The 45,286-nt window shown below is 59.5% G+C and carries 40 protein-coding genes and 5 pseudogenes; 36 read left to right on the top strand and 9 right to left on the bottom strand.

Annotated features, from left to right (window positions below; translation table 11 throughout):
- Nucleotides 1–846 (bottom strand): AMP-binding protein (locus MOV75_RS02245; protein ID WP_246917778.1); only part of this gene is annotated, 846 nt, incomplete at its 3' end.
- Nucleotides 847–1,098: 252 nt separating this feature from the next.
- Here MOV75_RS02245 and MOV75_RS02250 point away from each other — a divergent pair.
- Nucleotides 1,099–3,057 carry a primary-amine oxidase gene (locus MOV75_RS02250; RefSeq protein WP_246917780.1) on the top strand — a complete coding sequence of 653 codons (1,959 nt, stop codon included), beginning with the start codon at nucleotides 1,099–1,101 and terminating at the stop codon, nucleotides 3,055–3,057.
- Between the two features lie 100 nt (nucleotides 3,058–3,157).
- Nucleotides 3,158–4,315 (top strand): MFS transporter, encoded by a 1,158-nt coding sequence (locus tag MOV75_RS02255; protein ID WP_246917783.1) that lies wholly within the window; start codon nucleotides 3,158–3,160, stop codon nucleotides 4,313–4,315.
- Between the two features lie 15 nt (nucleotides 4,316–4,330).
- On the opposite strand, the gene MOV75_RS42600 is transcribed toward MOV75_RS02255, so the two are convergent.
- Nucleotides 4,331–5,368 carry a response regulator transcription factor gene (locus MOV75_RS42600; protein ID WP_246917785.1) on the bottom strand — a complete coding sequence of 346 codons (1,038 nt, stop codon included), beginning with the start codon at nucleotides 5,366–5,368 and terminating at the stop codon, nucleotides 4,331–4,333.
- Between the two features lie 638 nt (nucleotides 5,369–6,006).
- On the opposite strand from MOV75_RS42600, the gene MOV75_RS02265 reads away from it, so the two are divergent.
- The 12 genes and pseudogenes from MOV75_RS02265 to MOV75_RS02320 all read left to right on the top strand — a co-directional run bounded on the left by MOV75_RS02265 (nucleotide 6,007) and on the right by MOV75_RS02320 (nucleotide 19,633).
- Complete coding sequence (locus tag MOV75_RS02265) at nucleotides 6,007–7,290, top strand: ABC transporter substrate-binding protein (RefSeq protein WP_246917787.1); 1,284 nt, start codon at nucleotides 6,007–6,009, stop codon at nucleotides 7,288–7,290.
- Nucleotides 7,290–8,066, top strand: coding sequence for an ABC transporter ATP-binding protein (locus tag MOV75_RS02270; protein ID WP_258719494.1), 777 nt, complete (start codon nucleotides 7,290–7,292; stop codon nucleotides 8,064–8,066). Before MOV75_RS02265 ends, MOV75_RS02270 begins: the two co-directional genes overlap by 1 nt.
- Nucleotides 8,063–8,830: an ABC transporter ATP-binding protein gene (locus MOV75_RS02275; RefSeq protein ID WP_246917792.1), complete on the top strand. Its 768-nt coding sequence runs from the start codon at nucleotides 8,063–8,065 to the stop codon at nucleotides 8,828–8,830. Before MOV75_RS02270 ends, MOV75_RS02275 begins: the two co-directional genes overlap by 4 nt.
- A 3-nt stretch (nucleotides 8,831–8,833) precedes the next feature.
- Entirely contained in the window at nucleotides 8,834–9,715 is an 882-nt protein-coding gene (locus MOV75_RS02280; RefSeq protein ID WP_246917794.1) for a branched-chain amino acid ABC transporter permease, read from the top strand.
- A 3-nt stretch (nucleotides 9,716–9,718) separates the two neighbouring features.
- Complete coding sequence (locus MOV75_RS02285; protein ID WP_246917796.1) at nucleotides 9,719–11,368, top strand: branched-chain amino acid ABC transporter permease; 1,650 nt, start codon at nucleotides 9,719–9,721, stop codon at nucleotides 11,366–11,368.
- A gap of 69 nt (nucleotides 11,369–11,437) precedes the next feature.
- On the top strand, nucleotides 11,438–13,759 hold the full coding sequence (locus MOV75_RS02290) for a LamG domain-containing protein (RefSeq protein ID WP_246917799.1): 2,322 nt from the start codon (nucleotides 11,438–11,440) through the stop codon (nucleotides 13,757–13,759).
- Nucleotides 13,760–13,840: 81 nt separating this feature from the next.
- Complete coding sequence (locus tag MOV75_RS02295) at nucleotides 13,841–14,206, top strand: hypothetical protein (RefSeq protein WP_246917801.1); 366 nt, start codon at nucleotides 13,841–13,843, stop codon at nucleotides 14,204–14,206.
- Between the two features lie 61 nt (nucleotides 14,207–14,267).
- The gene (locus MOV75_RS02300) at nucleotides 14,268–16,604 is read left to right on the top strand and encodes a LamG domain-containing protein (protein ID WP_246917803.1); all 2,337 of its coding nucleotides are present in this window, start codon (nucleotides 14,268–14,270) and stop codon (nucleotides 16,602–16,604) included.
- 10 nt (nucleotides 16,605–16,614) lie between these two features.
- Nucleotides 16,615–17,307 (top strand): glutathione binding-like protein, encoded by a 693-nt coding sequence (locus tag MOV75_RS02305; protein ID WP_246917805.1) that lies wholly within the window; start codon nucleotides 16,615–16,617, stop codon nucleotides 17,305–17,307.
- An 85-nt stretch (nucleotides 17,308–17,392) separates the two neighbouring features.
- Nucleotides 17,393–17,998: a 2-hydroxychromene-2-carboxylate isomerase gene (locus tag MOV75_RS02310; RefSeq protein ID WP_246917807.1), complete on the top strand. Its 606-nt coding sequence runs from the start codon at nucleotides 17,393–17,395 to the stop codon at nucleotides 17,996–17,998.
- A 241-nt stretch (nucleotides 17,999–18,239) separates the two neighbouring features.
- Nucleotides 18,240–18,364 (top strand): annotated as a pseudogene (mraY, locus tag MOV75_RS02315) (phospho-N-acetylmuramoyl-pentapeptide-transferase); the annotation flags it as partial.
- Nucleotides 18,365–19,252: 888 nt separating this feature from the next.
- A complete protein-coding gene (locus MOV75_RS02320; protein WP_246917809.1) occupies nucleotides 19,253–19,633 on the top strand; it encodes a hypothetical protein in 381 nt (126 codons plus the stop codon).
- Nucleotides 19,634–19,725: 92 nt separating this feature from the next.
- On the opposite strand, the gene MOV75_RS02325 is transcribed toward MOV75_RS02320, so the two are convergent.
- On the bottom strand, nucleotides 19,726–19,986 hold the full coding sequence (locus MOV75_RS02325; protein ID WP_246917813.1) for a DUF1488 domain-containing protein: 261 nt from the start codon (nucleotides 19,984–19,986) through the stop codon (nucleotides 19,726–19,728).
- 886 nt (nucleotides 19,987–20,872) lie between these two features.
- Between MOV75_RS02325 and MOV75_RS02330 the strand changes: the two genes are divergently transcribed.
- The 12 genes and pseudogenes from MOV75_RS02330 (at nucleotide 20,873) to MOV75_RS42415 (ending at nucleotide 35,075) form a co-directional block, all read left to right on the top strand.
- Nucleotides 20,873–21,256: a response regulator gene (locus MOV75_RS02330; RefSeq protein ID WP_246917816.1), complete on the top strand. Its 384-nt coding sequence runs from the start codon at nucleotides 20,873–20,875 to the stop codon at nucleotides 21,254–21,256.
- A gap of 99 nt (nucleotides 21,257–21,355) precedes the next feature.
- Complete coding sequence (locus tag MOV75_RS02335) at nucleotides 21,356–22,132, top strand: sensor histidine kinase (protein WP_246917819.1); 777 nt, start codon at nucleotides 21,356–21,358, stop codon at nucleotides 22,130–22,132.
- A 1,257-nt stretch (nucleotides 22,133–23,389) separates the two neighbouring features.
- On the top strand, nucleotides 23,390–24,394 hold the full coding sequence (gene dctP, locus MOV75_RS02340) for a TRAP transporter substrate-binding protein DctP (RefSeq protein WP_246917821.1): 1,005 nt from the start codon (nucleotides 23,390–23,392) through the stop codon (nucleotides 24,392–24,394).
- A 6-nt stretch (nucleotides 24,395–24,400) separates the two neighbouring features.
- Entirely contained in the window at nucleotides 24,401–26,392 is a 1,992-nt protein-coding gene (locus MOV75_RS02345) for a bifunctional diguanylate cyclase/phosphodiesterase (protein WP_246917823.1), read from the top strand.
- Between the two features lie 155 nt (nucleotides 26,393–26,547).
- On the top strand, nucleotides 26,548–27,933 hold the full coding sequence (locus MOV75_RS02350; protein WP_246917860.1) for an HlyD family efflux transporter periplasmic adaptor subunit: 1,386 nt from the start codon (nucleotides 26,548–26,550) through the stop codon (nucleotides 27,931–27,933).
- On the top strand, nucleotides 27,930–29,873 hold the full coding sequence (locus tag MOV75_RS02355) for a glycosyltransferase (RefSeq protein WP_246917825.1): 1,944 nt from the start codon (nucleotides 27,930–27,932) through the stop codon (nucleotides 29,871–29,873). The genes MOV75_RS02350 and MOV75_RS02355 overlap by 4 nt, the downstream gene beginning before the upstream one ends.
- 1,196 nt (nucleotides 29,874–31,069) lie before the next feature.
- The gene (locus tag MOV75_RS02360; protein ID WP_246917828.1) at nucleotides 31,070–31,423 is read left to right on the top strand and encodes a phasin family protein; all 354 of its coding nucleotides are present in this window, start codon (nucleotides 31,070–31,072) and stop codon (nucleotides 31,421–31,423) included.
- A gap of 92 nt (nucleotides 31,424–31,515) precedes the next feature.
- The gene (locus MOV75_RS02365) at nucleotides 31,516–31,749 is read left to right on the top strand and encodes a hypothetical protein (protein ID WP_247004738.1); all 234 of its coding nucleotides are present in this window, start codon (nucleotides 31,516–31,518) and stop codon (nucleotides 31,747–31,749) included.
- A 135-nt stretch (nucleotides 31,750–31,884) separates the two neighbouring features.
- Nucleotides 31,885–32,469, top strand: coding sequence for a hypothetical protein (locus tag MOV75_RS02370; protein ID WP_246917832.1), 585 nt, complete (start codon nucleotides 31,885–31,887; stop codon nucleotides 32,467–32,469).
- Nucleotides 32,470–32,601: 132 nt separating this feature from the next.
- The gene (locus MOV75_RS02375) at nucleotides 32,602–33,360 is read left to right on the top strand and encodes a DUF1236 domain-containing protein (RefSeq protein ID WP_246917834.1); all 759 of its coding nucleotides are present in this window, start codon (nucleotides 32,602–32,604) and stop codon (nucleotides 33,358–33,360) included.
- A 765-nt stretch (nucleotides 33,361–34,125) separates the two neighbouring features.
- Nucleotides 34,126–34,299: pseudogene (locus tag MOV75_RS42605) on the top strand (AI-2E family transporter); the annotation flags it as partial.
- A gap of 206 nt (nucleotides 34,300–34,505) precedes the next feature.
- Complete coding sequence (locus tag MOV75_RS42415) at nucleotides 34,506–35,075, top strand: AI-2E family transporter (protein WP_309486775.1); 570 nt, start codon at nucleotides 34,506–34,508, stop codon at nucleotides 35,073–35,075.
- Between the two features lie 187 nt (nucleotides 35,076–35,262).
- On the opposite strand, the gene MOV75_RS02385 is transcribed toward MOV75_RS42415, so the two are convergent.
- Entirely contained in the window at nucleotides 35,263–35,940 is a 678-nt protein-coding gene (locus tag MOV75_RS02385) for a Crp/Fnr family transcriptional regulator (RefSeq protein WP_246917836.1), read from the bottom strand.
- Between the two features lie 608 nt (nucleotides 35,941–36,548).
- Here MOV75_RS02385 and MOV75_RS02390 point away from each other — a divergent pair.
- The 5 genes from MOV75_RS02390 (at nucleotide 36,549) to MOV75_RS02410 (ending at nucleotide 38,427) form a co-directional block, all read left to right on the top strand.
- Nucleotides 36,549–36,719: a hypothetical protein gene (locus MOV75_RS02390; protein ID WP_246917837.1), complete on the top strand. Its 171-nt coding sequence runs from the start codon at nucleotides 36,549–36,551 to the stop codon at nucleotides 36,717–36,719.
- A gap of 145 nt (nucleotides 36,720–36,864) precedes the next feature.
- A complete protein-coding gene (locus tag MOV75_RS02395; protein WP_246917838.1) occupies nucleotides 36,865–37,368 on the top strand; it encodes a hypothetical protein in 504 nt (167 codons plus the stop codon).
- A gap of 26 nt (nucleotides 37,369–37,394) precedes the next feature.
- On the top strand, nucleotides 37,395–37,766 hold the full coding sequence (locus tag MOV75_RS02400) for a signal transduction histidine kinase (protein WP_246917840.1): 372 nt from the start codon (nucleotides 37,395–37,397) through the stop codon (nucleotides 37,764–37,766).
- A gap of 112 nt (nucleotides 37,767–37,878) precedes the next feature.
- A complete protein-coding gene (locus MOV75_RS02405) occupies nucleotides 37,879–38,121 on the top strand; it encodes a hypothetical protein (protein ID WP_246917843.1) in 243 nt (80 codons plus the stop codon).
- A 60-nt stretch (nucleotides 38,122–38,181) separates the two neighbouring features.
- Nucleotides 38,182–38,427: a DUF2061 domain-containing protein gene (locus MOV75_RS02410; protein WP_246917845.1), complete on the top strand. Its 246-nt coding sequence runs from the start codon at nucleotides 38,182–38,184 to the stop codon at nucleotides 38,425–38,427.
- Between the two features lie 1,031 nt (nucleotides 38,428–39,458).
- Here the strand turns inward: MOV75_RS02410 and MOV75_RS02415 are convergent.
- Nucleotides 39,459–39,740, bottom strand: a pseudogene (locus MOV75_RS02415) (DUF1003 domain-containing protein); the annotation flags it as partial.
- Between the two features lie 564 nt (nucleotides 39,741–40,304).
- On the opposite strand from MOV75_RS02415, the gene MOV75_RS02420 reads away from it, so the two are divergent.
- The gene (locus MOV75_RS02420) at nucleotides 40,305–40,658 is read left to right on the top strand and encodes a hypothetical protein (RefSeq protein WP_246917862.1); all 354 of its coding nucleotides are present in this window, start codon (nucleotides 40,305–40,307) and stop codon (nucleotides 40,656–40,658) included.
- 209 nt (nucleotides 40,659–40,867) lie between these two features.
- Here the strand turns inward: MOV75_RS02420 and MOV75_RS42920 are convergent.
- The 3 genes and pseudogenes from MOV75_RS42920 to MOV75_RS02425 all read right to left on the bottom strand — a co-directional run.
- Nucleotides 40,868–41,017, bottom strand: a pseudogene (locus tag MOV75_RS42920) (trehalose-6-phosphate synthase); the annotation flags it as partial.
- A gap of 167 nt (nucleotides 41,018–41,184) precedes the next feature.
- The gene (locus MOV75_RS42925; protein WP_369010437.1) at nucleotides 41,185–41,400 is read right to left on the bottom strand and encodes a trehalose-6-phosphate synthase; all 216 of its coding nucleotides are present in this window, start codon (nucleotides 41,398–41,400) and stop codon (nucleotides 41,185–41,187) included.
- A 275-nt stretch (nucleotides 41,401–41,675) separates the two neighbouring features.
- On the bottom strand, nucleotides 41,676–42,041 hold the full coding sequence (locus MOV75_RS02425) for a hypothetical protein (protein ID WP_246917847.1): 366 nt from the start codon (nucleotides 42,039–42,041) through the stop codon (nucleotides 41,676–41,678).
- 92 nt (nucleotides 42,042–42,133) lie between these two features.
- Here MOV75_RS02425 and MOV75_RS02430 point away from each other — a divergent pair, with 92 nt between their 5' ends.
- Nucleotides 42,134–42,409, top strand: coding sequence for a hypothetical protein (locus MOV75_RS02430; protein WP_246917849.1), 276 nt, complete (start codon nucleotides 42,134–42,136; stop codon nucleotides 42,407–42,409).
- Between the two features lie 2 nt (nucleotides 42,410–42,411).
- Here the strand turns inward: MOV75_RS02430 and MOV75_RS02435 are convergent.
- Nucleotides 42,412–42,848 (bottom strand): annotated as a pseudogene (locus MOV75_RS02435) (IS701 family transposase); the annotation flags it as partial.
- Nucleotides 42,849–42,980: 132 nt separating this feature from the next.
- Between MOV75_RS02435 and MOV75_RS02440 the strand changes: the two are divergent.
- The 3 genes from MOV75_RS02440 to groL form a co-directional block, all read left to right on the top strand.
- Nucleotides 42,981–43,250: a hypothetical protein gene (locus tag MOV75_RS02440; protein ID WP_246917851.1), complete on the top strand. Its 270-nt coding sequence runs from the start codon at nucleotides 42,981–42,983 to the stop codon at nucleotides 43,248–43,250.
- A 343-nt stretch (nucleotides 43,251–43,593) separates the two neighbouring features.
- On the top strand, nucleotides 43,594–43,911 hold the full coding sequence (locus MOV75_RS02445; RefSeq protein WP_246917854.1) for a co-chaperone GroES: 318 nt from the start codon (nucleotides 43,594–43,596) through the stop codon (nucleotides 43,909–43,911).
- A 143-nt stretch (nucleotides 43,912–44,054) separates the two neighbouring features.
- Nucleotides 44,055–45,286, top strand: a 1,232-nt coding sequence (gene groL, locus MOV75_RS02450) for a chaperonin GroEL (protein WP_247004741.1), incomplete at its 3' end; no start/stop codon positions are given.

Below are 45,286 nucleotides of genomic sequence, written 5' to 3' on the forward strand. Positions count from 1 at the left end.
GTAGACGATCGGCGCGCCGCACATGTGGGTGACGCCATGCTGCCTGATCAGCTCGAAGATTCTGGTCGGCTCGACCTTGCGCAGGCAGACGTTGATGCCGGCTGACGCCGCAATGGTCCAGGGAAAGCACCAGCCGTTGCAGTGGAACATCGGCAGCGTCCAGAGATAGACCGGATGCTGGCCGAGATTGCCGGCGAGGATATTGCTGACGGCATTGAGATAGGCGCCGCGATGATGGGTCACGACGCCCTTGGGATTGCCTGTCGTGCCTGAGGTGTAGCTCAGCGCGATGGCGTCCCATTCGTCGCTCGGCGTGATCGCCGTGAAGCCTGGATCGCCTTGCGCGACCGCCGCTTCGTATTCGATCTCGCCGATGCGCTCGCCGCCCTTGAACGAGGCGTCGTCGACGTCGACCACCAGCGGCTTGGGCCCCGTCATCTGCGCCAGCGCGTCGGTGATGACGCCTGAAAACTCGGGATCGACCAGAATGATCTTCGCGCCGCCATGATCAAGCTGGAACGCGATCGAGGGCGCATCGAGACGGATGTTCAGCGCGTTGAGCACGGCGCCCGTCATGGGCACGGCGAAATGCGCCTCGTTCATCGCCGGGATGTTCGGCAGCATCGCCGCAACGGTGTCGCCGACGCCGATGCCCTTGCGCGCGAGCCAGGACGCAAAACGCTTGCAGCGCTCATAGGTCTCAGCCCACGTGAAGCTGCGCCCCTCATAGACCGTGCTGACATGATCGGGATAGACGGCGGCGCTGCGCGCGAGGAAGCTCAGCGGGCTCAGCGGCACGTAGTTGGCTGGGTTCTTGTCAAGGCCGACGTCGTAAGGGTTCTGCACGGTTTTCCCTATTGCATACGAACCGGTTTGATAGGGCAGATCGCCCGCAAAATGGCAGCCGTCATAACATCACGGTGGGATCGGTTGAATCGGTCAACTGACGTATTGCGTAGGGCATGTGGGCAAGAAAGCATGGAGATGCGATGGCCCCGGTCCATCCAGAGCGACCGGCAGGTCCGGACAGCGATCGCAAATGTCTGAACAAGCCTCTGGGCTTTAAAGCCACGGGCGGTACTTTTGGGGAAATTGCGTATGGACAAAGCCGCTTCCGAGTCATCCTGCTCTTGCGCGTCGAAAAGCGAGCAAGTGGATGAGGTGCGCCATCCTCTGGATCCTTTGACCGCAGCAGAGATTCGTACAGTTGTGGAGGTAGTCCGTAGCCATCCCCAGTACGGCCGAGATTTCCTGTTCGAAACTATCGAGTTACTCGAACCTGAAAAGTCAGTCGTCCGTCAATACAAGAGCGGGAATCCAATCCCGAGAGCAGCGCGCGTCAATCTTTTCAAAGTCAAGGAGGACGGCATCTGGCGTCTCACGGTGTCGCTGACGGATGAGAAGGTGCTCTCATCGAGGCATCTCCCGATTGCCAAGCCAATGATCCAACTCGAGCAGTTTACCGCTATCGAAGATGCCGTGCGCGCAGACCACCGGTTCATTGCTGCCTGTAAGCAGCGTGGCATCGACGACATGTCGCTTGTTTGCATCGATCCCTGGTCGGCTGGAAATTTCGGCATTCCGGGGGAGGACGGTCGCTATTTGGCTCACGTTTTCGCGTGGGTGCGTCTACGAGAGAACGACAATCTCTACGCGCACCCTATCGGTGGACTCAACGCGGTTGTGGATATCAAGACCTACGAAATCATCCGCGTTGATGATCATGAGATCATTCCGATCCCAGCCGCCGAGGTGAATTATGAAGCGGAGTTTATCAAGAACCCGCGAGCTCCGTATAAGCCGCTCAACATCGTGCAGCCTGAAGGGGTGTCATTTAAGCTCGACGGGCATCGGCTGACTTGGGATCGCTGGTCAGTTTTGGTTGGATTCAATTCCCGCGAAGGTCTGACCTTGCACGATATCAGTTGCGACGGCCGACCAATCGCCCATCGCGCGTCCTTGGTCGAAATGGTCGTGCCGTATGGGACGACCGACAAAGGGCATTTCCGCAAGAACGTCTTTGACATCGGCGAGTACGGGATCGGCAAGCTGGCCAATTCACTGAAGCTCGGCTGCGATTGTCTTGGTGCGATCGAATATCTCGACGCTCACCTCACGAACATGGATGGCAGCGTCACAACAATCGAAAATGCCATCTGCATCCATGAGGAAGATGCGGGATTGCTCTGGAAGCACTGGGATTTCCGGTCCAATAACGTCGAGTCGCGCCGGGCGCGCAGGCTGGTTATTTCGTGCATCGCGACGGTCGCCAACTACGAATATGGCCTGTTCTGGTACTTCCATACGGACGGCTCGATCCAGTTCGAGCTCAAGGCGACCGGCATCATCAACACAGCCGCCTGCCATCCAGGCCAGCCCGGCAAATACGGCAAGGAGGTCGCCCCCGGCGTTGTCGGTCATATCCACCAGCATATATTCTGTGCTCGCCTGGACATGAACATCGATGGTGACGACAACAGTGTCGTCGAGCTCAACACGCGGGCCGATCCGTGGGGACCGGACAATGCCTATGGCAACGGCTTCTACGAGGAGGAGACGGTTCTCAAGACCGAGCTTGGCGGGTGCCGCCAGGTGAACCCGGCCACGCATCGTGCCTGGAAGGTTGTAAACCCCAATCGCAAGAATTGGGTCGGCATGCCGACGGGCTATAAGCTCGAGGCCAGCCATCCAGTGACGCCATTCATCCATCAGGAGTCGCCGTCGGGCAGGCGGTCGAATTTCATCAAGAACCAGTTGTGGGTGACGGCGTTCGATCCCGAAGAGCGATATCCGGCTGGCGAACACATGAATCATTCGGACGGCAGTGGTGGCGTCGCCGATTTCGTCGCGAAAAACCGGAATATCGAGAACACCGATATCGTGCTCTGGCACGTCTTCGGTCTTCACCATCAAGTCCGTCCCGAAGATTTTCCCGTTCAACCCTGCATCTTCACCGGCTTCAAGCTGATGCCCAGCGGCTTTTTCGATCGCAATCCCGGCATCGATCTCGCGCCCGACAGGAACGCCGCGAGTTGTCATGCGCAGGCCGCCGAGTAGGGCACGGCTCGCCGCCGGACCCGTTGCATCGCAGTTCGTCCGACCGGCATCGTGGGCCGGTCGCCTCTCCTCGGTTGGACGGGCAACGCACTCCAGGTCGATGGCCCCTGCGATTGTCGCTTTCGCGATCTTTGCAGGCTCGGCCGCGCGCGTCCTCCCTGCGTTACTGGCCGTCCCCATCCAGCGAGACATGGGATGGCAAAGCTTCGACGTCGCTTGGCCAATTACGCTCGGCATCGCAGTCTCCGCATGCGCATCGCCGTTCGCGGCGCATGGCCTCGAACGATGGGGCATTCGATCGCCGCTGGTCGCCAGTCTGGTTCTCCTTGCGCTATCGCTTGCATCGACGACGCGCGCGACGTCGCCATGGCACCTCGCGGTGGCTTGGGGGCTTGGCGTTGGTTTCAGTGGCTCCCTGAGTGCCTCCCTTCTGGGTGCGATGATCGGGTGTCGTGGCGGTGCGGCGCATTGCGGCACACGCTTCGGCCTCCTGGCGTCGATGCAGTTGCTGGGATCGGCGGCGGGACTGCTGCTGGCATCGCGCGCGGTCGATGCGCTCGATTGGTTCTTCGTGTTTCAGGCTGCTGCTGTCGGCGTGCTGGCCACGGCCTTCGCAGTCGCTCTTGTCCCAGTATCCGGACGAGGAGCCACTCCACAAGATCTTAAGCCCAACCGATACGCAAAGGCGAAGAACTGGCGGTTCTGGGCCCTCGCCGCGATCTTCTGCATCTGTGGCGCCTCGACATCCGGCTTGATCGACGGCCGGCTCGGAATGCTCTGCATGGGCGCGGGTCTCAGCCTCTCATCCAGCGCCGACGTATTGGCCATCGTTGTGGTCGGCGGTGCGATCGGAAGCATGGTCAGCGGATATCTGGCGGATCGTTATCCCGCGCAAACGCTGCTGGCGGTCTACTTCGTGGTCCGCGCGCTTCTCTTGCTCTGGCTTCCATTCACCGGCTTCAGCCTTGTCGAATTAGCCCGATTCGGCGCGCTCTATGGCCTCGATGCGGCACTGACGTTCCCTGCGCTCGTCAGGCTGATGTCCGAAAATCTCGGCAGGCACCGCGTCGGCGGAGCGATGGGTTGGATGACGGTAGCTCACCTGGCAGGGGCCACCATTACCTCTGCTGGGGTCGGAGCCCTTGGCCTCGCAGTCTATGCGGTCGGATTTGCCTGCGTTGGCCTTGCCTGCCTCGTGGCCGCGGGGCTCGTGCTGCTTCTGAAGGACGCGCCCACGCAAGACGCGCCTTCCGGTTGACGTCGTCGCGGCCGGTCAATGGCCGGCGAGGTTCCGAGATCGTCGGGAAGGGGACTCCGCCAGCAGCAGTCCTTCGGACACCGCAAGTGCCGCCAGTCGCGTGCGCGAGTCGCAGCTCATCTTTGCGAGGATGTGCTCGATATGCGTGGAGACCGTGCGGGGCGACACGAAGAGTTGCTCGGCGATGTTGGGATTTGAAGCGCCGCTGGTCACGAGATGCAGGATCTGAATCTCCCGGAGCGAGAGATTATACGGCCAGCGAATGCATTGCTCAGTGATGAGGAGGATATTTCCGCGGCAGGGGGTGACCGTGACCTGGTGGCAGCGGCCGGCCTCGTCCGGCCAGACAAACCGTTGAGCTCTGGCGGACTTCGCCTTCTCCAGCACGAGCCGGCGAAGCTCTCCGCCCTCGCCGAGATGTGGCCCCGGACTGCGATTGGGGAGGTGAAATGCAAAGCCGTTCGGCGAGACGGCGATCGCGTAGGAGCCTGGCGCCAGCTCGTCGGCCAGAAGCTGTGGCGTCCTGAGCTGATCGCAGATGTTCAGCAGAATCGGGCGGAAGCGCTCCGTCATCTCGCGGTGCTCGTCCTTTGCGTGCGCTTCTTTGGACCAGCTCATGTGGATTGCCCCGATGTAGCGGCCATCCGCGACGCGCAAGCACATCGTCGAGCCTTCCTTGAATCCATCCGGGATCAGGTATTCCTGAGCGGTGAACGTGTCCGGCAGATAGAGATTCCAGTTGCGCTTGAAGTCTCGCCAGCGCATCGAGTGCGTGTCCTTCTCGCGCGCGATGGCGTAGGCCGGGCACGAGTTAGGGAATCCGTCGAGCACGTAGGACATTGTTCTGTCCGTGTACCCGTCGGCGGCCAGAGTGCGATGGGTTCGAGAACTCGGATCCATCGCGACCAGCGCGATCGCCTCGCTCCTCACGAACTCGCGTAACAAACGGGTCACCTGCGTCGCCTGATCGATGATCTGATCATTCAGGGCTGCCGCCGGTGTGTCGAGCCGTAGGGTTGCTGAAATCGTATGGTCGATCGCTGCCGATTTCACGGTGAGCCTCCAGCTCGTGAAAGATCTTGCCGACGGTTCGTGATCGAATCTTCTTCTTGGCCGCTAACAGTCCGTTAGCCCGGCGGTATTGCGGAGACCTCCGCGGTCCAAGAGCAAGGACCGCGCCAACCAATCGAGATGTCACATCGCGACAGTGGCCATTCGCTCTGCTGATCCCGACCGTCCTGGATCGAAGTCAGCCGAGGTGAAAGCTGCAATTGCATGTTAGAGGCGATCGCTCCTTTAGTCAAAGCAGTGTCACACTTCGCCTCATTCAGGGCCAGCAATTCTGACGCAAGAGGCCTGCAGCGCTCTCGACTGATGAAAATCTGGGCTTGGCTTGCTGCGCAGCTGGCCACCCGAGCCCTGTTCGCGCCCGCACCGTAGTTCTGGATCGCTCCGCGCCGGACCGGCTCCAAAATCGGTCAGCTGACGTATTGCTGAAAATCGGCAGAAAATGGAGGCTCTGATCCATGCGGTTCGGCCGGATCCACCGTCCCAGGCTGTGGGATGCGGAACGAGGCCCGCTATCACTCGACGTCGCCTGACCGCGCCGTCTTAGCCCAACAGGAAATCCGGCCGGGTCCCCGTCGCGGTGCCGAGGACTTGCGCGCTCGATTGCAGGAGAGGTTGCTCAGATGGTTTCCCAACTCACCAGACGTTCAGTGACCGCGGGCATCGGCGCGGCCGTCGCCGCACCATTCGTTGGACGGACAGCATCTGCCGCCCAGCCGATCATTCTTGGCGTTCCTTACTGCCAAACCGCAGCTGCCGGCGTTGCGGATCATCAGGACTTTCTGAACGGTACGACGCTGGCTATGGAGGAGATCAACGCCGCTGGCGGCATCCTTGGCAGGCCGCTGAAGCTGTTCACGACGGACATGAATGTTCTGTCGCCGGAATCCTCCAAGCAGGCGCTTGCCGCCTGCGTGGACGCCAAGGTCGACGCGATCTCCTTTGCCTTTACGCTGGTCCCGTTGCCGGCAATGGACGCGACCGTGAAGTACAAATGCCCCTACATCAACGGCAACGCGCAGCGCGCCGGCACCTCTGCCGTCAAAGCGCAGCCGGATAAATACAGCCACATCTTCCAGTTCTGTCCATCCGAAGTGAACTACGGATGGAACTACGCACTCTGGCTTGAGGACGAGGAGCAGCGGGGCGTCTGGAAGCCGAAGAACCGCAAGGTTCATATCATTCAGGAGCAGATCGGCTATTGCCAAACGATATCGCGTGCCGCCCAGGAAGAGATCAAGCGGCGCGGCAAGTTCGAAGTCGCCCGGATCACCGATATCCAATATCCCGTGCAGGACTGGGCGCCGGTCATTCGCGAGATGAAGGAAGTCGATGCCGCCGCGATCATGGTTGACCATTGGGTGGCCGCTGAATACGCCGCTTTCTGCAAGCAGTTCATGGCAAGCCCGGTGCGCGACTCGCTCGTCTATCTCCAGTACGGTCCGTCGCAACCGGAATTCCTCGAGCTAGCCGGGTCGGCGGCGAACGGATTCGTCTGGGGCACGACCATGGGCATTTATGGTGACGAGAGAGGTCTCGCCTACAGGGAGAAGTACAAGAAGCGTTTCCCCGGCATCGCGGGGCTCGCCTATACCGGCATTGCGTACGATCAGACCTATTACCTCAAGAAAGCCTGGGAAGCGGTCGGCGATCCCCGAAAGTTCGGCGAGGTCTGCGACTGGATCCGGGCTAACCCGCAGCGCGGCGTTTGCGGCTACGTCGATATGGGCAACCCATATCAGGAGGCACTCCATTTCCCCGACAATGGAGGCGACGAATTGCAGGCTCGCAAGCTCGAGGCCGGCGTCGCGCAACTCTACGTCCAGATCCAGGGTGGCGCGCACAAGATCGTCTATCCCGGTCCGGTTTCGGAAACGAAGCTGATCTCCGCACCGTGGTGGAGCTAATGCTCAGACAACTCTCCCGAAACGTTACGGCTGAACAGGGCGGAAAGCCCGTCCTGTTCTCTTGCAGCGGCATCGCGCTCGATCTCGGGGGGCGCGAGATCCTCCGCGATATCAACTTGCAGGTCGAAGCCGGGGAAGTGCTGGGCATCATCGGACCGAACGGCGCGGGCAAGACCAGCCTGTTTGAAATCCTGTCCGGGCGGATGCCTCCGAAGAGTGGCTCGGTGTGGTTCAAGGGTGCGAATGTTACGGGCTTGCCGTTGTATTCCCGCTCGCGCTTGGGGATCGGCCGCACATTCCAGACGCCGGTCGTTCCTGACGAGTTGACCGTTGGCGAGACGTTCAAGGCGGCGCGCCAGGCCTATTGGCCATTCCTCACCAAATTCGATGCCGAGTATGGCGCTGACCTCGTCGGTCTGAAAATCAGCGAAGACATTTCGGCGACGCAGCTCGAGACCTTCAACCGGCGCAAATTGCTGCTGGCTTGCCTGCTGATGCGTCGGCCGTCGTTGTTGCTGCTGGATGAGCCGGCGGCGGGCCTGATCAATTCGGAAGTCGACGAGATCGACACGTTGCTGCGCATCCTCGCCAAGGAAATGAACATCGCGATCCTGATCGTCGAGCACCGCATCGAGCTCCTGGGAACGATCGCCGATCGCATTCTGGTGATGGATGCCGGGGAGGTCATCTCCGAGGGGCTGATGGACGAAGTCATGGCGGATCCGAAGGTGCACGCGGCCTACTTCGAGGATTTCAGCGAAGAGGCCGAGGGATGAATATTTCCGTAAGCAGCCATTTGCCGGGCAGTCCGGCGCGTCAGCCGCAGCGCGAGGTCCTAAACGTCAAAGGATTGTCCGCCGGCTATGGGCCGGTTCGGGTCATCCACGATCTCGATCTCGTCGTTCAGTGCGGAGAGCGGATCGGAATCGTCGGCCTGAACGGCCACGGCAAGTCGACTTTGTTCTACGCAATCGCCGGACTCACGGGCTGGCAGCGCGGCTCGATCAAGCTGAACGGCAGGGAGGTTGGTCGCACGAGGAGCCAGGGGCCAGGACGCTACACCCACGAGATCGTGCGCGCGGGATTGGCGTTGATTCCGCAAGGCGACGAGATCTTCCACGGCCTGACGGTCGAGGAGCATCTCGATTCCGGGGCCTACACTGCGGCGGCCTGGCGCGATCGTGGCGCCCGTAAGCTCCGCATCCTGGAGATATTTCCACCGTTGCGGAAGCTGATGGACGTACCCGTCGGGCGCCTGTCGGGCGGCGAACGGCGCATGGTGTCGATCGGCCGAGGCCTGATGACCGATGCGTCGCTCTTCCTTGTAGACGAGCCATCGCTAGGGCTGGCGCCCAAGATCGGCAAGAGCGTGATCAACGCGTTGATGGCGGTCGAACTCGGAAATGCCGCCATGATCATTGCGGAGCAGAACGTCGCGCTGCTGGAGGGACGGGTCGATCGTGTCATCGGGATGCACGTCGGCAAGCTCAAGGGTGAGGCCTCGGCGGCTCTCGCGTTGAACGCTTATCGAAAGGCTTAAAGCGTGGATATCTGGTTCATCGTCAGCAACACCATCATCCTTGCGTGCATCTACGGCACGCTCGCGATCGGAATTTCGATCACGTGGTCGAGCCTCGGCCTGCTCAACCTCTCCTATGGCTTCATATTCGCATTCGCTGGTTATGGCGCCTGGCTGTTCGCTCAGCATGTCTCCACCTGGGGGCCGGCAGTGCTGGCCGCGGGCATCCTCTCCGGCGCGCTCGGGGGTGTAGTCATTTGTGCGATCGGGTTCATACCGATCCACGACAAGCCGAATTTCACCATCCGGGGTCTCATTGCGACGCTCGCGATCAATCTAATCGGTACGCAATTCCTGCTCTGGTGGTTCGGTCCGCGGTCGAAGAATCTGCCGGAGATCTTCGGCAACTGGTCGGTATCCTTATCGGGCGCGGTCTTCACGGCGGATAAGATCGGGAACGTAGTGACTTCCATTCTGATATTGGCGGTCGTTCTCAGATGGATGCAATCGAGCCGCCGAGGCCTCGAAATACGAGCCATGATGATGAATCCTCATGCGGCATCCATCGTCGGCATCGGCGTTCGGCGAACCTCCTTCTACGTCATGGGCATCACCGGCGGATTGGCAGGCCTCGCGGCGGTTCTGCTCTCCCAGACCTACTACATCTCACCGTTCGGCGGGCTGATGCCGATGATCAAGGGCGTCAGCATTGCGCTTTGCGGCGGGCTTGGCAGCGTCCGTGGCGCCGTCATTGCCGCGGTCGTGCTCGGCCTTAACGAGGCGGTGACAGGCATGTCGATTGGCGGCCGCTATGTTCTCATCACCCAGTTCGTCGTGATCATCGTCATTCTCTTGGTCCGTCCGCGCGGCATCGCCGGGCTGCTCGACAAGGCGAGGGAGGCCTGAGCCATGTCCATTGATGGCGGCATCAAATGGCGCAATCCGCTCTTCGTATGGGGCGGCAAGCGCGACGTCGAAGAGCTTCCGACCATTCCGTTCCTGAGCCATCAGGAGGTCTGGGAAAATACGCACCAGTCGAGAACGGAGCTGAAGCCGGTCGGCCGCCTGCGCTATTACTACAAGTGGCCGGGGCATGGCGAAACGATGTGGAATCGACTTCGCTACTGGCCGACGCGCCGCCGGGTGCTTCGCGTGCGCGGAGATTACAATCCCAAGACGTTGCGCGCCGAGAAGACGATCGTCGACAAGCGGCCCATCTGGTGGATGTTGGGGCTTCTTGCGCTGGCGATCGCTCCTCTATTCACGCCCGGGGACCTGCAGAACACGCTGCTGACGGCGGGAGCCACGTTCGGCATTTATTCGGCCATCAGCCTGTGCTGGATGCTCATCATGGGCACTGCGGGCGTCTTTTCGCTCGCCACTTATGCAGTGGTCGGGACCGCCGCGTTCGCTACGGCTCTGCTTGCGGTCAAGTTTGCCGTGCCCTGGTGGCTGCTGCCGCCGATCGGCGCACTGGTGGGGCTCGTCTTCGGCGGGATCATCGCCCTGCCGGCCACGCGGCTCGACGGATTCTACTATGCGCTTCTCACCCTTGGGCTCAACGAGCTCTGCCGGGTCTACTTTTTGACCTCGAAGGAGTTCGGATCCGCAAATGGTGGCCTATATGGCGCGCGGACCTATATACCGGAAGACTGGTCGCAGCTCGGTCAGCTGCTGCTGGCGTATTACGCCTGCTTTGGCCTGATGCTGCTCGCGTTGTTGCTCTATCGGTTCGTCAACGGCCGCAGACTTGGACGCATTCTCCGTATGGCGCCCGAAAAGCGCGAGGCCTTCGCTGAGGCGACCGGCGTGAACTTTCGCCAGGCGCGCGTCTGGGTATTCCTCATCTCGTCGGCGGCGCTGGGCTTCATCGGCGGATTCTACACCTCGAATTTTGGCGGCGTGGCGTTCTCGATCTTCAACTTCGATACCGTCTTGCTCGGGCTCGCCATGCTGGTGATCGGCGGCGTCGGACGTGCGGAAGGCGCGGTGGTCGGTACCTTGATCGTCGTGTTCTTCGACCAGGTCCTGAACACGTGGGGGCCGGCGCGCTTCATGATCATCGGTCTCATCATGCTGCTGGTGGTGCTCTACCTGCGCAACGGCCTGTTCGGGATCAAGGCGCAGTTCCGTACGTGGCGCGACAAGAAGAAGAGCGAGCGGCGCTCGACGCGGGCGGTGAAAGGCGGCGAGATGCTGCCTGAGGAGGCGACGGAGACTGAGGACAAGAGCGTCATCTATCAGCGGCGCCACGACAAGATGACTCGCGATCATCTCAAGACGCTTGTGTCACCGGAGATCATTGAGGAGCATCGCCATTCCCTCAACGGGCAGCACAGCGAGGCGCTCGAGCGGCTGCTGATCTATTTCCGCACCCGTCCCCAGGTGGAGAAGTACGCGATCATCACCGTGGAACGCTTCGAGGCGTACCGGATCGTGGCGCTGTCCGGTCATCGCGGCGTAGCGCCGCGCGTGGTCGAGGACAGAATGTACTCGACGCCCGATGAAGCCTGCCACGGCGTTTTCATGCGGCGCGTCCAGGACCTGCTGGAGTCCTGATCGGATCACGAACGTATCCGTGTCCAACCGGCGCGGCGGATATTGGGCTTGCAAACGAGGGAGTTGGTGGTGACACCGGTCAGACTTTTTGGCTACACGGACAGGATCTCGGTCAAGCCGGGCGAGACCATCGAGTTTCATGTCAGCGCCGAGGGGACGGACATGGCTGAGGCGCAACTGGTGCGCCTGATCCATGGCGATCAAGACCCTAAGGGACCAGGCTTCGTCGAGCAGGAGGTGCCGTGCACTGCGAATGGCGGGTGGCAGGTCGAGCCGCAAGTCACACAGGTGGGATCGTTCCTCGAGGTCGAAGACCCCGAGGGGCGACTGGCCTTCACGAGCAGCTTCACCCTGTTCGCCTTCATTCACCCGACATGGCCCGCGTCCGGAAAGCGCCAAACCATTATCGGCCGATGGGACGACGACAGAGAGCAGGGCTACGGGATCGGCATCGACGAAAAGGGCTTTCTGCAGTTCTGGATCGGACGCGGTGAAGAGATCGAGAGCGTGACCGCCAACGTGCCACTGCAAGTGCAGATGTGGTATTTCGTGGCCGCGACCTTCGATGCCGAGACTCGGCATGCAACCTTGCACCAGATCGGGGTCGGCAACAGGTACAACGGCCTGTTGGGCAAGGTCGCGCTGGTGGATTACGAGTCCCGCACATCCGCGATCTTCCGGAGCAAGCCCGGCAATCTGGCCTCAACTCCATTCTTGATGGCAGGATCGCGTAGCTGCGACGCTCAGAAGCGTGCGTGCGTGTCGGAGCTATATTGGGGCAAGATCGACCGGTGCGGCGCGTTTGATCAGGCCCTGCAGGCCGCCGAGCTCGACACGATCAGGAGTGGGCTCGTCCCTGCGATGGACAGCTTGGTTGCTTACTGGGATACAAGCGCGGGGTACACCGACCGCGGCATCGGTGATCTCGTCATCGACGTCGGTCGGCACAAGTTGAATGCCCGAGGATACAACCGGCCCGTTCGCGGTCAGACCGGCTGGAATTGGGAAGGCTTCACCGATTGTTTCCGTCTTGCTCCCCACGAGTTCGGGGGGATCGAGTTTCATGCCGACGCGCTGACGGACTGCAATTGGAAGGCGACCAAGGTCGTGACCCTGCCGCGCGGTCTCAAAAGCGGCTGTTATGCCATGAGGCTGCGCTCCCGCAGGGGAAAGAGCTTGACCGAGGAGCATGTCGTCTTCTTCGTGCGCCCGGAAAGGCCGCGGGCGCGCGTTGCATTCCTGTTTCCGACGCTCACCTATCTTGCCTATGCGAACGAACGCCTAAGCTTCGATCATCCGGAACGTGAGGCTTTAACGGGTCAGCCGGCTGTGCTGTCCGATATCGACATCGAAATGTATATGCGAGCCGATCTCGGGCTATCGACATACGACATGCACGCCGACGGCGGCGGCGTGTGCTACAGCTCCTATCACCGTCCGATTATGAACATGCGGCCGAGATACCGGATTCCGAGCCTCGATGTCGCGTCAGGATTGGCTGCAGATCTATCCGTCATCGCATGGCTGGACCAGAGCGACTTCGAGTATGAGGTCCTGACCGACGAGGACCTGCATCGCGACGGGCTGGGGGCGTTGTCGCCATACGCATGCGTCATCAGCGGAACGCGCCCGGAATACTACACCGAGCGCATGCTGGATGCGACCGAGGATTATATCGCCGACGGCGGCCGTTACATCTATGCAGGCGGCAACGGTTTCAATGCGACGGCGGCAATTCGCGACGGCGAACCATGGATCATGGAGTGCCGGCGTCGCGATGACGGCTACAAGCCGTGGGTATCACGCTACGGCGAGCACTACATGGCAACAGACGGGATGCGTGGTGGTCCCTGGAAGGTGCTCGGACGGGCAACCCAGAAGCTGGTCGGGATAGGCCTGAGCAGCTCGGGCGGCGGAAGAAGCGAACCATACCGACGGATGCCGGACAGTTATCACCGCACCGTGTCCTGGATCACAGAAGGGGTCGATGGCGAGATCATCGGCGACTTCGGCCTCGCCAACAACGGCGCTGCGGGGCTCGCACTCGACTATTACGACCGCGCCCTAGGTACGCCGCCGCACACCAGGATCATCGCATCGTCGGGGGGCCACACAGACAGCTATGTCGTGAACCAGCAGCTTGTCCTTTATTCATACCTCGGTCTCTATGGATCGTATGACTGGCGCGTTCACGCCGACTTGACTTACTTCACAGCGCCCAATGGCGGAGCCGTGTTTGCATGCGGCTCGGCCGCATTCGCGCAATCGCTGCCGGTCAGCAACTTCAAAAACAGCGCATCCCGCGTGCTCACAAATGTCGTGGAAGCGTTCGTGGGGGCCGGCAGGTTGCCCGGGTTCGCCTGGGTCAATGAGGAAAAGCAGTGGGCATGAAACAGCCGTCGCAGGATGGCGTGCGGGTGCGCCCGGCCGACACGCTTCACGTCAGGCATTTGCAGTTCTGGAGAGTTGAGAATGCTGCCTCTCGAATATGACAGGTCCCAGGACCGTGACATCATCGTCCGAGATCGGTTCGACGGCTTCCGCCGCGAGTTCTTGCGGACACTCGTGACTCCCGAGTTGATCGAGGAGCACCGGCGGTCGCCGGTGGGACAGCACAGCGAACGCCTCGGGCGACTGTTGATCTATTTCCGTCAACGACCGCTCGACGAAAGATATGCGGTCAGGGCCATCGAGCCGTTTCGCCGTTATCAGGTGGTCAAGCTGTCGGGGCGTCGGGGAGTTCCACCCCGTGTCATTGATACGGCCATCTACACGTCGGCGAACGACGCCTGTCACGGCCTATTCTTGCGCTGCATCCGCGACCTTCTCGAAACCTAGAGCAACACGTTGGACAGGGCAGGGCGCCTTGTCCGGCCTTTCCGATTGGAAACTCCGCATCATGGCGCAGATCAAGATATTCGGCTACGCAGACAAGATCTCGGTGAAGCCGGGCGATACCATACAGTTTCATGTCAGTGCCGATGGCACGTCTACCGCTGAAGCCCATCTCGTGCGTCTGATCCATGGCGACGAACATCCGGATGGTCCGGGATTCATCGAGGAAGAAATCGACTGCGCCGCCAACGGCACCTGGCAAGTCGAGAAACAGTTCACGCAGGTCGGTGCCTTCCTCCAGGTGACCGACCCCGATCGCAAGCTCGCGGTCGACGGCAGCGTAACGCTGTGTGCATTCATCTGGCCAACATGGCCCGATGTCGGGCATCGGCAATGCCTGCTGGGGCGCTGGGACAATGACAGGAATCACGGCTACGGCCTCGGGATCAATCCGAGCGGAAGGCTGGAGTTCTGGATCGGTCGTGGAGGCGAGATCGACTATCTGCAGGCAGAGCTGCCCTTGCAGAAGCAGGCCTGGTATTTTGTCGCAGCCACCTTCGATGCGCGAAGCGGTCGCGCCACCCTCTACCAGGAAGGGGTCGTGAACCGCTATAACAGCCTGCTCAGCAAGGTTGCGCCGGTCGAATATCGCTCGCACGTGTCGGAGGTGTTTCGGTTCAGGCAGAACAATCTGCCCGATACGCCTTTCCTGGTGGCCGGCTCGCGCGACTGGCACGCACTGCGCGGACATTTCGTGTCACAGCTCTACTGCGGGAAGATCGATCGTTGTGGTATCTTCGATCGTCCGCTGGGGCGCGAGGAACTCGATGCGATCCGCTCGGGCGGGCGGCCCCCATCGGACGGCATGGTGGCATACTGGGACACCACGAAGGGTTACACCGACCACGGCATCGGCGACGTCGTGGTCGACATCGGACCAAATCGCCTCGATGCGATCGGCTATAACAGGCCGGTACGCGCGCAGACCGGCTACAACTGGAACGGCCGTAACGACTGTTTCCGTCTCGCCCCGCACGAATACGGTGGCGTAGAATTCCATGCCGACGCGATGATCGACAGCAACTGGAAAGTCACAAGAGCGCTCCAGTTGCCCGAAACGCTGCGCAGCGGCGCCTACGCGATGAGGGTACGCGGCGGGGACGGCAAGGGCCTGGCCGAAGAGTACATCGTCTTCTTCGTCCGGCCGCGCGTGCCGACCGGACGCATCGCTCTGCTGTTTTCCACCGCGACTTATATCGCTTATGCCAACGAGCGCTTCGCGACGGACGGCCAGATCGTGCAGCCAATGGCCGGTCAACCGCCGACGATCTCCGAGGTCGACATTGAGATCTACGAAAATCCGGAATTCGGCGGCGGTTGCTACGACTCGCATGCAGATGGTGCAGGCATCTGCTATTCGAGCTATCGCCGCCCGCTGGTGAACATGCGGCCGAAATACCGGATCTCCGCGTTCGATCTGCCTTGGAATTTCCCGGCTGATCTCTCGATCCTGGCGTGGCTCGAGCACAAGGGCTACGATTATGATGTCCTGACCGATGAAGATGTGCATCTTGAGGGTGTGGCCGCAATGGCCCCCTATGCGTGCATTCTCAATTCCACACATCCAGAATATCATTCCGAGCGAATGCTCGACGCACACGAAGATTACATCGCAGGCGGCGGACGCTTCATCTGCATGGGCGCGAACAGCTTCTGCTGCAATGTGGCATTTCGCGACGACGAGCCGTGGATCATGGAGTGCCGCAAGACCGGTGGCCACTGGATCGCCTGGGCGGCACGGCCCGGCGAGTACTACCTCGCCACGACGGGGCAGATGTGCGGAATCTGGACCGGCTTTCAGCGCTGGGGGCAGAAGCTGGTCGGTAACACGTTTGCGGGCGAGGGCTTCGCCCATAGCCAGCCCTACCGTCGAATGCCCGACAGCTACGATCCGGCGCTCGCCTGGATCACCGACGGGATCGAGGGCGAGATCATCGGTGATTTCGGCCTCGGTAATGGGGGAGCGGCGGGCATCGAGATCGACTGCTACAAGCTGGGGTTCGGCACGCCGCCCAACACGAAGATCATCGCATCCTCGGGTGGTCACCCCGACAACTACATCGCCCATGACGAGGAGGGTGCGCACGCGCATCAGGGCTTCAGCGGGACGCACAACTACATCCTGCGGGCCGACATGCTGTATTTCGAGGCGCCGAATAACGGGGCGGTGTTTGCAACCGGATCCATCGCATTCGGAAGCGCCCTCCCTATCAACGGCTTCGAGAACAACGTCTCGCAGCTCCTGAGCAATGTGGTGGACGCGTTCGTCAAGCCGGGTCCATTGCCTGGCTCGATCAAACCTAGGGAGACTACAGCGGGGCTCGAACGAGTAGCTCCGTAGGAAGGTTGCAATGATTGACTTGCACTACGCGCCAACGCCCAATGGTTGGAAGATCTCGATTCTGCTGGAGGAACTCGGGCTACCGTATAGCGTCGTCCCAATCGATATTCGCGCCGGTGAACAGTTCAGGCCAGAGTTTCTCGCTATCAGCCCGAACAATCGTATTCCAGCGATCGTTGATCGCGCGTCGGACCGCGGCGAGCCTATCTCTGTATTCGAGACGGGTGCCATCCTGATCTACCTGGCCGAGAAGACGGGACGCTTTCTGCCAGTGGATGTGCGTGGTCGTAGCCGGGTTTTACAATGGGTGATGTGGCAGATGGGCGGTCTTGGACCGATGCTTGGTCAGCACGGTCATTTCCGTCTCTATGCGCCGGAGAAGATCCCGTATGCGATTGACCGCTATCAGCGTGAGGCGACGCGACTGTATGGTGTGCTTGACGCTCAATTGGGCAAGACCGGGCGCTTTGTTGCTGGCGACGAGTACACGATAGCCGACATGGCCTGCTTCCCGTGGACGATGACTCATAAAGCGCAGGGTTTCACACTCGAGGACTATCCGAACGTCAAGCGCTGGTATGCGGAAGTTCGCGAACGGCCGCAAGTGCAAGCCGGCCTTGCGGTCGGCAAATTCGTGAAGGAGCCGTTTTCCGACGAAGCAGAGCGAATCATGTTCGGCGCATCCAGGGTCGTCGCTGAATGAACGGTGATGGAGGCCTCTGGCGATTGAAAATGGAGATGCTGGCTCGCAGCATCGCGTACCGGAGAGATGGAGAGTGTAACGATCGATGATCGAGTTTTTCTTCGACTGCTCAAGTCCGTGGACCTACCTCGCCTTCCACAACATTCAAAAATTGGCGAAGGAGTTTGACGAGCCGCTTTCGTGGCGACCCGTGCTGGCTGGCGGCATCTTCAATGCGGTCAATCCGAGCATTTATGCCTCGCGCGAAAATCCGATCGCGCCGAAAGCGCAGTACGTGCTGAAAGATATCGCTGATTGCGCTCGTTCGGCCGGTCTTGTGATTAAGATGCCACCGACGGTCTTTCCGGTAAACAGCGTAAGGGCGATGCGCGGCTGCGTCTGGCTCGGTAGCGACGGGATGGTCCCGTTCGCAACTGCAGTGTTCGAAAGCTATTGGGGTGAGGACAAAGATATCTCCCAGGAGTCTGTGCTGACCAACATTTGCAAGAAGGTGAGGATCGATCCCGCGGAGTTCTTTCGAAACATCAACGAAGAGGCGGTCAGGAATCAGCTTAGGCTCAACACGGACGAGGTAATCGCACGCGGCGGCTTCGGATCACCGACAATCTTCATTGACAGAACCGATATGTATTTTGGCAACGATCGTCTGCCTTTGATCCGCGAAGTGTTGGAGCGCCGCAAGGCAGGGTAGGGCTCGACCCTGCAATATTGCTCTCAAGCCGTAGGATTGATGCTCAAGTTTGCAGGTGGTTATGCTGTCCGGGCTCAGAAGCAGAGATCTTTTACGCCGATGGTGGTTGACCGAGAAGAAGCTTGTTCCCATTGTGGCCAGCATCTTCCGTCTTGAGGATTTCCGCGAAGCCTTCAAAGCGATGACCAAACGCTCTGCCTCCAAGATGATCGTGCGCATCGAACGATCCTCTGGAGCCGCCCGGATGGCTCCGCTACTCCATCATTTCCAGCAGAATGGGTGGACTGAGCTGCAGATCATGATCCGATTCTGGATCATTTCGTGGTGCTGGCGCTCCCCGGCCTCTCCACACTCAAACAGCGTTGATGACGATAGTCCAACCCGCCATGCAATTGCGTGGCTGTGGGCCTCGTTAATGCGGCCCGGTTTATGCAAGATGAAAACAGTCGAGAGCATCACGGTGCCAATTCGAGGCGGCTTCGGGCGCGTGGCTGCCTTGATCAGGTCGCCAAACGTGCGAACGTTCCGCGCCACGCGTGGCTTGGACGATCCGTTGCGATCGATATTCCATCTCGAGCGCCCATTCTTCTCCGCCCTTGCGCCGCCGGAACGTCTTGGCCACATAACGGGCGCCTTAAGAGGAGGTGAAGTACTATAGCCTGAAGGCTTTGCGATCGCCGTAATTAGGTGGGCTTTATTGGTCTAACTCCGTCGGTCGACGGCAGGCCCAATTTTATGCGGAGATCGGAGAGCGGCCTTCCAAGATCGGGGAGGCTAGTAAGGGCTTCGTCCGATATCTCGCGCACCTCACCGACGGTTTTCAGGTCGGGCTCCTCGGAGAGCGTTCTGGATCCTGGTGGAAAATAGGACGCGTTCGATCGGAATATGGTCCGGCAGCTCGGGTGCGGGAGCGACCATCGGACCCGCGGCCGCCTCTTCCCGTAGCCGAACCCGATTTTTATTGAACGCCTTCTGAGCGGGTTCATGATACGCATGGCCGCTCGTGCCTCGTGTCCCCTGAGAGTTTTCGCTCAGCGACAGACAGACTTCGATCGGTGCTTGTCTTGTCGTCCGTCATTTTCCGTGCGCTTTCACCAGCCCGGCGGGTTTATCTTTGGCTTTTGCCGCGCGCGGCGCGTGTTGACCGGCGATGCCTTTCAATCCGACTTGGTACGGCGGGAAACGTTACAGACGTGCAGCTCCATTTCAAAACGGTGAGCATCACTCTTTCGGCCGGACGAGAGGAGCAGCGTCTTGGCGGCCAACGGCATCCTCTACCAAATGTCAGGATCGATCGAGGTCTCGCTGGGTGGCGAGGCGAAAATGCTGAGCGCCGGAGAGGGGCTGTTCATCGCCGGCGGAAAGACGGCAGCGCTAACGGCGGGCAGTGGGGTGCCGTCAACTTTTCTCCACTTCTCGCTAGCGAGAAGCGTTCGCTCCTCGCAACCGTTCCGTAAACAAAAACGCCCCAATCGCAGCAAACGCGAGAAGGACAATTCCTCCACCCGACAGGAAGGTAAGCGTAAAATGTGTGTCCATGACATTTTCCCAAGAGGCAAGAGAGATGATCGGGTGCAGTCTCGGTTCGACTCTGCCGCTACCCTGGTGTCAGCCCAGCTGCGATTTTTCAGGTGATCAGATCATCAGACAACCACATCGAAAAGCCGACGTTTCGCTATTCGTCGAGCGTCTTCGCTGATCAGGCCGAATTGCAGTGCGAAATCGGTTCAAAAATTTGCGGCGTCCAAATCGTAAGAGCCCCTGCTACCGCGGCTGTAGACCTTGGCAGCGGCGGCACAGATCAAGTCACGATTGGAATCAAACGCGTTCAGAAAGCCCGCTTCATCGTAGCTGGCATCTGGTTGAAGTCGCTTCAGCGCGCTTTCGTTTATGAAAAACGACGCCTCGATAGCGCTGTCGTGTCCCCAAAATCGCACGGCACGCCGCGTGCGATCATAAGAACGACTGTGATTTGGAAACTCAATCATGGTTGAGGCCGATCAGTTGCCGGTACACGAGACTCGTGCCTAGCACGATTTGCATCGAATGATTTCGGATGCCCCTAGCTTATCCTGTCCCGCGACGGCTCACGTCGACGTGCAGGCGGTAGGCTGACAACATCTGACGTGGCCGAAGCTTGACGCGAAGGGCGGGATGTTGGAGCGATTCAGTTGCGTGAACCCTCAAATGGTTATCCTGGAAGCGTATTACAATGCCGCTCGATGCTGACGACAGCAAGAAAGTTGCGCTTGGCCCTCGCTATTCTGCGAATAGGCACCACATCTTAGTCATCACCGCGCGCCCCTCGGCTGTTATCGGTGACTGAGAGCATTGTGCTCCCGCCGCGGCCAAGAGGCGGTCAAATGTCAGATATCTCCAAGTTCAGTGTTCGCGAGTGGATGGTACCTCCCGTATTGCTGCCGATCGTTTTTGTGCTGCTGATCGCTGCTGCAGTGCTTATTCAGTGGTAGTTCCTCCCGGCAGGCGAGCGCCGTCAGCTCCAGCCAATGGCTCATTCGGGCCAATGAGGGGAGTCAAACCCTTGTTAGCTTCTGAACTGAACATCAGGGCGGCAAACGCCCTCAATAGAGCTCGCAAGATGCCGCCGGGACATCAGCGCGGGGAGGCACTGCAAAAGGCAACAATCCTGGAGAACGCTGCTGAGATGCTCGAGCATCTCGGCGGCAAGGCCGGCGTGCCGTCAGAATGACAGTTGAGAGTTGCATCCCGTCCGCTCCACCATTCACGCACCGATCGGGTCGGATATTCTGAGGAAAGAGCACCTAGGTATGGATCATAGGGGAACCGAGATGCTTGTCCCAGATCGATCGCTCGTTCCAGTCAACAGCCGTTTCCCGTAGAGGGGCCCATCCAATGATGCTCGATATTTCACGCAGTCCGGCCGTCGTTCTCGTCGTAGAGGACGAGATGATGCTCCGCATGCGCGCGGTCAACATGGTGGAAGACGCCGGCTACGCGCCGGTGGAAGCTCTGGATACCGACGAAGCCGTCTCAATCCTGGAATCCAGATCCGACATCGCGCTCATGTGCACCGACATTCAGTTGCCCGGCAGCATGGACGGCCTGGGCCTTGCGCATACCGTGCATAAGCGTTGGCCGGTGATCAAGATCATCCTGATGTCGGGGCAATTGAACCCGGCGAGCATCGATCTTCCCCCGTGCAGCAGATTTTTCGGCAAGCCACTCCAAGCCTGGCAAATCATAGCCCAGATGCGCAGCATGATCGGTCACGCCTGAAGCTGGTGGTTTTGGTGCCGGATGCCGCCAAAATCGCACAACGCGAACGCTCCGCCCAAAATCGAGTGCGGCACCCAGTCCAAGGTGATAGAGTTGCAAATGCTTGAAGTCGATCTCCGCACAGATCCGCCCCCCAGCGACGCAGAATCGCACCAGGACTTTCTGGCGGCTGAGAACGTTAGCCTGCGGCTTCTCCTGGCGGAGGCGGAGATCAATACGAGGAGTCTGCTTGCCAAGGCCGGTATCGACGCCAGAGAGCGCGAGGCGGCCGACAGGCTGCAGAATCTGATCCTTGAAGAGCTGCACCACCGCATCAAGAATACCCTTGCGACCGTCGCCGCCATCGTCTCCCAAAGCCTGCACGGCTTACAGGGGGCCGAGCACGCACAGCAGGCCATCGAGGGCCGGCTATTGGCGCTCGGCCGGGCGCACGATCTTCTTTTGCAGGCAAGATGGTCCAGCGCTGATCTTGGCACGGTCGTCCGTAGCGCCATCGAAGCCTTCGACAATCCCGATGAGTCGAAATTCTCGATCTCGGGACCCGATATCCGGATGACGTCGGCTGCCGTCATCGCTGTCGCGATGACGCTTAACGAGCTTTGCACGAACACCACGAAGTTTGGCGCCCTGTCGGTCCCGGAGGGGCGCGTCGACCTCGTCTGGACAATGGACCGACAGACCCAGCGCTTGCACCTGACCTGGACCGAGAAGAGCGGCCCAATGGTCCAGCCGCCCGTAAAGCGCAGTTTCGGAACGCGGCTGATCGAGACGCTTGGCAAGCAGCTCCGGGGCGACGTGCAACTAACGTATGCGTCGACGGGGTTCTCGTACACGTTCGATGTACCGATAGCGTCTCTGAGCTCCTCGCCGACATAGCCCGCGCGCGATGTGTAGCCACGTGAGTGGTTCAGTCTTTCTCTTCATCCCTCATTGGGAGCCGTCCTTTTTGCGGTGAACATTGGCACGGCGTGTGCGGACAAATGTGTACCGCCGGATTGCGATTTCCCGATCCGACACAACGCCGCCAAGCATTACTCGGCTCGGCGGCGTTGTGCTTTTTAGGGAACGAGATTTATGTGTGCCGAGGGTCTTTTGGGACGAGAAGGGGCGGCGACTCATTTCTTTCCGAGAGGCTGACATTGGCCAAAAGGCAAAGCTGGCAAGTTTGCCGTTCGCGTGACCCACGCGGAATCCCGGGAGCCAGCACCGCAGCCTCACGCAGAGCGGGTCCACAGTCGCGGGTCTGGTAGCCAAGTCACAGTGGCGTAGCGAGTCCTGTGGAATGGGTTACCAACGCCGCCCCCAATTGCCGCGCCACCTACCTCCCCATCCGCTGCCACCCCGAAGCAGCCATGCCCGTCGAGCTGCAAAGCGAACGACTCCTCGTCTCCGGCAATATTTGCAATGTGAGCAATATTGACCAGTGAGCGCGGCATTTTTGAAAGCATACTACCGCTCTGATAGCGAGAGATTGGCCGCCGTTGTGTAACATTCCAATATTGGCTTGAGGTCTCAAATGGGGTCTCGTAAGCGGCGCATTGAAGCCGTCCTCGACACGCGCATTTCAGCCCCGCAGCGAAGTGCGATGCGGTCAGGAAAGCGGTCGCGGTCCATTTTCCAACGCATGGTAATTAGGGGGCTCCCTATGGGTGAGGTTGCGCCGCAGAGCAGATTTTTCGTTCGCACGGGAGGTGTCGGCTGGATGGTCTACGATCGAAAACGCAGGGCCCGGCTCTAATTGGAACTGAAGTGGCGGAACGTTTGTCGAAGGAACAAGCAGGACGGGTGTCCGCGATCCTATCTGCTTCAGCAGAGAAGACTTGAACGCTTAAAGCTAAGAGGGTCCGCCTCACTTCGCGGACTGACAAGGCCAGCCTCGAGTTTCGCGCCATTGCTGTGCGGAGCACAGGTCGGTGAAGTTGGGCCAAATCGCATCGGCCCTCTCAGACAATTGTCTCGTTGGCGTTAACACGCGTCAAACCACGATGCGCGATTTGATCGCCGGTCAGGTCGCTAGTTTCTATTTATGAGCGTTATGTACGGCGTTTCTATCTATGAGGGTTCGCTAGAGACCAGAGGAAATCGGCGTCTTACATAACTGTGTGACGCGCCGTCGCCACGATCGGAAAACCGATGCTTAAGTTGCTGGCACGAAGCGCGGTGATCTCTTTTGCGTTGATTTCGGCGTCCGCCGCCGAACCGGTCAAGCTCAAATTGGCCTTCCCAAGCTCCGACCGCTCGACGAGTTATCTCGCCGCAGTCAAACCATTCGTCGACGCGGTCAACGCCGAGGCAAGAGGCCAGATCGAAATCGAAACCTATTTCAGCGGCGCGCTTGGCAAGGATCCGGCTGAGCAACCCCAGCTCGTGCTCGACGGTAAGGCCGACATCGCCTACGTCGTGACGGGACTGACTCGGAACCGGTTCGTAGATAATGCAATCATCGAGATGCCCGGCCTGTTTACAAGCATGCGGGAGTCCGTTGCGGTGTTCAACCAGCTTATGGCCGCCAACGCGCTGCAAGGATACGAAGACTACACGGTGATCGGCGCTTACGTCACCGAGCCTGAGACGATCCACAGCAATATCCCGATCAGGTCGCTGAACGATCTGAAGCACAAGAGAATTCGCGTCAACAATCCGGGCGAAGCCGCCGCGCTGGAAAAACTCGGAGCGCAGCCCGTATTTCTGGCGGTCACCAAGATCTCGGAAGCCATCGGCAATGGCAGCATCGACGGTGCCCTCGTGCCACCATCGCCATTGGTCGATTACGGCATCAAACGCGTTGCGACTTATCATTACCTTCTTGGAATCAGCGGCGCGCCGCTGATGGTTTTGATGAACCGGAAAACATTCACCGGACTGCCGAAATCCGCGCAGGCGATCATCCTCAAATACAGTGGTACGTGGGCAGCCGGACGCTTCATGGATACCTACGAAGCCGTAGAAAGCAGCATTATGGGTGAGCTGAAGTCCGATCCGAAGCGCCAGGTGGTCATCCCCTCGCCATCGGACCTCGATACGGCCAATGCCGTGTTCGCGGCCCTTGCCAATGATTGGGCTTCGAAAAGTGAGCGCAATGCCGAGCTGCTGAAAACGGTTCGGACCGAGCTCACAAAATTGCGATCGACCCGGTAGCCGCGGATGCCATCGCTCGCCAATATCTGGCCTCAGCGAAACATCGTTACCATCGTCGCCGCGCTCGCGACTCTATTGATGGGAACCGGGATCACCCTGAAAATCACGACCGATTACCTTCTACGTCAAGATGCGACATCGACCGCTCGTAGCTGGGCGAGGTTCCTGGCGGCCAGCGTCACCGATCTCGAGCAGATCGCCGGCGGCGAGCAGCCTTCCGCCGCGAGCATTGCGTTCTTCCTGTCGGCGCGAAATTCTGGCGAGGTCTTTCACTACGAAATATTCAACCGTAATGGCTATTCCCAGCTCGTTTCGACCCGCGAAAAGATCGCGCTCGTCGACTTGTCTGAATACAGCCCCGATGCGGCGCGATCGGTGGTCGACGGTCAAACGATCGTCGACGTCAGGGAGGGCAGTTCGCCCGACCAACCGGCATTCTTCGCCCGCGCCTATGTCCCGGTCCAGATCGATGGTCGCCCCACTGCGGTCGTTGCGGCCTACGTGGACCAAACCGAGCAACGCAAGAATGTCCACAACACGTTCCTGACCGCGGCCGTGTTCCTTTGCCTGCTGTCGGGTCTCGCCTTCTCCATTCCCGCAATTGCCTGGTATCGAGAAACGAAGGTGAAACACGCTGACCGGCGCATCCGGTTTCTCGCCCATCACGACGCGTTGACCGGGCTGGCCAATCGCCCTCATCTGATCGAAAAGCTGGAGAGAGCCGTCGCTCGCCTGCAGATGCGGGGCGGCAGCCTTGCCGTACACTTCATCGACGTCGACCGCTTCAAGGAGGTCAACGATACGCTCGGTCATGACGGCGGCGACTTCCTGCTCAAGGCCATCGCCGCGCGTCTGCGCGCAGCGGTCAGAATCGACGACGTGGCGGCCCGGCTCGGCGGCGACGAGTTCGTCGTCGTGCAGGGCGGCATCGCCGGCAAGGCGCAGGCCGAGTCGTTTGCGCGCCGTCTCGCCGCCGCCGTAAATGCGCCCGTGAAATTCAAGCAGCACGAGATCCTCACCACCGCTAGCATCGGCGTGGCGCTGGCGATGGAAGAGGACACCACCCCGGAGCGATTGCTCAAGAGTGCCGACCTCGCGCTGTACGCGGCCAAGACTGCCGGCCGCAACTGCATCCGGTTTTTCGCGCCAGAGATGGATATAGAGCTACAAGCTCGCATCGAGCTCGAGAGGGCGATTCGCGAGGCGGTACTGAATGATCGCTTCGAATTGCATTACCAGCCGCTCTTCGAAATAGCTCAGCGCCGCCTTGCCGGCTTCGAAGCGCTGATCCGGATGCCCGCGGCGGACGGAACGCTCATTCCGCCATTGACCTTCATTCCGATCGCCGAGGACTTGCGGCTTATCGACAAGATCGGGGCGTGGGTGTTGCGGGAGGCGTGCCGCACCGCCGCGACCTGGCCGGCGCACCTGACCGTTGCAGTGAACCTGTCACCCCAGCAGTTCGTGGCGGGCACCATCAGCGACATCGTCGCTGCCGCACTGAAGGAGGCGGAACTCGCGCCGCACCGGCTCGAACTGGAGATTACCGAAGGCTTGCTGCTCGGCAACACCGAAACAATTATGGCGCAGCTCCTGACTCTCAAGGCGATGGGCGTGGCCATCGTAATGGACGATTTCGGTGCAGGCTATTCGAGCTTCAGCTATCTGTGGCGATTTCCGTTCGACAAGATCAAGATCGATCGAACCTTCATGCAGGGCCTCGAGGGCCCCCATTGCCAGGTCGGAGCGGTGGTCAAAGCGATCATCGCGCTTGGACGCGAGTTGAACATGCGCGTAACGGTCGAAGGCGTCGAGACCGCCAGCCAGGCGGCGTTTCTCGATACGGCCGACGGTGATCAGGTCCAGGGGTTTTTCTTCGGCCGGCCGGTCCCGGCCTCGGAACTCGGCGCCAGCATTCTGGCCGGCTTCTCGAGGCCAATGCCGCCGGCTTCGCCCGTGCCCAAGCTGCACGTGGTCAACGCCACGGCTGAACGGTAGCACGAAACCTGCACTTCCGTGGGCGGAGCGGCTCCCGGCCCTCCGCCATTGTCGACCATTCTCGCCTTTCGGTTAGCGCTTGTCTCACCAACATGACATTTTCTTCCGTGGCCTGCATCTCTCGCCGAGGTTGCGCGTTGGTGATCATGCCTACCATGGAAAATCAATCGCGTTGCAACTCCGTACCCGAAAGCGGCAGTCCACACACCGGTCGACCTCTCACGACGTCGATCGACGGCGCAACAAATGGCGGGTACGGCCCACGGCACGAGTTGGACGGGCATCTTAATCCCCGCAAGACCGAGGCACCGGAGACTGACGCTCCGACCGCGAATGTGGCGCAATCCAAGCCGAGCCGGATACCACTGCGATTTGTGAAGGCGGCCGCGGGCATCGCCATCGTCGCAGTATTCGGCTGGCTCCCTCTGAGAGCGCTTTTCCAGACGTCAAGCGTCGAAGCCGTCGTCAACTCGAGACTGGTGACATTGAGATCACCGATCGACGGCAAGGTTTCAGCCGGCGCCGGTCTGTCGGGCGATACAGGCATCGTCGCGGAGGGCACGTTCATCCTTCGCGTCGTCAACCCGCGCGGTGACCGCGTGCGGCTCGATGATCTGCGCAGCCAGATGTCTCGCCTGGAAAACGAAAGGCCAAGCCTCGTTTCGAAGATAGCCTCCGCCCGCGCAGCGCAGAAGGATCTGGCGCGTCAGGCGGCCCTGTTCACGGAGGGGCGTATTCGTCAGCTCGAGGCGCGCATCGCCGAGATCCAAACCTCGATCGAGGCGGCCGCGGCGCGGCGCGAGGAGGCGGCGGCTGCCGTGCAAAGAGCCTTGTCGCTCATCAAGTCAGGCAGCGTTTCCTCCGTCGAGCTTGGGCGCTTGACACGAGATCAAACCATAGCCCTGCAGACCGAGATCGGCGCGCGCCGCCACCTGGATGCGACCCAGGTCGAGCTCACCGCCGCGCGCCAAGGCACGTTTCTCGGCGACAGCTACAACGATCGTCCGAGTTCGGTGCAGCGTGAGGAGGAAATGCGGCAGCGGGCGGAAGGGCTCATCGCGGACGTCGCGCATGCGGATGCGCAGATCGCGTGGCTCGAGGGTGAGGTTGAATCCGAGCGATCTCGCTACGTCAGCCGCTCGGAAGCGGAGATCACATTCCCCGTCGCTGGTCGCGTCTGGGAGATCCTGACTGCGCCAGGTGAGGACGTCCGGGCCGGCCAACCGCTCGTTCGCCTGCTCGATTGTTCCGGCGCGGTGGTGACGGCGAACGTCAGGGAGAGTGTGTACAACAGCCTGCAACTGGGATCGGTCGCGCATTTCCGACCGAGCGCCGAAGGGCCCGAGTTGGCCGGCATCGTGGTCAATCTCACGGGCTCCGCGGGGGCCGCGGCCAACCTCGCCATCAGTCCCGATGCGCTGAGCAAGGAACCATATCGTGCCACGATTTCGGTCCCCGCACTTAACGATGGCTCCAACGATTGTCCGGTCGGGCGAACCGGACGCGTCATCTTCTCGGCAGATAGTGCGAGAAAGCCATGATCGCCGCGCTGACGCCGGGCCTTCTTGCGCTCGGATTCTGCCTTGCCATCCTGCCCTGGCTGCGGCCTGGGAACTCTGCAGCGCGTTCGCTGATGACCGCGATCCTATTGCTGCTTATGATCCGCTATTTTGGATGGCGCCTTACGTCCACGATCCCGCCCGTCGGCTGGACCTTCGATTTCGTCGTGGGAGCAATGTTCCTCGGCGTCGAGGCTGCATCACTCGCGGCGAGTGCACTGTCGCTGCTGTTTCTCAGCCGCACGACCGACCGAACGCCGCAAGTCGAAGCCAACAGACGGTGGCTTGCCGGACAGGTCTCTCCCCTGATCGACGTGTTTATTTGCACCTACAACGAGGAAGTTTCGATTCTCGAGCGCACGATCGTCGGCGCAACTGGAATGAACTATCCTAACTATCGAGTTTGGGTGCTGGACGACGGGCGGCGCCGCTGGCTCGAAAAGCTTGCAGGCGAGCTCGGCTGCCGCTATCTGGCTCGGCCCGACAACAAGGACGCCAAGGCCGGCAACATCAACCACGCTCTGCGGCATGTGACGGGGCTCGCCGATCCTCCCGACTTCATTTCGATCCTCGACGCCGATTTCGTTCCCATGCCCGAATTTCTCGCTCGCGCGATGTGCCTGTTCCGCGATCCTGGCGTAGGCGTGGTGCAGACGCCTCAGCATTTCATCAATGCGGATCCGATCCAAACCAACCTGGCTGCGACCAAGGTTTGGCCGGACGAGCAGCGCTTCTTCTTCGATATTCTGATGCCAGCGAAGGACGCGTGGGGCGTGGCTTTCTGCTGCGGCACGTCGTCGGTCGTCAGACGCTCGTCACTTGTGAAAATTGGCGGCTTTCCGACCGATTCCGTGACGGAGGATTATCTACTGACGCTGCGGCTGAAGGAAATCGGCGCGCGCACGGTGTACCTGAACGAACGTCTGACCTTGGGGTTGGCCCCGGAGGGGCTCAAGGAGTACATCACTCAGCGCAGCCGATGGTGTCTTGGCTTCATGCAGATCTTTCGGGGGCGCAGCGGCCCCTTTTCCCGAAGATCGCGGCTGGATGTTGTCGACAGGCTGTCCCTCGTCGAAGCATTCATGAGTTGGACCTCGACCTATGTCGTCAAGGTCTTCGGTCTTGTCGTTCCGAGCCTATATCTTCTGTTCGGCATCAAAGCCGTTCAGGCGGATCTTTTCGTACTCCTCGGATATTTCCTGCCGTTTTATGTCTGGTACTCGCTCACCATGGCCTGGATTTCTCGTGGACGGTCAATGGCGGTGATGTCCGACGTCGCTCAATATATTGCCCTGCCGGCGGTTCTCAAAGCGGTCGCAACGGGACTGCTCAAGCCCTTGGGGCACAAATTCGAGGTCACTCCAAAGGGCGGAGATCGCGATCATGGTTTCATCGAATGGCCGCTGCTCAGGGTCTACGGGCCCGCGTTGGCGATTACGCTTGCCGGAATTGCCTATGCCTTCGTGCTTCATGCGCAAGGCGACATCATCGCCTATGGCGGCCTGGCGCTGGCCTGGAGTTTATACAATGCGGTCATCCTGACGATCGTCTGCCTGGTGTCCATCGAGCAGCCGCGGCGGCGAAAGGCCGAGCGGTTCGAGCGAACTGAGCCGGTTCTTTTCAGTATCGGTGGACGGTCCGGTATCTACCGTCTGGCCGATATGTCGATCACGGGTGCCCGCTTCGTCAGCAACAATCCTCCACCCGTTGGCACTGCCGTTCATTGCACTCTTCGGGAGAGAACTCTCGCCGCTCTGGTCGTGCGGCGTACAGCGGATGGATTTGCAATCCGATTCGACGAGACCCTCAACACGCGCGTTGATCTCATTCGAGCTTTCTATTCCGGCGACTACGTCACTGCATTCACCGGCATACGTGCCGCCCCCCTCGGCAAGGCAATCATAATGCGGATTTTCGGGTGATTACGTCTGCAGGCGATATCGTTGGCTCGAGGCTTCGCCGCGGCTCGGGCGGCTGCATGGAAGGCATTGGGCAGCATGGCTGTCCCACCAGGATGTCGTGCTGATGGGCGGCAAGAGCGAGCCACAACGGAGAGCGTCGCCGCAGATCAGGGTCGGTCGATAACCAACGCGCTCGTCGTTGAAACTGAGCAATATTGACCAGCGAATCGGTGTCTCTAAGAGCATGTATCCTTGGGGGGGCGGACTGTTGGGAGGAAGGAATGATCGTCGAGCGAAAGTCACCCAGCTTTTGGCCTCAGAGTCCGGACGACGAGATGCGAATGAGGGGCGCCCTTCGCTCTCTCGAAAAGGAGAATATGGAGCTGAAGGAACTGGTCGTCCGCCTTTCGGAGACCATCCTTCGATATGTCGAAGGGCGGCGCTGAGTTCGCGAAACGATGCGCTGAGCCAGATGTCCGGTGAGCGGGTCACTGCCGTTGCGAAGCCAGGCTCGCACCGTCGGCATCGGCGTCGCAATGCCTACATCGATGGTTTTAGCGCCCGATCACTTCGGTTGCGCGCGTGCTATGTCGGCGCCCGCAGCTCCCCCTGAAACCAAGCTAAAGTATTTGCGCAATTCATCGGGTCGACTACCTCGTCGAGGAGCTGGTGGATGAGGTCACAAGCGGGACATTCGAAGGTATGAATGCAAAAGCCGGCGGGACCGGGCGCAATGCGCGCCAGGATCATGCTTATCTGGCATTTGGGACACGTCGGTCGCTGGATCGTCATGGAGCGAGCCTTGATCATGGCGGGAGCGCGAAACTCCCAGTCACCGGTGGATGCCGTTGGGAGCGGTGATGCACCATCGTTGAGCAATGCATGCTGCTGCCGCTGACCAATATTGATCACCTCCCGAACTAGCGTTGGTTATCCCAAACACGCGCTTTCACGATTCGACTCTTTTTTCGAACATGTAATTGTCAGATCGTTCCGATGGATGGGCGTCCGCCGGCTATGGCTGGCCTGTCCGCGCCGACGCCCCACCGGTAGGGGGCTAGCCGACCGCTGATGACAATTCCGCTGCACGCGCATTCGCAGCGGTTGTTCCTCGTACAAACACACGCCGCGCAGCAAGCCGGCAACAATTGACGGACCCGAAGCAACTATTGGTGGTGCTGAACGTTGATCCACACCAAGCGAACAGGGAAACACAAATGTCAGATCAGATCCGGACAAAGCAGAATTTTCCGCACCAACCGAATGGCAATGATCAACTTGAGACAGGAGCTCCATCCAGCGCCTTCCCCGGGGGCTTCCTTGCGATTGCTAGTGCTTACGGGGACTACACGAAGAAGTCGCTCGAGGACACGAAGCTGTTTGTTGAGAAGCTCTCGGGCGTAAAGTCGCTCGACAAGGCGATTGAGGTTCAGGCCGACTTCGCCAAGGCAACTTATGACACGTTCGTTGCGGAGACGCAGAAGATCGGCCTGCTCTATGGCGAGCTTGCCAAGCAGTCGTACAAGCCATTCGCAGGGCTTGTCGCAAAGATGACCCCGACAAATCGGTAACATGTCTGTCCCGCGGCGACGGGAGCAAAGTGGCTCTGGTTCATCGCGAGGCATAACTGAGCTTGGCAAACGAGCTCGCCTTGAGGAGCATTATGGCCAGTGTCAATCCGATTTTCGAAAGCTTATCCGTTGACCCAGGGCAGGTAATCGCCGTGACCCTAGCATGTCGAACGCTTCAACACATCGGCCAGCTCGAGGTAGATCGGGAAATCATTGCCAGGAGAATTGTGCAGGCTGCGGACGACGGCGAGCGCGATGTGGGCAAGCTGTGCGAGCGTGCCATCCATGGACTGACCGCGCTCGACTATCGGCAGCACAGCACCTAAAGCCCTGAACGATCGACCGGCCGGCAGCGAAGCTCCGACAGCGGGCTGAACAAACGTCCCATGGTGGTTTTGCAATCACCGCTTTGGCTGGTGAACGGATGATGGGTTCGCGCTTTGACTCGTTGGAGAGCCAGCTTGCGCCGCATATTCAAATCCTTTGTATTTCTGATGGCCGCCGTCTACTTCTTGGTGGACGTCGTGCTTTTCGCTCTCGCCAAGCCTGTACTTCGCTGGCTGGCGGATTGCTGGGTTTTTGAGAGCGTGCGGGCGCGGATTGTGTCGCTTGGGCCGTATCCGACCTTGGCGTTGTTCATCGTGCCGGTTGTTCTGCTGGAGCCTGTCAAACCGGTCGCAGCTTACCTGACGGCGACAGGACACTTCGTTGGAGGGCTTATGGTCCTCGTCTTTGGCGAGCTCCTCAAATTCTTGCTTATTGAGCGGCTTTTCAGACTTAGCCGCGAGAAACTTATATCAATTCCTGCTTTCGCCTGGTGCTACGACAAGTTCTGTCAAGCCCAGGACTGGGTCGTCACTCTGCAGGCATGGCAATTCACGCGCCGCTTAAGTGTGCTTGCCAAGCACGCTATTCAAAATTACGTCCTCGAATTTAAGACCGCGCAGAAGCAAAAGAGGCGGTTTTTGCGAGCGCGCTTAGTGCCTGTTCGAGAGCCAATTCAGCCACACGCGAGAGCGCGTCCGGGAGTCCGAACGAAAGGCTGAATGTAATCGTCGTCAATTGACGGCGCCTATCTTCCAACCGAAGACAGCAGCGGAACTATAGTCTGTTGGGACCGTTCCACCGTATGGCCGACGCTCGTCGGCATAGACTCGATTTGAATTGGAAAATATCAGATGAAAAAGTCCTTAATGGTTTCTGCGGCAGTCGCGGCGCTATTGGCCACGACCGGGCTTGCGACAGCTCAAGGCGTTAATCAGGGAGCAGCGAAGGAATCGCCGGCTGCCGCCTCGCCTAAAGGCGATAGCGCGGTGCCGATGAATGCACCAGCAGCAAAGCCAGCCGAGACAGCAACGCCGGGCGCTGCGTCAAAAGAGGGCAAGCCTCAACATGTGCAGGTCAAGCCGGACGCAAAAACGACCGGCGACATGAAAGCCGAGGGCCAGTCGAAGGCATCGGACTCGACTGCTCCGACCGCCACTTCGAAGGACATGAAGAATCCGACCGCTGAATCGAAGTCGCTTTCCGACAGCAAGACGGCAAGCGAGCCGAAAGCCGACAGCAAGGCAAAGGCCGTTGAGTCGACCGCCACCTCAAAGGACTCGAAAGCGCCGACTGCCGAGACCAAGCCCTCGACTTCCGACAGTAGGACCACGGGAAATGCGGCAACCTCGGCGACGGCATCGCCTCCCGCCGAGAAGCGCACCCAGATAACCTCGGCGATCAAGCAAGAGAAGGTCGAGGAAGTAACGAACGTGAATTTCAATCTCTCGATCGGAACGTCTGTCCCAGCCGGCGTCCGGTATTACCCGATGCCGTCACGTATCGTGGAAATCTATCCGGAATGGCGCGGATACGACTTCATCCTTGTGGGCGGCAAGTACTTCATCCTTCGTCCGAGCACGCATGAGATCGTTTACATCATCGAGGGTTAGGCGAGCTCGGCAATCACACGACAGGCAGCTACAAAACGCGAGGGCGGCTCAGGAGCCGCCCTCAACATCTGACCGGGCGCTGCGCGTGATGCTGTTTTTCTCATCCGCGAGTCTTGTTGCGAAAGCGAGCAATATTGACCAGCCCAAAGGGAACCCAAAAAGCTAGGTTGTTTGGATCACCGCCCTACCATAGGCACCGATCGGTGACTGAGAGTGTCGCGCTCCCGCCTGGTCTCAAGGGGAGTATCATGACGTCTAGTCAATCCAATCCAAGGCTTAGTGCCGCAGACTTCAGAATTCATGGCTGCTCGAGATGCCGCACACCGATGACGTTGGTCTGCATCGAACCGGACAAGCCCGGTTTTGATGTGCGTACCTTTAAATGCGCCAGGTGCGGTCACGACGAAGTCGTCCTCGTAGCAATCTAAGCGGTTTCCTGGTCAGCTTGTTAGCCAGCCTGAAGAGCGGAGCAAGCCCTTCCCGCCTGTGCTTTCGCGGAGCTTGACGATGGAAGGGGGTGGTTGGCACCGAAGAGATGATCCGCTCATCTCCAGAGGAAAACCATGATTGCCGACATCCCGCCGCCGCAAAATCCTTCCGTCCCGCTGGATGTCGCCAGCAGAACCACACGCTGCGGCAATCGAGGTTGCCAATGAGACGGAGATGCCACTCCCGTCTGATCCGCGGACGTTTTTTCTCGGCGGCTTGTTCGGATTGGGTGTCCTGGCGGCGCTTTACGTCGCAAGCTCGATCATTCTTCCGGTCATGCTTGCCCTCGTGCTGAATCTCCTGCTTCAACCCGCTGTCCGCCTCCTGGGACGTTTGCATCTTCCCCGGGCTGTCGGAGCGCTCTTGACTGTCTTTCTGGTCATTGGAGCGCTTGTAGGACTGGTGGCGGCGTTATCGGTGCCAGCCACGACCTGGGCTGAGCGGCTGCCCGAGGGCATCCCGCGCCTGGAGGCACACCTACGGCTTGTCAGTGGACCGATTCAGACGTTGCAAAAAGTCATTCAACAGGCCGAGCAGGCTGCAGATGCTCCGCCTGGCAAGGGGTCAATTGTTTCGGTTCGCCGCGATCTGGGCATAACCGGCGTCCTTTCGCCGGCACGCGCTCTATACTCGATGGCCTGTTTACGACGGTCCTGGTGCTCTATTTTCTTCTGGTCGCGGGCAACATATTCCTGCGGCGGGTCGTTGAAATCCTGCCGACGTTCAGCAACAAGCGACAGGCCGTCGATATCTCTCAGCAGATCCAGGAGGACATATCAGGATATCTGCTAACAATTACGGCCATGAATGCCGGGGTGGGTGTCACGACGGCGGCGGCGATGTATCTTTGCGGCTTGGGAGATCCGCTGCTGTGGGGCACCACGGCCTTCCTTCTGAATTACATTCCAATTTTGGGGCCGCTTTTCGGCGTCTGCATCTTCGTCCTGGTCGGAATGCTGAGCTTCGAGAGCTTGTGGTGGGCCTTGCTGCCGCCGGTGCTCTACTTTGGCATTCACCTCGTCGAGGGCGAAACATTGACGCCCCTGCTGCTTGCGCGGCGCTTCACGCTGAACCCGGTGCTGATTATCCTGTCGCTGGTGTTCTGGTTCTGGATGTGGGGCGTGCTTGGTGCGATTTTGGCTGTGCCGATGCTGGCTATTCTGAAGATCATCTGCGACAGGTTGCGCCCACTAAAAGCGCTGGGTCATTTCCTCGAAGGGGAATAGTGACGTCGACTGGCGTTTTCACGCACTTTTTGGTGTGCCGGATCTCGACCTCGCATCCCTTGCGGAACGAACACCGTCGGCGCGACTTGGTGAGGGGCGACCGGATGCATATGCCCCCCAAGCATCCGATGAAATGACGGCCTCAGCGCGCCCCCACGCCCTGGGGTCGTTTCTTGCGACCGACCTGCTAGTCGCGCTCTCTCAGCAGGGGCTTCTCATGCAAAACCGCGCTCAACAGCGAATTGTGGACCTCGATGTGCCCATTATAGCTGATGAGGCCCAGCCTGCGAAACTTGTTCATGAAATAGCTAACGCGGGATCGCGTGGTCCCGATCATCTCCGCCAATGTTTCCTGACTAATGCTCGCGCTGATCGGCTGCGGATTGCCTTCCTTGCCGAAATTGGCGAGCAGCAACAGCAGTCGAGCAAGCCGCCGCTCGCTCGAATTGAAGAGCTGGTCGATCAGGTCCTCCTCAATCCGACTGTTCCGGGTCAGGAGATACGACATGAAGAGCTGTGAAAATTTCGGCTCTTCACGAATAGCCCCCATCATCGCGTCTTTGGTGATCGACGTGATAACGCAATCTTCCATCGTCGTTGTCGTCGCGATGCGTAAAGGATGACCGTTCATGCATCCTTCGCCAAAGAATTGGCCGGGCTCCAGAATTGCGACGACCGCCTCCTTACCCTGCTCAGACACGACCGTTAGCTTGACTTTGCCTTTTTGAATGTAAAAAACCGAGTCTGCGACGTCGCCTTGCTGGAATACATGCTGGTTCTTGGGAAGGTCGAGAATCGTTTTACCCCCGCCCACTTTGGCGAGGAATTCTTTGGGGTCAAAGACGTCCTTGACTGGCTTTGCCACGGGAGCCTCCTTTGACTCAATAAACTTGCCCGATTTCGGCTAGCGGCCAAGCGCCCTGGCGTCTTGAGCCGAGCGACGAGTGCTGTTCTAGCCAGCTAAACACTTGCGGGGCTTGCCACATTCTCAAACATTACCTGCTCATTTCCACCAGTTCTACGAAAAAACCGACTTTTTGAGTGCGTCAGTTCGCGGCCCGCCGGGCACATCGCCTGCTTCCCCAAGCGCATCGAGCATAGGCTGCGGCTGTCACTCACCAGATCAGTTGCGACAGCTACGATGTGAGGGTGAGCGCAGTTGACATGTTCAAATGTGCGGATATCGACGCCGGTGGGCCTGCGTAACCGGCCTCAGGATGCTGGCCTCAACTCAACCCCGAGATCGGCGGAGCGAGGCAGTTCGCGATTCCGAGTTTGATAGACGTCCTATGGCGATGGCTCGCCGTCAGCCTGTCGCCTTCGGCGCACCGTTGGCTGTTTCGGTATCAGCCATTCCTTCATGTCTGCGGCGATGCGAAGTTGCGCGGCGCTTCTGATGGCTTTGCGTCGCATCGAGCCGGGCGGCAACTTCTTTGCCTGTGCCAAAGCCTCAGATGCCCGGGCAGCCCAATCGTGACGATCGAGATCATTGGGCGGTGGCTCTGTCATGTCATCCTTACTACTGTGGCTCTCAAGTCGCTGCGTCGTGAATCGGAAAAGATGGAAGCAAGATCGAACTCTCCGGTGCCCATGGATGCCGATGATCGTGCGGTGATGAGGCAGTATGCCGGCTCGGCAGCCTAGTCCGCTGGTCAATATTGCTCACTCTTGTGCCATCTTATTTGTACGCCGGGGCTCGTTATTCGAAGCTTTGATCCCCATATTTAGGCAAGTTCGACCATCGAGGATGGTCGGAGATGGGCCGAGACTTCAAACGAAAGGGCCCGGCATGTTTGAATCTCAGCAGTATCGCGCAAAAGCAGCCGATTACGACGAACTGATTAAGCGTTCGACCAACCCGGATGAGATCCGTAGATTTCAAGAGCTGCAGGACCGATTTGCCTCGCTCGCCGATAACGAGCAGGGACTGGCGGACGAGTATGACAATGCAGCCCACGTGGCTGAACAGGGCCGATCGCACGGCGTAGCCTTTGCGGCCGAAGAAGAGCTTGTTCTGCGGTGTCTTGGCGCAGCCATCATCATGCAATGGAACGCTCTACCGACGACGCTGCAACGGGAGATCTTCGACACCGCCGGGTCGATTGGCAAATTGCTGGAGACGGCGGCGCTCCGCGGCCAAATCGCCCGATTTCTTCATAACCACAAGGATGACGCCGGTCGCGGCAAATTGCCTCTAACAGAAGACATGCCCGCCGATGCGAGATCATGCACTTTGGCTTTCTCACGGTGGGACAACGAGGGAGGCGCAGTTCGCGACGGGCTGCCGATCTAACCGGACGCCCATAACAGGAGGTTTCCATGTCACTTACACAGTTTCGGGTCGATGACGGTCCACATGCCATGGACGGGTTGCGGCTTCTTGCTCAGGATGGAAATGAACAGATCGAGGCGTTCATGGGCCGGAAGGTGATGGACGTTTGGGCGGAGTCTGTCGAGCACCGTGGAGGACGACAAAGTCTGTTCCGCGGTCAATACAATGCGCTTGGCAGGCTGAACCTTGGCGCGCTTCAGCGGATTGTGAGCGCGAAGTACCAGCGAGGCGCCGCATTCAACCGCCAGCATCCCTTTGTCGAGGTTCTATTCTCTGACATTACGGAAAGCGGCGAGGCTTTAGATCTAAGTGAACTCGTTCGGGAGGTGTTGCCGCCAGCCTTTCATAGGCTGGCCTGAGACCTGGACCACGAGAAATCTCGCGACTGGAGTCATGTGCGCTCAGTACCACAATCGTAGAAGAATGACCTGCGCTTGGTGATAAGCGGAGCTGCGAAACCACAGCTCGGTCGTGGGCGAGATCCTGGAGGATCAGTACAATACGGTTTCGACTCACAGTACATTCAACGACAATTCGGAGAACAAGATCGATATCGACCCGGACAAAAGTACCCAATGTGATCCGGTATGCCTCCTCGGTGGCAGCTCTCTTGATCAGCAGGATGGCCATCGTCGCCGAGCCGAAGCTCCGGCCGCCGGCGGACACATGGCACCCGAGAATGCGGATGGCGACGCCAGGCCTTTTGCTTTTTGATATAGGTCGTTGCCCGTAGGTCTCGAGATCTTATGCCGACGCCGGGAGCGGGAGGAACCGATGTCCATTCGGGTACGAGATTCCCATTTTCGCTCTATCGTCAAGGCCGTCAGTTGGAGGGTTACCGGTAGTATCGACACCTTCGTGCTAAGTTTCATCTTCACGGGCAGCGTAAAGGTTGCAGGCTCGATCGCCGGCGCTGAAGCGATCACGAAAATGATCCTCTACTATCTTCACGAAAGAGCCTGGTCCGTCATTCTCTGGGACCAGCGAGGACCAACCGGTGGCGCGTCCAGCTCAACCTGATTCGCGCTTGGCTCACTGCGCAAGAGCGACTTCGGCCTATTTAGTAGTTGGAGGAGCGAGCGTCGACCGACATGGGTAAGTCCTGCAAAGCGTAGAAAAGGATGATTGCCGTTAAATTCTCTCTCTCTCGCGTCGTCGCCTCCTGCGCCTGCCCCGATAGGCGATCCTTCTGTGGGCCTCGTTGGTGCTCTCTCGCAAAGCGATCAAAGTGAGCAGCTGTGTATTGAGATCCTTTGAAATGGATCGGAGGTAAAAAAGCTTATCGTCGAGTGACTGCATTGATCCGCCAACCCCCATTTTGGCGAAATATGACCTGAAACTCGGACGGCCGCTGGTCAATATTGACCACCCTCGGATCAATGGGTAGCCGCTTTGGTCGCGGGAAGGTCAACTGGTTTCATCTTCCGCAACGAGGTGACCCAAAGGGGAGTTATTCATCAGGTGCAGAATCGGCGTAGCGTGCTGGCATGCTCGAGCGGATTGCTTGTCCTAGCGCTACCCCAAAACGGCGACGCACCGAAGTCATCGCTTCCATCAAATGGCAAGTCAGTGCCGCCGGTGAGCCCCGGGGGGCGGAGGGCACGTCCTGAGTCTTTCGAATATTGCCCAAGTTGGGACAGGCAATATTCTCAAGCGGCTGGAACGATTGATCTTGGGAGTTCTTGGTCCTCAGCAATCGGAGATTTATCTCCGAGAGCCAAGCCCACCGACCGGTCGACATTTTGCCCCAATGCCCGGCGGAAGGCTTAGCGGCCTCAGATGCTCCCGCACTGAGGCCGTTGCCTTGGTCGAGGCGAAGGTGTTCACGTGGTGCGAAAACGACCTGACGAACTGTTCAGGAACATCGCGAGCAGCTTGTGCCTTGACTAGCGGATCCGGTCGTACGTGACGTCGCCTCGAAGGTGTCAGCGCTACAAGTGCCCTCTAACTGACAAACTCGACGATGGAGCGGGAATGAAAATCTCGTGCCCGATAAACACTCAGTGCTTCCCGCTTCCCTTCTGGTCCATGACAGACAATGTCGTCACCGCCTAGGTCTTACCCGGCACCGCTTCGGCCTCGATAGCCGCGACAAGCTCGGGCGCAAGGTGCGCAGACAAACGCTGAATGATGTTCAGTAGCTGCAAGACTTCTTGCTCACGCAAGGCGTCAATCTTGTTGTGCAGCAGTTCGATCTCGAGTTCAGCCTTCACATTTGTTCGATAGTCGTGTTCTGCGTGCCTGCGGTCAATCTCGGATTGACGGTTCTGGCTCATCATGATGATGGGCGCTGCGTAAGCAGCTTGGAAAGAAAGAACTAAGTTCAGCAAGATGAGAAGCGCTAATTGTTTATTTGGAGTGGTGAGCAATATTGACCAGCGGAGGAGGAACCCCAGTTCCATTCTGGTTTCAGATCTCTACCGGTGTCGATTACGCCTGTTACGCGCCCCCACCATCCATGGTGTTGATGTCATGCCGTCACTTCAGTGCAAGCGAACAGACAGTCAAATCCGCTACAGCATCTCGCAACTTGTTCAATTGCGCCGCCAGATGCTCCGGTTTGCTCGGTCGCTTCCAGCCGGACCTGAGCGAAATGAACGCCGACAAATCGCGTCTTCCTTGCGTAGCCTCGTTAGAAGCAGGGGGTGAATCGGCGGACGTTTATGGCTTAGTCAAAATTTGCAAAACATGGAGAGAGGGGCCGACCGGCCACAGGCCTCGATCTTTTTGTCGGCGTCCGTCTGCCGGAATCTCTCCTGGCCGAATCGCGAGATCGAGAAGATGAGCGATGAATTGGGCACCGGGGAGGAGTGTACGGTACGCAAGCGCCGACTGACAAAAGGACCGACCGAATTGCGCCTAGGGCGCCTCGGCCAGCCGAGGAGAGGGTGGTTCAGATGATGATGCCAGCGAAAGCCGAGGCGCCACCTCTACCCATCTTCGTGCTGGAGATCGATGGTCAGCCGATACTGGCGTTCAGGGCCGCGACGTTTCGCCAGGCCAGAGAACTCGGCAAGGAGGGCTGGCTGCAAGAGGACTTGAAGCGAATGACGTCCGGGCACAGGCCGCTTTGGGATGGGAAGTCGCCGATTAGGGTGCGTCGCGCCGAGCCAGCAGAACAAGTCTATTACGTTGACGCGAAAACGGAGAACGCTGCGGGCGATTTGCATTTGGTGTATCTGGTTCGGCGCGACGATGAAACGGAGACAACTGGTCCCGTCACTCGTGGATCATTTCCGCCCCGGAGATGATCTCGAAGTAACACCTTATCGGTGGACTGGGGCAACTTGGTTGACGGGCGAATCGCGACCTGCTGCAGTGATGCTACCCTCCGAACGACCTCCTCAGTTAGCGCTGAGTGCCCCGAGGAAACTCTCGCGCCACGCCATAATGCTGTTGCGACGCAGTATCGTATCATGGCCCGCCAACGCGTGCATCGCTCCCCAAGTGTCATCCTCAGCGCTGTCTGCAATGCTTCGGCGACGGCGTCGGGGTCATACGGGTTGGCGATCACGGCAGCGTCGAGTTCGTAGGCCGCGCCCGCGAAGGGCTCGAGGATGAGCACGCCCGGGTCATCGAGGTTTTGTGACTCCTTGGCAACCAGGTTCATTCCGTCGCGCAGCGGAGTGGCAAGAGCGACGCGGCCGAGCCGAAAGAAGCCAGCGAGCGCTGGGAAGAGCTCCTGTTCAAATACTGGATTGGCGCCCAATCGAGTTCGCGTAGCGACCGGCCACGTCGCCCGCCAGCGCACTGAGCCGCTGCCGCAGTGCACGGTATTCAGGAACGTCGCTGAGCGTTGCGGTGGCGATCTGCAGCAAGCGGGACATGGTTGCGGTACGCGGGATAACCGTCGAGAAAGGCGGCGAACGCTTTGAACCGGCGCTCGAGGCCCTTACTGAAATCCAGCCGGTCCACCCCAATGATGAGCTGGCGCCCCCGGAGACACTCCTGGAGCCGGCGTGCCGTTCGGGATTTCACGGCGCCACTGGCCATTTCGGCGAAGTTCCTCGGCCATCGGGATCAGATGGTAGTCATGCACCCAGGTCTCGGCCAACACGGCAGTCGCAATTGATCGAGCGGTACATCCGCCGGAGCCACAAGTCCTTCTCCGGAACCGATGGTCCCGTCATCAGGCAATCTGGGCGCTTGAGGTCAGCGGGACGCATGGATATTGAGCGGCAAGATCAAGGCGTTACCTGTAAAACATGTAGATCTTCTCACAGCAAACATAGGATACTCTGCCGACCAGCTGGGTTGTTGGGCTCTGTCTAAAACTGATCTTCGCCGGGATTTCGACGGCAGACGCCCCGGGTGTGCCTCTCGATCTCAGCCAGTGCGGCGTCGAGCGAGGCGTGCGGCCCTTGCAGAATGCCGGCCATAGTTTCCGATGCGTGGCCCTCCGGATGGATCATGAACTGACGGGGAGCGCTTGCCGTGATGCGCCCCATCGAGCGGCCGAGCAGGTCCGTCAGCTGCCAAACCGTGCCTCCCTCTGCCGGTGTAACGATCACATCCATGGTGAACCTTGAGCCTGTACGCCGCGCGAACAAACCGTTGCAATAACGGATCGGCGAACTACCGAGTTCCGCGGCCGCGGCATTCTCGGTACTGGAAGGATTGCCGCTTCGGATCAACCCGCGATCCAGCGAATGGCGCTTAATGCCGATATGTGCGACTATATGGAATGGTCAAAAAGAAAGGTCGAAGGCCAACGTCGGGAGAAGCAATGGCAACCGCTCTCGACCGTTGGGACGAGGAAGGCGGAGCGCAGGAGCTGGCGTGGCCTTTACCCTATGGAGCCAGCGATTTGCGGGACGTGGAGCGCAGAGTCCTGGAATGCCTGGGTGCCGCCCTTGTCAGCGAATGGAATGATCTGCCTACTGACGTCCAGCGCAGGCTCTTCGAGCAGGCGGCCTCGGGCAAATCGCACGACGCCACCCTGTTGAAGACGCGGATCGCCCGTTTCCTGCACGATCATAAAGACGCTTCGCGTGTGCGGTGACACTAACTTGGCAGAGTCGCTGACCTGTCTTGCAGTATGGGTATCGCGGATCTGATGGCCGGGGAATAAGAGCGACGATGTAGACGCGCGGCCGGTAGGCTGGGCTGAGGTGGTGGCCATCGATTCTTCTTCCGCCCCGTCTTGGCAATGCGGCAGTGCTGCAAGAAGGCGTAAGCAATCATCGTCATAAGAGCGTGACGGTGAAGACCGTGCCAGGACCGTCACTCGAAGTGATGGAAACAGAATTCCTCTTTCAACTGCAGATGCGCTTGCTCGCAGATCCATCGCGCCATGACGTTGCAGCCAACCGCCGCAGGTCTATCTCGGATAGCCTTTCTTCTCTCCGAGTCGCGATGCTCGCCGATCGCCAACTCGCATTGTTTCACTTGGAATCAGCAAGCATCTCGTCCGCCGGCATCGACAACAAATCCGCGATGTGCATCGCCTTGTATTTGGTGACTTCGCAGCCATCTCATGATAGAGAGATAGCTAATCTCGGCACAAAGAGCACTGTAAACGGATTGCTTCACGATAGCGCCGATGCAAAGCTGTCTCTGAAGGATAGCCGATCATGACCATGCGCTCCCGACGCGAAACGGTCACCTTCAAGCATCCCTTCCGAATCAAGGGCATTGACCGCCTGCTGCCTCCGGGTGCCTACGAGGTCATCACCGATGAGGAGATGATCGAAGGATTGTCGTTCGCGTCGTTTCGCCGGGTTGCCACTATGATGACGGTGCCGGCGGCGCCGCCGCGCACTTCAACGATGGAGAGGATTTCCATCAATCCGGTCGATTTGGCTGACGCTCGGTGCATTGATGCCGACGCGCCTCGTGAGTGACGAGCCACTCGATCTCGACAAGCACCGCTGAATGGCTGCACAGGAAGCGACCGACGTCCGGCGTATTCTGGCGCATGTCGAGAACAACGCAAAGCCCCTGCGCGATGGGAAGCTTTCTTAAATCTGATGACGCGGCGTCCAACGACTTTCGCACCATACGGCTGGCCTTCACCGGATCCTTAGCGGCCGCGGTCTTGGCAGCTATTTCGTGATGCTCAGAGCAGAATATCGTTTCAGGACGGTCTTGTACGTCCCCTTGCGGCGGCTTATGTGCTGTTAGCACTCGCTGGCCACGACTGCCATTTCGTCCAAAGCAACAACAACGAGAAAGCAGGAGGACAGCATGAAATTCCGTCCGCTTCACGACCGCGTTGTGGTCAAGCGCATCGAAGCCGAAGATAAGACCACTGGCGGTATCATCATTCCGGACAGCGCCAAGGAAAAGCCCTCGCAGGGCGAGATCGCGGCGGTTGGTCCAGGCGGCCGCGACGAAGCCGGCAAGCTGATCCCGATAGAGCTCCAGGTCGGCGACCGCGTGCTGTTCGGCAAGTGGTCCGGTACTGAGGTCAAGCTCGATGGTCAGGAACTGCTGATCATGAAGGAAAGCGACGTTATGGGCGTTCTCGTCGATCTGCCCGCCGCCAAGAAGAAGGTCGCCTAAGCTCCAGTCAGTTTTCCTTATCCTGAGCCGTCGACGCAGCCGGCGCCTCGCAGGATGAGGCCCGTAAGTTCAAATCCCGCCCCTTAACAGCTCGCCCAGGTGCGCGATCCTTGGGATCTGACCAGTCGAAAACGGAGATCATGATGTCGGCCAAAGAAGTCAAATTCGGCGTAGATGCCCGCGACAGGATGTTGCGTGGTGTCGAAATTCTCAACAATGCGGTCAAGGTCACGCTCGGTCCCAAGGGCCGGAACGTCGTTCTCGACAAGTCGTTCGGTGCCCCCCGCATCACCAAGGACGGCGTCACCGTCGCCAAGGAGATCGAGCTCGAGGACAAGTTCGAGAACATGGGCGCCCAGATGGTGCGCGAAGTCGCCTCCAAGTCCGCTGACGCGGCCGGCGACGGCACCACCACCGCGACTGTACTCGCGGCTGCGATCGTCCGTGAAGGCGCGAAGGCGGTTGCCGCCGGTATGAACCCGATGGACCTGAAGCGCGGTATCGACCTCGCGGTGGAAGCCGTGGTCGCCGACCTCGTGAAGAACTCCAAGAAGGTCACCTCGAACGAGGAGATCGCCCAGGTCGGCACCATCTCGGCCAATGGCGATGCAGAGATCGGTAAGTTCCTCTCCGACGCCATGAAGAAGGTCGGCAACGAGGGTGTCATTACGGTTGAGGAAGCCAAGTCGCTCGAGACCGAACTCGAGGTCGTCGAAGGGATGCAATTCGACCGCGGCTACATCTCCCCCTACTTCGTCACCAACGCCGACAAGATGCGCGTCGAAATGGAAGATGCCTACGTTCTCATCAATGAGAAGAAGCTGTCTCACTTGAATGAATTGCTTCCGCTGCTGGAAGCCGTGGTCCAGAGTGGCAAGCCGCTTGTGATTATCGCGGAAGACGTCGAAGGCGAAGCGCTTGCGACCCTGGTCGTGAACCGTCTGCGCGGCGGTCTGAAGGTCGCGGCCGTGAAGGCGCCGGGCTTCGGTGATCGCCGCAAGGCCATGCTGCAGGACATCGCGATCCTGACCGGCGGCCAGGCGATCTCGGAAGATCTGGGCATCAAGCTCGAGAATGTCACGCTCAACATGCTCGGTCGCGCCAAGAAGGTGATGATCGACAAGGAGAACACCACCATCGTCAGCGGCGCGGGCAAGAAGGCCGACATAGAGGCGCGGGTGGCGCAGATCAAGGCGCAGATCGACGAGACCACCTCGGACTATGACCGTGAGAAGCTGCAGGAGCGTCTCGCCAAGCTCGCGGGCGGCGTCGCGGTGATCCGCGTCGGCGGCGCGACCGAGGTCGAGGTGAAGGAGCGCAAGGATCGCGTTGATGACGCGATGCATGCGACCCGCGCGGCCGTCGAGGAAGGCAT

It is taken from the genome of Bradyrhizobium sp. PRIMUS42, from assembly GCF_023006515.1.
Classification (GTDB): domain Bacteria; phylum Pseudomonadota; class Alphaproteobacteria; order Rhizobiales; family Xanthobacteraceae; genus Bradyrhizobium.

Excerpts from the sequence above, each read along its gene's own strand:
- MOV75_RS02395 (WP_246917838.1), top strand. The coding sequence starts at position 36,865 with ATGTTTGAATCTCAGCAGTATCGCGCAAAAGCAGCCGATTACGACGAA.
- MOV75_RS02360 (WP_246917828.1), top strand. The coding sequence starts at position 31,070 with ATGTCAGATCAGATCCGGACAAAGCAGAATTTTCCGCACCAACCGAAT.
- MOV75_RS02440 (WP_246917851.1), top strand. The coding sequence starts at position 42,981 with ATGACCATGCGCTCCCGACGCGAAACGGTCACCTTCAAGCATCCCTTC.
- MOV75_RS02255 (WP_246917783.1), top strand. The coding sequence starts at position 3,158 with ATGGCCCCTGCGATTGTCGCTTTCGCGATCTTTGCAGGCTCGGCCGCG.
- MOV75_RS02325 (WP_246917813.1), bottom strand. The coding sequence starts at position 19,986 with ATGATTGAGTTTCCAAATCACAGTCGTTCTTATGATCGCACGCGGCGT.
- MOV75_RS42925 (WP_369010437.1), bottom strand. The coding sequence starts at position 41,400 with ATGGCCAGTGGCGCCGTGAAATCCCGAACGGCACGCCGGCTCCAGGAG.
- MOV75_RS02335 (WP_246917819.1), top strand. The coding sequence starts at position 21,356 with ATGCTTGAAGTCGATCTCCGCACAGATCCGCCCCCCAGCGACGCAGAA.
- MOV75_RS02375 (WP_246917834.1), top strand. The coding sequence starts at position 32,602 with ATGAAAAAGTCCTTAATGGTTTCTGCGGCAGTCGCGGCGCTATTGGCC.
- MOV75_RS02365 (WP_247004738.1), top strand. The coding sequence starts at position 31,516 with ATGGCCAGTGTCAATCCGATTTTCGAAAGCTTATCCGTTGACCCAGGG.
- MOV75_RS02295 (WP_246917801.1), top strand. The coding sequence starts at position 13,841 with ATGCTGCCTCTCGAATATGACAGGTCCCAGGACCGTGACATCATCGTC.
- MOV75_RS02265 (WP_246917787.1), top strand. The coding sequence starts at position 6,007 with ATGGTTTCCCAACTCACCAGACGTTCAGTGACCGCGGGCATCGGCGCG.
- MOV75_RS02355 (WP_246917825.1), top strand. The coding sequence starts at position 27,930 with ATGATCGCCGCGCTGACGCCGGGCCTTCTTGCGCTCGGATTCTGCCTT.
- MOV75_RS02420 (WP_246917862.1), top strand. The coding sequence starts at position 40,305 with ATGATGATGCCAGCGAAAGCCGAGGCGCCACCTCTACCCATCTTCGTG.
- MOV75_RS02400 (WP_246917840.1), top strand. The coding sequence starts at position 37,395 with ATGTCACTTACACAGTTTCGGGTCGATGACGGTCCACATGCCATGGAC.
- MOV75_RS02430 (WP_246917849.1), top strand. The coding sequence starts at position 42,134 with ATGGCAACCGCTCTCGACCGTTGGGACGAGGAAGGCGGAGCGCAGGAG.
- MOV75_RS02285 (WP_246917796.1), top strand. The coding sequence starts at position 9,719 with ATGTCCATTGATGGCGGCATCAAATGGCGCAATCCGCTCTTCGTATGG.
- MOV75_RS02345 (WP_246917823.1), top strand. The coding sequence starts at position 24,401 with ATGCCATCGCTCGCCAATATCTGGCCTCAGCGAAACATCGTTACCATC.
- MOV75_RS02310 (WP_246917807.1), top strand. The coding sequence starts at position 17,393 with ATGATCGAGTTTTTCTTCGACTGCTCAAGTCCGTGGACCTACCTCGCC.
- MOV75_RS02275 (WP_246917792.1), top strand. The coding sequence starts at position 8,063 with ATGAATATTTCCGTAAGCAGCCATTTGCCGGGCAGTCCGGCGCGTCAG.
- MOV75_RS02270 (WP_258719494.1), top strand. The coding sequence starts at position 7,290 with ATGCTCAGACAACTCTCCCGAAACGTTACGGCTGAACAGGGCGGAAAG.
- MOV75_RS02250 (WP_246917780.1), top strand. The coding sequence starts at position 1,099 with ATGGACAAAGCCGCTTCCGAGTCATCCTGCTCTTGCGCGTCGAAAAGC.
- dctP (WP_246917821.1), top strand. The coding sequence starts at position 23,390 with ATGCTTAAGTTGCTGGCACGAAGCGCGGTGATCTCTTTTGCGTTGATT.
- MOV75_RS02445 (WP_246917854.1), top strand. The coding sequence starts at position 43,594 with ATGAAATTCCGTCCGCTTCACGACCGCGTTGTGGTCAAGCGCATCGAA.
- MOV75_RS02410 (WP_246917845.1), top strand. The coding sequence starts at position 38,182 with ATGTCCATTCGGGTACGAGATTCCCATTTTCGCTCTATCGTCAAGGCC.
- MOV75_RS02300 (WP_246917803.1), top strand. The coding sequence starts at position 14,268 with ATGGCGCAGATCAAGATATTCGGCTACGCAGACAAGATCTCGGTGAAG.
- MOV75_RS02305 (WP_246917805.1), top strand. The coding sequence starts at position 16,615 with ATGATTGACTTGCACTACGCGCCAACGCCCAATGGTTGGAAGATCTCG.
- MOV75_RS02350 (WP_246917860.1), top strand. The coding sequence starts at position 26,548 with ATGGAAAATCAATCGCGTTGCAACTCCGTACCCGAAAGCGGCAGTCCA.
- MOV75_RS02330 (WP_246917816.1), top strand. The coding sequence starts at position 20,873 with ATGATGCTCGATATTTCACGCAGTCCGGCCGTCGTTCTCGTCGTAGAG.